Raw genomic sequence first — 57,671 nt, forward strand, 5'->3', positions numbered from 1 at the left:
CTGTGCGTCGTCGGCGACGCCGACCAGTCGATCTACGCCTTCCGCGGCGCCACGATCCGCAACATCGACGAGTTCGAGCGCGACTACCCGCAGGCCACCACGATCCTGCTGGAGCAGAACTACCGCTCCACGCAGCGCATCCTCAAGGCCGCGAACACCGTCATCGCGAAGAACACCGGCCGCCGGCCCAAGAACCTGTGGACCGACTCGGGCGACGGCGAGCTGATCGAGGGCTACGTCGCCGACAACGAGCACGACGAGGCCGCCTGGGTCGCCGAGCAGATCGACAAGCTGGTCGACGACGGCGTCGCCCAGCCGAAGGACATCGCCGTCTTCTACCGGACGAACAACGCCTCGCGCGTGTTCGAAGAGGTCTTCATCCGCGTCGGCATGCCCTACAAGGTCGTCGGCGGGGTGCGCTTCTACGAGCGCAAGGAGGTCCGCGACGCGCTGGCCTACCTGAAGGTCGTCGCCAACCCGACCGACATCGTCAGCCTGCGCCGGGTCATCAACACCCCCAAGCGCGGCATCGGCGAGCGCGCCGAGTCCTGCATCGAGAACTTCGCCGACCGCGAGCGGATCCCGTTCGCCTTGGCGCTGCGCCGCTGCTCGGAGGTCGGGGAGCTGGCCACCCGCTCGCTCAAGGCGATCCAGGAGTTCGTGACGCTGCTGGAGGAGTTCGAGCAGCTGGTCGAGACCGGCTCGGGCCCCGCCGCGCTGCTGGAGAGCATCCTCGACCGCACCGGCTACCTCGCCGAGCTGCAGGCCAGCACCGACCCGCAGGACGAGGGCCGGGTCGACAACCTCAACGAGCTCATCTCCGTGGCCGCGGAGTTCGAGGCGGCCACCCCCGAGGGGACGGTCACCGACTTCCTCGAGCAGGTCTCGCTGGTGGCCGACGCCGACCAGATCCCGGTCACCGGGGACGACGCAGGCGTGGTCACGATGATGACGCTGCACACCGCGAAGGGCCTGGAGTTCCCGGTCGTCTTCCTGACCGGGCTCGAGGACGGCGTCTTCCCGCACCTGCGGGCGCTCGGCGACCCGCGGGAGCTGGAGGAGGAGCGCCGGCTGGCCTACGTCGGCATCACCCGCGCCCAGCAGCGGCTGTTCATCTCGCGGGCGACGGTGCGCACCAGCTGGGGGCAGCCGGCCTACAACCCGCCGTCCCGGTTCCTGGACGAGATCCCGGCCGAGACCATCCACTGGGAGCGGCTGGACCCGGCACCCGCGCCGTCGACGGGGTACCGGTCGGCGCAGACGCGGGTCGCGGCGACCGGCCTGTCCACCGGTGGCCTGCGCGGTGGTGCCGGCAACCGGCCGGTCATCTCGGTCGACGTCGGCGACCGCGTCAGCCACGACGCCTTCGGCCTGGGCACGGTGGTCGAGGTGACCGGTGCCGGCGACAAGGCCCAGGCCACCGTCGACTTCGGCTCCGGCGGCACCAAGCGCCTCGTCCTCCGCTACGCCCCCCTCGTCAAGCTGTGACGCGGTAGGTCAGACGCTCACGCCGCGCTCGGCCAGCCAGACCTTGGGGTCGGTGGGCTTGCCGTTCATGCCGCCGCGGTGGATCTCGTAGTGCAGGTGGGGGCCGGTCGACTGGCCCTCGTTGCCGACCTTCGCGATCTGGTCGCCGGCGTGCACGATGTCGCCGGCCGCGACGCTGTAGTAGCGCATGTGGCCGTAGATGTGGACGTTGCCGTCGGCGTCCTGGATGTAGACCGCGTTGCCATAGCCCGAGGCGCGCCCGGCCTTGAGGACGACGCCGTCGGAGGCCGCGTAGATCGGGGTGCCCAGCGGGGCGGCCAGGTCCAGGCCGTAGTGCATGGTGCCCCAGCGCTTGCAGAAGCAGGTCGTGAGCCGGCCGGTCACGGGCAGCACGGTCGTGGGCTGGCGGGCGGCGCGGGAGGCGGCCAGCTCGCCGAGGCGGGCCTGGGCCTCGGCCTCGGTGATGCCCCGGCGCACGTCGGCGTCCTCGAGGCCGCCGCTGAAGCTGTGGTCCGGGCTGGCGCCCAGGCCGAGGTCGGACGCGGTGACGCTCACCGGCTCGGCGCCGCCGCCGAAGGCGGTGGGGGCGCCGGCGACCAGGGCGCCCACGACGAGCGCCGCGAACCACATGGGTGCACGGCGGCCGGGCGGGTGCGGCAGCCGGCGGCGCGCAGCAGAGCGCGCCTCGGCGGTGTCGCCGGCTCCGGCCGGCTCCACCTCGGGCGCGGGCTGCGCGGGGATCGCGGCTGCGGCCTCGGCGTCCTCGGCCGCGGCGGCGCGGACCAGGGTGGTCGTGGCGCCACGGGGAGCCGGGATGGAGGGGAGGCGACGGCCCCCGGTGAGCTCGATGCGTCCGGTGGCGCCGTCCTCGACGCCCGTCCGCTCGAGCAGCCGGGGCGCACTGGGTGGGGTCACGGTGCACCTTTCCGAGCGGGGGCGTGCGCGCCGGTGGATACCGGCGCCGTGACCGAACCGTAACGACGAGTGAGGGCGTGATCGCGCATTGAGACGTTCGTGTCGCCGCCTGCGTCCCGGATGACGGAACGAGACCGGCCGCCCGCTCAGGCGGCGGCGCGCACCGCCTGCGGCGCGGCGACGGGCGAGCCGGCCAGCGTCAGGGCCACCTCGTCGAGGACCCCGCGGTGGATGGGCAGCGACATGTGCCCGACGCCGCGGACCAGGACGTTGCGGGCCCCGAGGTCGGGGTGGTCGCACCGGCCGGCCGAGGTCGGCAGCACCAGCTGGTCCAGGTCGCTGTAGACCGCCGTGATCCGCGTCGCGCAGCCGTCCACCGGCTCGCCGAGCTCGCCCAGCAGCGGGGAGCCGGGGCGCAGCTGGCGCACCAGCGGCGTCGGCAGGGCGTGGGCCAGCAGCGACCCGCCGTGCGGCGTCCCCAGCGTGACCAGCTCGTCCACGCGGCGGTCCCCACCCTGGCGCTGCACGTGGTAGCGGGCGATGAGCCCACCGAGGCTGTGGCCGACCACGTGCACGCGGTCGTGCCCGGTCTGCGCGCAGATGCGCTCGATGTGCGCGCCGAGGTCGGAGGCCGCCGTCGCGACGTCGCGCAGCAGCGGGCTGTAGTTCCACGAGCAGACCGAGGCGAAGCCGCGCCGGCGCAGGCTGCGGCGCATCACGGCGAAGATCGAGCGGTTGTCCACCAGACCGTGGACCAGCAGGACGGGGGTGCGGGCGGCCAGCGGATCGGCGGCGAACAGTGCGCGGACGGCGGAGGACTGCCCGGGCCGCCGGCCCACGTCGGGCTGCAGCTGCTCGGTGCGGGCGCCCAGCGGGTAGAGCAGCGCGTGGGCGCCGACCCAGGCCAGCTCGGTGAGGGTGCCGGTCAGCGCGGCCGGGCTGCACAGGGCGCGCAGGGCGCTCCGTGGCGCGGCCTCGGGAGCCGCCGTGGTGTGCGACGCTGGTCCGGAGCCCGGAACGCTCGTCGGTCGCATGGCCTTCATCCCCCGTGTCTTCCGCCGGCGGTGCCGGGTCGCCCGTGCCGGTGGCGGAGCGCTGGTTGTGCTCCGTTCACCCGACGGTAATGCCCGTGTGTGGCGGTCGTCACACCGACGCCCCCGGCGGGCGGGCCGATCGAGGCCTGTTCGTGACCGAAGCCGAGAGGGGGAACCGTGCCCGCCCGCCAGACCCGCAGCCGGTCCTCCCGGGGCACCCGCCCGGTGCCGCCCTCCGGCAGCGGGGCGCTGGTGATCGGCCCCGTACCGACCGGTGCGCGGGTGGCCGGCGTGCTGCTCGTCCTGGCCGCCCTGGCCGGCCTGGTCTCGGCGTTCCCCACCTACCTGGAGGTGGCCGGGCGCGACCTCGTCCTGGGCGGCAGCGTCCTCGGTGTGCTCGTCACCCTCCTCGCTCCCGCGGTGGGCGGTGCGGTCGGGGTGCTGCTCGCGCGGGGCGCCGTCCCGAAGTTCGGGCTGGCCTACGCCGCGGTGGCCGGCGCGCTCGCCCTCGGCCCGCTGCTCATCGAGCTCTACCGCGGCCGCCGGTCCACCGACCGGCCCGGCGTCGAGGTGCTGGCCGGGCAGCGCGTGCTCACCGAGGACATCCACGTCGGCGCGGGGTGGGTCGCCGCGGTCGCCGCGCTGGTCCTGACCCTGCTGGCCGGCGTGGTCGCCGCCGCGGTCTGGGGCCGCACCGTCATGGAGGACCGGGGTGCCCTGGACGCCGTCCGCGGGCCGCTGGCCGGCGGCACCGTGCTGCTGGGCGTCGCCACGGTCCTGTGCCTGACGCTGCCCGCCGCCGACGTGCAGGACGACCTGGTCACCGACCCCGCGACCGGGCTGCAGGTCGTGGTGGAGCGCGAGGGTCCGCAGGCGCTGCTGGAGCGGCCGGGACTGGCGCTGCTCGGCGGGCTGCTGCTCGCCGGTGCGCTGGTCCTCTGCTCGGTGACCGCGCCCTCCCTGCGGCCGCGGCTCGCCGCCGTCGGCGGACTCCTGGCCATCGCGGTCACCGTGCTCACCGCCGGGCTGGCCGGCGTGCGGGACGCCGTCGACTCCGACGACCTGGTGTGGACGGTGCCCGGTGCCGGCCTGCTCCTCGCCGGCCTCGGCTTCTGCGCCGTCACCGCGCTGGCCTGGCGGCTGCGCCGGTCGCCGTAGGGTCCCCGGCGTGGACGAGCGCATCCGGGTGGTCGTCGCCGGGCCCGGCGCCGCCGACGGCGACCGGCGGGCCGAGCGGATCGCGCGGGCGCTGCGCGACCGGGGCGTGGAGGTCGTCTACACCGACCGGCCGCACACGCCCGAGCAGCTCCTCGCGACCGTGGTGCAGGAGGACGCCGACGCCGTCGGCATCGTGCCCGGCGGGGACCACGAGGACCAGCTCGCCCTCCTGTCCGGGCTGATGACCGAGCACGGGATCGACGACGTGCTCGTGTTCGCCGGTGACGACGGCGAGCCCGCCGACGTCGCCGCCCGGGTGAGCGACCGCCTCAGGGGCTGACCAGCGGCGGGACCGGGGTGGGCGGGCCGGTCCGCTGCCGCGAACCGGTGAGCAAGCCTGTGACGCGTCCCACCCCGGACCCCTCTGCACCACGCCCGGGGCAGCGTGCGCGTTACGGGCGGGCTACGGTCCCTGTTCGTGGATCTCTTCGAGTACCAGGCCCGTGACCTGTTGGCATCGCACGGTGTCCCCGTGCTCCCCGGTGGCGTCGCCGAGACGCCCGAGCAGGCGGAGGCGATCGCCCGCGAGATCGGGCAGACCGTCGTCGTCAAGGCCCAGGTGAAGGTGGGCGGCCGCGGCAAGGCCGGTGGCGTCAAGCTCGCCGACAACCCCGAGGACGCGAAGGCGCGCGCCCAGGACATCCTCGGGCTGGACATCAAGGGGCACATCACCCACCGCGTGATGGTGGCCCAGGCCAGCGACATCGCCGAGGAGTACTACTTCTCCTACCTGCTCGACCGCTCCAACCGCACCTTCCTGGCCATGGCCAGCGTCGAGGGCGGCATGGAGATCGAGCAGCTCGCCGTCGAGCGCCCCGAGGCGCTGGCCCGCATCCCCGTCGACGCCACCGTCGGCGTGGACGCCGCCAAGGCCGCCGAGATCGTGGACGCCGCCGGGTTCGCCCCCGAGGTGCGCGACCAGGTCATCGCCATCGCCGTGCAGCTGTGGGACGCCTTCTCCAAGGAGGACGCGACCCTGGTCGAGGTCAACCCGCTGGCCAAGGCCCCCGACGGCACCGTGCTGGCCCTCGACGCCAAGATCACCCTCGACGAGAACGCCGGCTTCCGCCAGGAGGCGCACGCCGCCCTCGAGGACGCGGCCTCCGCCGACCCGCTCGAGGCCGCGGCCAAGGAGAAGGACCTCAACTACGTCAAGCTCGAGGGGGAGGTCGGGATCATCGGCAACGGTGCCGGCCTGGTCATGAGCACCCTGGACGTCGTCGCCTACGCCGGCGAGGAGTTCGGCGGGGTCCGCCCGGCCAACTTCCTGGACATCGGTGGTGGCGCCTCCGCCGAGGTCATGGCCAACGGCCTGTCGATCATCCTCGGCGACCCGGCCGTGAAGAGCGTCTTCGTCAACGTCTTCGGTGGCATCACCGCCTGCGACGCCGTCGCCAACGGCATCGTCGCCGCCCTGCAGACCCTCGGTGACCAGGCCACGAAGCCGCTGGTCGTCCGCCTGGACGGCAACAACGTCGAGGAGGGCCGGCGCATCCTGGCCGAGGCCAACCACCCGCTCGTGACCGTGGTCGACACGATGGACGGCGCCGCGCGCCGGGCCGCCGAGCTCGCCGCCGCCTGAAGCCCTAGCGAACAGGACCTGTAGAGATGTCGATCTTCCTCAACGAGAACAGCAAGGTCATCGTCCAGGGCATGACCGGCTCGGAGGGCAGCAAGCACACCTCGCGCATGCTCGCCTCCGGCACCGCGATCGTCGGCGGCGTGAACCCGCGCAAGGCCGGCAGCAGCGTCGACTTCGACGGCACCAGCGTGCCGGTGTTCGGCTCGGTCGCCGACGCCATGAAGGAGACCGGCGCGGACGTCAGCGTCATCTTCGTGCCGCCGCCGTTCGCGAAGGCCGCCGCGATCGAGGCCGTCGACGCCCAGATCGGCCTCGCCGTGATCATCACCGAGGGCATCCCGGTGCACGACTCGACCGCCGTCTGGGCGCACGCCCAGGGTGGCGCGACGCGCATCATCGGCCCGAACTGCCCCGGCCTGATCAGCCCCGGGCGCAGCAACGCCGGCATCATCCCGGCCAACATCACCAAGCAGGGCAAGATCGGCCTGGTGTCGAAGTCGGGCACGCTGACCTACCAGATGATGTACGAGCTCCGGGACATCGGCTTCTCCACCGCCGTCGGCATCGGTGGCGACCCGGTCATCGGCACCACGCACATCGACTGCCTCCAGGCGTTCCAGGACGACCCGGAGACCGAGGCCATCGTGATGATCGGTGAGATCGGTGGCGACGCCGAGGAGCGGGCCGCGGACTTCATCAAGGCCAACGTGACCAAGCCCGTCGTCGGCTACGTCGCCGGCTTCACCGCGCCCGAGGGCAAGACCATGGGCCACGCCGGCGCCATCGTCTCGGGCTCGGCCGGTACCGCCCAGGCGAAGAAGGAGGCCCTCGAGGCCGCCGGTGTCCGGGTGGGCAAGACGCCGTCGGAGACCGCCCAGCTGATGCGCGAGATCATCGGCTGACGCCTCCCGCTCCTCCGCCACTGCCCGGGAACCGCTGCTGCGGTTCCCGGGCAGTGGCGCGTCCGGGGCCGTGCGCCCGGCCGGGAGGGTCACGGACGGGGATACTGCGGCCCGCACGCTTGCTCTCGTCGGGCTGCTGCTCGACGATGCGGTCCGTGATCGACCGACTACTGAGGAGTGGCTCGAGATGACCAGTCAGCCTCCGCCTCCGCCGCCGCAGGGCGGCGAGGGGCAGCCGGGGCCCGGCCAGCAGCCGCCCCAGCCCTACGGGCAGCAGCCGGCGCAGCCCTACGGGCAGCAGCCGGCGCAGCCGTACGGGCAGCCGCAGCCGTACGGGCAGCAGCCCCCGCCGCCGCCCGGCCAGCCGTCCTACGGGCAGCAGCCCTGGGGCCCGCCGCCCCAGCAGCCGTGGGGCCAGCCGCCGCAGGGCGGGTACGGCCAGCCGCCGCACGGCGCCCCCGGCCGGGCGAAGTCGTCGGTGGACCTCTCGCGGGTCGGGCTCCTCGACCGGTTGATCGCAGGCACGGCCCTGCTGTTCACCCTGTTCATGCTGCTGCCCTGGTACGGCTTCGACGACGAGGGCCTCGGCGACGTCGACCTCGACGCGTCCACCAACGGCTTCAGCGACACGGTCGGCTTCGGGGCCTTCACGTTCGACATCGGCTACGCCACCTGGCCGGCGGTGCTCGCCTGGCTGCTGCTGCTGGCCGCGGCGGTGTGGGTGCTGCTCCCGGCGATCCGGACCGTGCCGGTGCCCGTGCCGCGCACCTACGTCACCGCCGGGCTCACCGGCCTCGCCCTGCTGCTCTTCCTCATCACCTGGATCGACCAGCTGGGCCTCGCCGACGGGCCGGACGACGACGCGGGCTTCAGCGTGGTCGCGTTCCTCGCGCTGCTGACCGTGCTGGCTGCCGCCGTGCTCGGCGGGCTGCAGCTGCTGAAGGAGCTGCGCGCCCGCAAGGCGGGGAGCGGGGCGGCCGCCGGTGGGCAGGAGGCGTCCGGCCAGCAGCCGCCCGCCCGGCCCTACGGCCAGCAGGACCCCGGGCAGCCCTGGAGCCAGCAGCCGTCTCCGCCGCCGCAGCCCCCGTACGGCGGCCCGGGCGCGCCGCCGCCGCCGCCTCCGGGTGCGCCCGGCGGCGTCTGACCGCACCTGCACCGTGCCGACGAGGGTCGGCGGCTCCCGGCCGCCGGCCCTCGTCGCTTTGTCGGGCTCCCCGGGCGCGTGCGCCGACCACCGGCGGCGAGTCCTTGGGAGAGTGGACCCGTGGTCTCGTTGCTCGCACGCCTGCCCCGTGGGGGGCGCGACGCCGGGGGAGCGAGCCACGCGCACCGGCTGGTGTGGCCGGCGCTGGCCGCCGCCGGAGCCGTGTCCGCCGCAGGCCTCGGCGTCCTGGCGCTGGCCGTCGGCGTCGTCGCCACCCTCGACCCCACGGGCGGCCCGGGCGCGGCGGGCTCGGTCGCGCTCGCCGGCCGGCTCTGGCTGCTCGCCCAGGGCGCGGAGATCACGCTGGACTCCGGCCCGATCGCGCTGGCGCCGCTGCTGCTCACCCTGGGCATCGCATGGTGCCTGTCCGGCGCGGGCCGCCTGGTCGTGCGGGTCCGCGGGCTCGCCGGGGCACGCGACGCCGCGCGCGCCGGTGGGGTGCTGGTGGCCGCGCACGTCGTCCTCACCGCGCTGCTCGCCCTGCTGCTCGACGGGCCGGGAGCCGCGATCGGCCTGCCGCGGGCGCTCCTGGGCAGCGCGCTGCTCGCGGTCGCGGCGGCCGGCTGGGGGCTCGGGCGGGAGTCCGGTGCCCTGGACGCGGCGCTCGACCGGGTGCCCGGCCCGGCCCGGCCGGTGCTGCGCGGCGTGCTCGCGGGGGTGCTGACCGCGCTGGCGCTCTGCCTCTCCGTCGTCGCGGTCGCGCTGGCCGCCGACGCCGACGGGTACGCAGCCGTCTCCGGCCGGCTCGGCGGGGGCGCGGCCGGTGCGCTGGGGCTGCTCGGCCTCGGGGTGCTGCTGCTGCCGAACACGGCGGGGGCGGTGCTCGGGCTGGCCGCGGGGCCGGGGTTCGCCGTCGGCAGCGGCACCGTCGTCTCGGTGCACGGGGTGACGCTCGGCCAGGTCCCCGCGCTGCCGCTGCTCGCGGCGCTGCCCGACACCCAGGCGGTCCCGCTGCTCGCCTTCGCCTCGCAGGCCGTGCCCGCCGTCGCCGGCCTGGTCGCGGGCGCCACCCTGGCGCGCCACCTCTCCGCGCGCGACGGCGGCACGGTCGTGGCCGGGCTCGCCGGGGTGCTCGCCGGTGCGCTGCTGGGCCTGACCTGCGGGCTGCTCACCTGGGCTGCCGGCGGATCGCTCGGCGACGGCGCGCTGGCCACGGTGGGGGCGCCGCCGGTCGCGACGGGCCTCGCGATCGCGGCGCAGGCCGGCATCGCCGCGGCGCTCGCCGCCGCGGTCACCCGGTGGCGCACCCCCGCCTGACGGCTCCCTCCGGAGGCTCGCGCCGAGCCTGCGAGGCGTGAGGCGGAGGGGGTCCTTATAGGGTCGTCGGGTGAGCGCTTCGCGACGTTCGACGTCCCGGGCGCGGGTCGTGGTCCTCCTCTCGGGCACCGGGTCGCTGTGCGCCGCGCTGCTCGACGCGACCGACGACGCCGGTTACCCGGCGCAGGTCGTCGCCGTGGGTGCCGACCGGCGGGCCGACGGCCTCGCGCACGCCACCCGCCGCGGTCTGCCCACCTTCGTCTGCGCGCTGCGCGACCACCCCGACCGCGCCGCCTGGGACCGCGCCCTCGCCGCGGAGATCGCCGCCCACGAGCCCGACCTGGTCGTCTCGGCCGGCTTCATGAAGATCGTCGGCCCCGCCGTGCTCGACGCCTTCGAGGGGCGCCTGGTCAACACCCACCCCGCCCTGCTGCCGGCCTTCCCCGGTGCGCACGCCGTGCGGGACGCGCTCGCCGCGGGCGCGACGGTGACCGGCTCGACCGTGCACCTCGTCGACGCGGGCGTGGACACCGGGCCGGTGCTGGCGCAGCGCGAGGTGCCCGTGCTGCCCGGCGACGACGAGTCCCGACTGCACGAACGCATCAAGGCCGTGGAGCGCGTGCTCCTGGTGGAGACGGTGGCCCGGCTGGCCGCCGCAACGAGAGGACTGAGCTCCGCATGAGCGACCGCAGCCCGATCCGTCGCGCCCTGCTCGGGGTCTACGACAAGACCGGCATCGAGGAGCTGGCCCGCGGGCTGGCCGGCGCCGGGGTGGAGCTGGTCAGCACCGGCGCCACGGCCCGCCGGATCGCCGACGCCGGCATCCCGGTCACCCCGGTCGAGCAGGTCACCGGCTTCCCGGAGTGCCTGGACGGGCGGGTGAAGACGCTGCACCCCGCCGTGCACGCCGGCATCCTGGCCGACCGCCGCAGGCCCGAGCACGTCGCCCAGCTCGACGAGCTCGGCATCGCCGCGTTCGACCTGGTCGTGGTCAACCTGTACCCGTTCACCGAGACGGTCGCCTCGGGGGCCACCCCCGACGAGTGCGTCGAGCAGATCGACATCGGCGGCCCCGCGATGGTGCGGGCGGCGGCGAAGAACCACCCCTCGGTCGCCGTCGTCGTCGACCCGGCGCGGTACGCCGACGTGCTGACCGCCGTCGGGGAGGGCGGGTTCACCCTCGCCGACCGGCAGCGGCTGGCGGTCGCGGCGTTCCGGCACACGGCGTCCTACGACATCGCCGTCGCCTCGTGGATGGGCAGCGTGCTCGCGCCCGACGAGACCACGGACTTCCCCGAGTGGGTGGCCGCGAGCTGGGAGCGGGCCGACGTGCTGCGCTACGGCGAGAACCCGCACCAGGGCGCCGCGCTGTACCGCGGGTCGGTGCAGCCGGGCCTCGCGCACGCCGAGCAGCTGCACGGCAAGGCGATGTCCTACAACAACTACGTCGACACCGACGCCGCCTGGCGGGCCGCGCACGACCACGCCGACCCGTGCGTCGCGATCATCAAGCACGCCAACCCGTGCGGGATCGCGGTCGGCCCGGACATCGCCGCCGCGCACCGCAAGGCGCACGCCTGCGACCCGCTGTCGGCGTTCGGCGGCGTGATCGCGGCCAACCGCGAGGTGGACCTGACGATGGCCGAGCAGGTGGCCGAGATCTTCACCGAGGTGGTCGTCGCCCCGTCGTTCACCGACGACGCCGTGCGCGTGCTGACCGGCAAGAAGAACATCCGGCTGCTCCGGCTGCCGCACCTCCCGGGGGCGGGGGCGGAGCTGCGGCCGGTCAGCGGCGGGCTGCTGCTGCAGACCACCGACCGCATCGACGCCGACGGCGACGACCCGACGACCTGGACGCTGGCGACCGGCGAGCCGCTGGACGCCGCCGGCCTGGACGACCTGGTGTTCGCCTGGCGGGCCGTCCGTGCGGTGAAGAGCAACGCCATCCTGCTGGCGCACGACCGGGCGACGGTCGGCGTGGGCATGGGTCAGGTGAACCGGGTCGACTCCGCCAAGCTCGCCGTCGCGCGGGCGGGGGAGCGGGCCACCGGGTCGGTGGCCGCCTCCGACGCGTTCTTCCCGTTCGCCGACGGGCTGCAGGTGCTGCTCGACGCGGGCGTGCGCGCCGTCGTCCAGCCCGGCGGGTCGGTGCGCGACGAGGAGGTCGTCGCGGCGGCGGCCGCGGCCGGCGTGCCGCTCTACCTGACCGGTACGCGGCACTTCGCGCACTGATGGCGGGAGGACCGCGGCCGCACGTCGGTCCGCCGGGGGCGGGCGCGGTCCTCGAGGGGGAGGACCTCGCCCGCGTCGACTGGTGGGGTGCCGAGCTCGACGGCGTCACCTTCACCCGCTGCCGGTTCGACGACGCCTCGCTCGAGGAGCTCGTCACCCGGCGCTGCGTGTTCGAGCAGTGCGTGCTCACCGGCGTCCGGCTGGGCGGGTCACGGCACTCGGGCACGGCGTTCCTCTCCTGCCGGTTCGACCGCGCCCGGCTGATCGACGTCACCTGGGACGGCTGCAAGCTCACCGGCTCGACGTTCCCGGGCGCCCAGCTGCGGCCGATGACCAGCACCGAGAGCGACTGGAGCTACACCTCGCTGCGCGGCGTCGACCTGTCCGGGCTGGACCTGTCCGGGCAGCGGTTCCGGGACGCCGACCTCACCGACGCCGACCTGCGCGAGTGCGACCTCACCCGGGCGGACCTGGGTCGCGCGCGGCTGCAGGGCACCAAGCTCCGCGGGACCGACCTGCGCGGGGCCTCGACGGACGAGGTGAACTGGCTCGCCTTCGAGCTGACCGGCGTCCGGCTGGACCTGGCCCAGGCGGTGCAGGTCGCCCGCGCCCACGGTGCCCTCGTCGCGGACTAGCGGTACTTCCGGCCGGTGAGCAGGGCCTTGAGGCTGCCGAGCACGCCGAGGACGGCGACGGCGATCGCGCACCAGAAGCCGGGTCCGAACGTGCCGAGCTCCCAGTCCGCGTCCTGGAGGGGCACGAGGACCGCCCACACGACCAGCCCGCTCACGAGCAGCCCGAGCAGGCCGAGGAAGCGGTGCGAGCGGGCGGGCAGCCACATCCCGATCCCGAGCAGGAGCAGCACGCCACCGCCGAGCACGACCGCCAGCGGCTGCCACAGCCCGGTGTCGACGATCGAGTCCAGGTCCTCGAAGCCGTCGCGGACCAGGTCCCAGCCGGTCCCGTCGACGTCGGCCAGCCAGTCCAGCACCAGGCTGACGGCGGCGGCGATGCCGGCGAGGATGAGCAGCAGCCCGCCCAGGCTCTCCGGCCCGCGGTAGGCGACCGGGTCCGCCGAGTACACCGGCGTCGTCGTGGTCGCACCCTGCTCGCGTTCGGTCATCGCGCACCTCCGGCCGGGGCGGGGTCGTCCGCCACGGCGAGCCTAGGACCGCGACGCCGGTCGCGGCAGGTCTCGGGCACACTGTCGTCGTGCCCGCGACGATCCTGGACGGCAAGGCGACGGCGGCGGCGATCCGCAGCGAACTGACGGGGCGGGTGGCCGCGCTCGCCGCGGCGGGCCACCGCCCGGGGCTCGGCACGCTCCTGGTCGGCGACGACCCGGGTAGCCGCTGGTACGTCGACGCCAAGCACTCCGACTGCGCGCAGGTCGGCATCGCCAGCATCCAGCGCGAGCTGCCGGCCACGGCCACGCTCGCCGAGGTGCTCGCCGTCGTCGAGGAGCTGAACGCCGACCCGGCCTGCACCGGCTACATCGTGCAGCTGCCCCTCCCCGCCGGGGTGGACGAGAGCGTCGTCCTCGAGGCGATGGACCCGGCCAAGGACGCCGACGGACTGCACCCGGTCAACCTGGGCCGGCTGGTGCTCAACGTGCCGGGGCCGCTGCCGTGCACGCCGGTCGGCATCGTCGAGCTGCTGCGCCGCTACGAGGTGCCGATCGCCGGCGCCGAGGTGGTCGTCGTCGGCCGCGGGATCACCGTGGGCCGGCCGCTGGGCCTGCTCCTGACCCGCCGCACCGAGAACGCCACGGTGACGCTGTGCCACACCGGCACCCGCGACCTCGCCTCCCACCTGCGCACGGCGGACGTCGTCGTCGCCGCCGCGGGGGTGCCCGGGCTGATCACCGCCGACCTGGTCAAGCCCGGTGCCGCGGTGCTCGACGTCGGCGTCAGCCGGGTGGACGGCAAGATCGCCGGCGACGTCGCCGCGGACGTGAGGGACGTCGCCGGGTTCGTGGCGCCCAATCCCGGCGGGGTCGGCCCGATGACCCGGGCGATGCTGCTGCAGAACGTGGTCCTGGCCGCTGAGCAGGCAGCCGCCGCCGAGGCACTCTCGGCGTGAGCGAGGCCCGGCCGCCGCTCTACGTCCGCCGGCCGTTCGTCGCCGGGCTGGTCCGTCAGCTGCCGCTGCTCGCGGTGCTGGTCGTGGTGGGCGTCGGGCTGCTGCTGGTCACCGTCGAGCACTGGCGCAGAGGCCTGATCGTCATGGGCGTCGCGCTGGTGGGGGCGGCGCTGCTGCGGCTCTTCCTGCCCGAGCGGCGGGTCGGCTTCCTCGCCGTCCGCAGCCGGCCGGTGGACGTCGTGCTGATGGCGGTCGCGGGGCTGGCGCTGACCGTCGTGTCGGTGGCCATCCCCGGGGCCTGAAGATCGCAGCGCACCCGCTGAGGCGCGACGACCTCCGCGGCGCTAGGTTGGCGGCCATGGCAGAGAAGCCTCGGAACGGCAAGGTCACCGTGGTGGGCGCCGGCTTCTACGGCTCCACGACCGCTCTCCGTCTCGCCGAGTACGACATCTTCGAGACCGTCGTCCTCACCGACATCGTCGAGGGCAAGCCCGAGGGCCTGGCCCTCGACATGAACCAGTCGCGCCCGATCGAGGGCTTCGAGACCCGGGTGGTCGGCGTCGGGGGTGGCTCCTACGAGGGCACCGAGGACTCCGACGTCGTCGTCATCACCGCCGGCATCCCGCGCAAGCCGGGGATGAGCCGGATGGACCTCATCGAGACCAACGCCGGCATCGTCCGGCAGGTCGCGGAGAACATCGCCTCGACGTCGCCCGACGCCGTTGTGATCGTGGTGTCCAACCCGCTCGACGAGATGACGGCGCTCGCCCAGCTGGCCACGCAGTTCCCCAAGGGCCGCGTGATGGGGCAGGCCGGGATGCTCGACACCGCCCGGTTCACCGACAACGTGGCCGAGGAGCTCGGCGTCCCGGTCTCCTCGGTGCGGACGCTGACCCTGGGGTCGCACGGCGACACCATGGTGCCGGTGCCCTCCCGGTGCACCGTCGACGGCAAGCCGCTGGCCGACGTCATGGCCGCCGACCGGATCGAGCACCTCGTGGACCGCACCCGCAACGGCGGGGCCGAGGTCGTGGCGCTGCTCAAGACCGGCTCGGCGTACTACGCGCCGTCGGCGGCCGCGGCCCGCATGGCCAGGGCCGTGATCGAGGACTCCGGTGCCGTGATGCCGGTGTGCGCCTGGGTCGACGGCGAGTACGGGATCAGCGGCGTGTACCTGGGCGTCGAGGCCGAGATCGGCCGAGAGGGAGTGCGGAAGGTCGTCGAGGGCGACCTGTCCGAGAGCGAGCTGGCCGGGCTGCGCGAAGCAGCCGAGGCCGTGCGCGCCAAGCAGGCTGACGTAGCCGACCTCTGAGCGAACGCTCGGAGCAGCAGAGAGTAAGGAAACCCGTACGTGGCGAAGATCAAGGTCGAGGGCACCGTCGTCGAGCTCGACGGCGACGAGATGACCCGGATCATCTGGCAGTTCATCAAGGACCAGCTGATCCTCCCGTACCTCGACGTGAACCTGGAGTACTACGACCTGGGCATCGAGTCGCGCGACGCGACCGACGACCAGGTCACCGTCGACTCCGCCAACGCCATCAAGAAGCACGGCGTCGGCGTCAAGTGCGCGACGATCACCCCGGACGAGGCGCGGGTCGAGGAGTTCGGCCTGAAGAAGATGTGGCGCTCCCCGAACGGGACGATCCGCAACATCCTCGGCGGCGTCATCTTCCGCGAGCCGATCATCATGCAGAACGTGCCGCGCCTGGTGCCGGGCTGGACCAAGCCGATCATCGTCGGCCGCCACGCCTTCGGCGACCAGTACCGCGCCACGGACTTCAAGTTCCCCTCGGCGGGCACCCTGACGGTGACCTTCACGCCGTCGGACGGCTCCGAGCCCATCGAGCACGAGGTCTTCCAGGCCCCGGGCGCCGGCGTCTCGCTGTCGATGTACAACCTCGACGACTCGATCCGCGACTTCGCGCGCGCCTCGATGAACTACGGCCTGGACCGCAACTACCCGGTCTACCTCTCCACGAAGAACACGATCCTCAAGGCCTACGACGGCCGGTTCAAGGACATCTTCGAGGAGGTCTTCGAGACCGAGTTCAAGGACAAGTTCGACACCGCGGGCATCACCTACGAGCACCGGCTGATCGACGACATGGTCGCCGCCTCCCTCAAGTGGGAGGGCGGCTACGTCTGGGCGTGCAAGAACTACGACGGTGACGTGCAGTCCGACACCGTGGCCCAGGGCTTCGGCTCGCTCGGCCTCATGACCTCGGTGCTCGCGACCCCGGACGGCCGCACGGTCGAGGCCGAGGCCGCCCACGGCACGGTCACCCGCCACTACCGCCAGCACCAGCAGGGCAAGGAGACGTCGACCAACCCGATCGCGTCGATCTTCGCCTGGACCCGGGGCCTCGCGCACCGCGGCAAGCTGGACGGCACCCCCGAGGTCACCCGCTTTGCGGAGACCCTCGAGCGGGTCTGCATCGACACCGTCGAGAGCGGCCAGATGACCAAGGACCTCGCGCTGCTCATCTCCAAGGACAGCCCGTGGCTGACCACCCAGGACTTCCTGGCGGCCATCGACGGCAACCTGAAGAAGGCCATGGCCTGACCAGGCGCTGACACCGGCGGCCCCCGCACTCCTCCCGGGTGCGGGGGCCGCTGCTCGTTCCCCCCGAGGGCGGGGTTCCGGGGGTCCGAAAGGCCTCTCGGAGCCCCTGATCCCCGCCCTCGTGGGCCTGTGGACAGCGGTCACGCCCTGGGTGGGAGCACGGCACGCTCCGGGGGTGCCTCCCGCCCGCAAGCCGCCCGAGCTCGTGGGTTGCGTGTTCCGCGCGCGAGACGTCATCGGTGACGGGCTGCTCTCGCGGGACCAGTTGCGCAGCACGGCCTGGCGACGGGTGCTCCAGGGCGTCTACGCCGACGCCGACCTCCCGGACACCCACGCCATCCGGATCCGCGCCGCGCGGATGCTCGCGCCGCCCTCCGCGGTCGTCAGCGGCCGGAGCGCCGCCTACCTCCTGGGCGCGCGCGGCCTCGTCGACGTCGGCACGCCGGTCGAGATGGCCGTGCCCGCGCACGATCGGTTCGGGCCGGTCGTCGGCCTGCGCATCCGGAAGGTGGCGGTGCCGCCCACCGACCTCCGTCTCGTCGGCGGCTTCCGGTGCACCACAGGTCTCCGGACGGCGCTGGACGTGGCCCGCACCGAGCCGGTGGACGACTCGGTTCCCGCCCTCGACGTGCTGTTGGCTGCCGGGATCGTGGGGCTGGACGAGCTGCGCCGGGCCGCAGCGGCGCTGATCGGCGTCCGCGGGGCGCGGGGCGCCCGGGAGGCGGCGGCGTTGGCGGATCCGCGGGCGGAGTCGCCGCCGGAGTCGCGGCTGCGCGTGCTCCTGGCGCGGGCCGGCCTGCCCGCGGTGCCCCAGTTCGTCGTCCACGATGCGGCCGGACGCTTCGTCGCCCGCGTCGACCTCGCCTATCCCGAGCTCTGCCTGGCGGTCGAGTACGACGGCGCGTGGCACGCGGAGGACGGGCAGTTCGCCCGTGACCGCCGGCGGCTCAACCGGCTCGTCGCGGCCGGGTGGGTGGTGCTCCACGTGACCGCGGCCGACCTGCGCCGGCCCGATCAGCTCGTCGCCCGGCTGCACGCCCTGCGAGCCGCACGAGGGCAGGGTTCCGGGGCCTCCGACGCGTGATCGGAGCCCCGGAACCCCGCCCTCGCGGAGGAGTCGGTGGAGAGGTCAGCCGAAGAGCTGGGTCCACCAGGGGCCGCCGCCGCCGTCGGCGATGCCGACGCCGAGGCGGGTGAGGCTGCAGTCGAGGATGTTGGCGCGGTGGCCGGGGCTGTTCATCCAGGCGGTCATGACCGCCGCGGGGTCGGCCTGGCCGCGGGCGATGTTCTCCGCCCGCGCGGAGACGCCGGCGGCGTCGGCGCGGTCGAAGGGGCTCAGGCCCTCGAGGTTCACGTGATCGAAGTAGCCGCGGTCGCGCATGTCGGCGCTGTGCGCGGCGGCGACCCCGGCCAGGCCGCCGTCGGCGCTCACCGGACGGCAGCCGGCGGCGGCGCGCTCCTGGTTCACCAGCGCCAGCACCTGGGTGGCGCGGTCGGAGGCCGCGGGGGCGGGGGCGGGCGCCGGGGCCACCGGTGCCGCCGCCTTCGGCGCGGCGGGCGCCGGGGCGGGAGCGGGAGCCGGAGCCGGCGCCGGGTGCGGCGCCTCGGCGACCGGAGGGGTCTCGACCGGCGCGGGCTCGGGCGTCGGCTCGGGGGTCGGGGCCGGCTCGGCGGCCGGCGCGGGCGCCTCGGGTGCCGACGGCGCCGGCGCGGCCGGGACCGGGGAGGGCGCCATCCGCTCGGACCGGCTGGTCGACGGCTCCACCCGGAGCCCGTCGGGGCCCATGCTCAGGCGGGCGGAGGCGCTGGCGAAGGTCGACGACGTCGGCCGCCCGTCGAGGCCCATCACGACCGGCGAAGCGCTGATCCGCGCGGCCGAGGTCGGGTCCAGGTCCAGCTCGGTGGGGGAGTCGGAGCCGGAGACGACGGGCGCGGCGAGCACGAAGCCGGTCACGAGGGCGAGGACGAGCACGCCCAGCGACAGCCGGCGGCGAAGGGCCGTGGCTGCCCGGGAGCGACGACGCGACGAGCCCTCGGTCGGGCGAGCGGTCGCAGCGGTGCTGGTGGAACGGTGGCGCACGGGACTCCCCGGGATGATCACGATTCGTTATCAACTGGAGACTAACCGTAAGCGAGCGATTGCCCAAGGTTCACGAGACGCACGTCACACCGGGTTCGGCTGGAGTCCACCGCCGGGCTGCCGAGGTCCGCGGCGGGCACCATGGAGGCGCCCGCACCACCCCGATCCCGTTCCGAGGAGCACGCCCCAGGTGAGCGACGTCTGGCTCAGCATCGTCATGGTCGTCGTCTTCATCCTGATCGGAGGCGTCTTCGCGGGCGCCGAGATCGCGCTCGTGTCGCTGCGCGAGTCGCAGGTCCGGGCGATGGCCGACACCGGCCGCCGCGGCCAGGCGGTGCAGCGGCTGCTCAGCGACCCCAACCAGTTCCTGGCCGCCGTCCAGGTGGGCGTCACCTTCGCCGGCTTCTTCTCCGCCGCGTTCGGCGCCAGCACGCTGTCGGAACCCTTCGGCGACTGGCTGCAGGACAGGGGGGTCTCCGCCGGCCTGTCGGGCACCCTCGCGCTGGTCCTGGTCACGATCGCCATCAGCTACGTCTCGCTGGTCGCCGGCGAGCTGACCCCCAAGCGGCTCGCGCTCCAGCGCGCCGAGGGGTTCGCCCTGCTCGTCGCCGCGCCGCTCAACTTCATCGCCAAGCTGTCCCGGCCCATCATCTGGCTGCTGTCGAAGTCGACGAACGCGCTCGTGCGGCTGTTCGGCGGCGACCCCACGCAGGCCGGCGAGTCGATCAGCCAGGAGGAGCTGCGCGACCTCGTCGCCGCCCACGAGTCCCTCAGCAGCGACGAGCGGCGGCTGATCGACGAGGTGTTCCGGGCCGGCGAGCGCGAGGTGCGCGAGGTCATGACGCCGCGCACCGAGGTCACCTTCCTCGACGCGTCGATGACCGCCAGCCGCGCGGCCAAGCTCGTCGTCGACAGCAACTACTCGCGCTACCCCGTGGCCGGCCGCGACCAGGACGACGTCGTCGGCTTCGTGCACGTCCGGGACCTGTTCCTGCCCTCCCACCCGGCCGGCCGCGCGGCGACCGTGGGCGACCTCGCCCGCGAGGTCAAGCGCCTCCCCGGCACCGCGGGCGTGCTGACCGCGCTCAGCGAGATGCGGCGGGAGAGCCACCACCTGGCGATCGTCGTCGACGAGTACGGCGGCACCGACGGCATCGTGACCCTCGAGGACCTCATCGAGGAGGTCATCGGCGAGATCTACGACGAGTACGACGCCGAGGTCGAGCCGGAGGCCGGGCAGTCGCCCGACGCCCCGCGGGAGGTCGACGGACTGCTCAACCTGGACGACTTCACCGAGGCCACCGGGCTGCAGCTGCCCGAGGGCCCCTACGAGACCGCCGCCGGCTACGTGCTGGCCGGTCTCGGCCGACTGCCCGAGGTCGGCGACGCCGTCGAGGTCGAGGGCCGGTCGGTCACCGTCGTCGAGCTGGACGGCCGGCGGATCGCGCGGCTGCGGGTCGACCCGCCGCCGCCGGCCCCCGAGGGCGAGCCGGACGGCGCGGAGACCCCCTAGCGGCTCCTCGCCACGTCCCAGGCGTCGCGCACGATGCCGACCAGGTCGGTGCGCCGAGGCGCCCAGCCCAGGTCGGCGCGGATCCGGTCGCTGGAGGCGACCAGCTGCGCCGGGTCGCCGGCCCGACGGGGACCGTCGGTCGTGGGCACCGGGTGGCCGGTGACCTCGCGGGCGGCGTCGACGACCTCCTGCACGGAGAAGCCGGTGCCGTTGCCCAGGTTGTAGATCCGGTGCTCACCGGCCGACGGCGCGGGCAGCGCCAGCAGGTGGGCGTCGGAGAGGTCGCCGACGTGCACGTAGTCGCGGATGCAGGTGCCGTCGGGCGTCGGGTAGTCGCGGCCGAAGACGGTGAGCGCCTCGCGCTGCCCGGCGGCCACCTGGAGCGCCAGCGGGATCAGGTGGGTCTCGGTGGCGTGCCGCTCGCCGAGGCCGAACGCCGCGCCGGCCACGTTGAAGTAGCGCAGGCTCACCGCCGCGAAGCCGTGCGCCACCGCGTACGAGGTCAGCATGTGGTCGACGGCGAGCTTCGAGGCGCCGTAGGTGTTGGTCGGCCGGGTCGGCGCGTCCTCCCGGATCGGGACGGCGTCGGGCTCGCCGTAGGTCGCCGCGGTGGAGGAGAAGACGATCCGACGGCAGTCGGCGGCGCGCATCGCCTCGAGCAGCGCCAGCGACCCGGCGACGTTGGTCGACCAGTAGTCCTCGGGCTGCTGCTGGGAGACGCCGACCAGCGAGCGGGCGGCGAAGTGCAGCACCGCCTCGGGGCGGACCTCGGCGAGCACCGGTGCCGAGTCGTGCAGCGAGACCTGGGCCAGCGCCGCCCCCTCGGGGACGGCGTCGGCGTGTCCCGTGGAGAGGTCGTCGAGCACCGTGACCTCGTGGCCGTCGGTGAGCAGGGCAGCGGTCACTACGCTGCCGATGTAGCCGGCCCCGCCGGCGACCAGGACGCGCATGCCGCCCACCCTAGGGCGGCCGAGGAGGTAGCTGCCCGTGGTGAGCCCCCGCCCGGCGGTCCAGGCCCTGCCGGCGTACCGGCCCGGGCGCAACCCCGCCGACCTCGCCCGGGAGATCGGCGTCGACCGCGCGGTCAAGCTCGCGAGCAACGAGGTGGCGTTCCCGCCGCTGCCGGCCGTCGTGCGGGCGGTGGCTGCGGCCGCCGCCGAGACCAACCGCTACCCGGACAACGGGGCGACCGTCCTCACCGCGGCGCTGGCCGAGCGCTACGGCGTCGACCCCGCGCAGGTCGCCACCGGCTGCGGTGCGGTGACCCTGTGCCAGGAGCTCGCTCAGGCCTACACCGAGCCGGGGACCAGCATCGCCTTCGCCTGGCGGTCGTTCGAGATGTACCCGCTGCTGGCGCAGGTGGCCGGCGCCCGCGCGGTGCAGGTGCCGCTGATCCCCGGGCACGAGGGCGGCCCGGCCGACACCCACGACCTCGACGGCCTGCTGGCGGCCATCGACGGCACCACCCGCCTGGTGTTCGTCTGCAACCCCAACAACCCCACCGGGACGGCGGTGCGGCGGGCGGAGCTCGAGCGTTTCCTCGACGCGGTCCCGGCGACGACGCTGGTCGTGCTCGACGAGGCCTACCGCGAGTTCGTCAGCGACCCCGACGTCCCCGACGGCGTGGAGCTCATGCGCGGCCGGCCCAACGTCGCCGTCCTGCGCACCTTCTCCAAGGCGTGGGGCCTGGCCGGCCTGCGGGTGGGCTACCTGCTCGCCGAGGACCCCGCCGTCGCCGAGGCGGTGCGCAGGACGCACGTGCCGTTCAGCGTCTCGATGCTCGCCCAGGCCGCGGCGGTCGCCGCGCTGGCGAGCGAGGACGAGGTGCGCGAGCGCTGCGCCGCGGTCGTCTCCGAGCGCGCGCGGCTGACCGCGGCGCTGCGCGAGCGGGGCCACCGGGTCGAGGAGAGCCAGGCGAACTTCGTCTGGCTGCCGGTGGGGGAGCAGGCCGTCCCGCTGGCCGCCGCGCTGGAGTCGCGGGCGGTCATCACCCGGCCGTTCGCCGGCGAGGGGGTGCGGGTCACCGTCGGGGCGCCCGACGAGGACGACGCCTTCCTCGCCGCGCTGGACGCCGTGGGCGACGGTGCCCCGTCCCGCTGACGCGCGGGCTGGTTTGATGGACGTCGTGCCTCTTCCCCGCGTCTTCTCGGGCATCCAGCCGTCGGCGGGCTCCTTCCAGCTCGGCAACTACCTGGGTGCGCTGCGGCAGTGGGTCGCCCTCCAGGAGACGACCGACGCCTTCTACTGCGTCGTCGACCTGCACGCGATCACCGTCCCGCAGGACCCGGAGGAGCTCCGCCGCAACACCCTGACCTCGGCCGCGCAGCTGCTCGCCCTGGGCGTCGACCCGGCCCGCAGCACCGTGTTCGTGCAGAGCCACGCGCCCGAGCACCTGCAGCTGGCCTGGGTGCTGGAGTGCCTCACCGGGTTCGGCGAGGCCAGCCGGATGACCCAGTTCAAGGACAAGAGCCAGCGCGAGGGTGCGACCGGGACGACGGTGGGCCTTTTCACCTACCCCGTGCTCATGGCCGCCGACATCCTGCTCTACCAGGCCGACCAGGTGCCGGTGGGCGAGGACCAGCGCCAGCACATCGAGCTGACCCGTGACCTCGCGGGCCGCTTCAACGGCCGCTTCGGCGACACCTTCCGGGTGCCCGAGGGCTTCATCCCCGCCGGTGGCGCGCGGGTCATGGACCTGCAGACGCCGGAGAAGAAGATGAGCAAGAGCCTCCCGCCGGCCGGCTGCGTCTACCTGCTCGACGACCCGAAGGCGACCGCGAAGAAGATCCGCTCGGCGGTCACCGACACCGGCCGCGAGGTCGTCGCCGACCCGGTGGCCAAGCCGGGGGTCACGAACCTGCTCACCATCCACAGCGCGCTGTCCGGCCGCACCGTCCCCGAGCTCGAGGAGCAGTTCGCCGGCCGCGGCTACGGCGACCTGAAGAAGGAGCTCGCCGAGGTCGTCACCGACTTCGTGACGCCGGTCCGGGAGCGCACCACCGAGCTGCTGGACGACCGGGCCGAGCTCGAGCGCATCCTGGCCGACGGCGCCGCGCGCGCCCGCGAGGTCGCCCGGGAGACCGTGGCCGAGGTGTACGAGCGGGTCGGCTTCCTGGCCCCCGGGGCGCGGGCGTGACCGAGGGCGCGGAGGCGGGGGGGACGGCGGTCATCGGCGTCGTCATCGCCCTGCCCGAGCCCTGGGCCCAGCTGCTGGTCGACTGGCGGGCCAAGGTGGGCGACCCGCAGGCCACCCTCGTGCCGCCGCACGTGACGCTGCTGCCGCCGACCGAGGTGCCCGTGGCCGACCGCCCGGCCATCGCCGAGCACCTCGCCGCCGTCGCCGGCGCGCACGCGGCGTTCCCCATGCACCTGTCGGGCACCGGCACCTTCAGCCCGGTCTCCGAGGTGGTCTTCGTGACCGTGGCCCGGGGCATCGGCAACTGCGAGCTGCTCGCCACCGACATCCGCCAGGGTCCGCTGGCCCGGCCGCTGGCCTACCCGTACCACCCGCACGTCACGGTCGCGCACGACGTGGCGCCGGACATGCTGGAGCTGGCGTACAGCGGGCTGGCCGACCTCTCCGCGGAGTTCCCCGTGCAGCACTTCACCGAGTTCGAGCAGCTGCCCGGCGGCGCGTGGGCGGTCGCCCGCGAGTACCCGCTCACCGGCGCCCCCCTCTAGCGGTCCCGCGGCACCCGTCGCACCGCCCGCCGCCGGCCGACCACGGTCGCGGCGACGACGAGCAGGGCGGCGGCCGCCAGCCCGGCGCCCAGCAGCGGGGAGGCGGCGTCGTCGTCCTGCGCCGCCGTGGCCGCGGCCGGCGCGGCCGGTGACGCCGCGCGGGGAGCCGGCGGGTCGGGCTCCTCGGCCGCGACCAGGTCCCCCGGCTCGACCAGCCGGCCCACGCCCTCGGTGCCCGGCGGCACCGTGAACCCCCAGTCGAGCAGCAGCGCCGCCTGGTCGGCGGCCCGCAGCGGCTGGTTCTCGGTGTCAAGCACGCTGACCACCAGCCGCCGGCCGTCCCGCTCGGCCGCGGTCACGAAGGCGTGCCGGGCGGCGTCGGTGAAGCCGGTCTTCCCGCCGAGCGTGCCGGGGTAGCCGGCCAGCGGGTTCTGGTTCTGTATCTGGAAGCCGGCCGACCGGCCGGGCACCTCCGGCACCTGCGCGGTGGGCAGGGTCAACACCGCGGCGGCCGCGGGCACCTCCAGCAGCTCGCGGAAGATCAGCGCCAGGTCGTAGGGGGAGCTGGACTGCCCGGCGACGTCGAGACCCGACGGTCCGCCGACGACGGTGTCGTAGGCGCCGATGGACTCCGCCACCTCGGTCATCGCCGCGACGGTCGCCGCGGTCCCGCCGGCGGCGCGGGCCAGCGCATTGGCCGCATCGTTGCCCGACTGCAGGACCAGCGCCTCGAACAGGAAGCCGACGGTGTACCGGCCGCCGGTGACCAGCCCGACCCGGCTGCCGTCGACCTGCTCGTCCTCCGGGGTTCCGACCACCTCCTGCGCCGGGTCGAGGCGGGGTGCGAGGGTCAGCAGCGTCAGGGTCTTGAGCGTGCTGGCCGGGTAGTAGCGGCCGTGCGGGTCGCGTGCGGCGAGCACCGCGCCCGACCCCGCGTCGGCCACCAGCCAGCCCGAGGCGGCCAGCGGCCCCGGCAGCGGAGGCGCGTCGGCGGCGACGACCAGACCGCGGGTGTCGAGGTCCCCGCCGCCGACCGTGCTGCCGTCGGGGGCGCTGCCCTGCGGCGGCGGGCCGGCCAGCGGCGCCGTGGGGGTGGGGGCCGTCGGGTCCGCCGTCGGGCGCGGCTCCTCCGCCACGGCCGTCGGCGCGCCCACCAGGAGCGCCCCCGCGGCGAGGACAGCGGCCAGCAGCGTCCGAGGGCCGTCCCGTCGTGCCACGTCCCGAACGGTAGAGCCCCGGCGGCCCGCGTGACCCAGGCCACCCGACCCGGGCGCCCTTCGCAACGATCGGGTCTCAGTCCTCCGCGCGGCCGGTGGAGGTCCGCGGCCCCGCGGTTAGCGTTCTGCGTCGTGTTCTCCCGCGGTGCGCCCGGCGTGCCGCCGGCGGACGCGCGGAAGGAACCCCATCGGGACGTGCCGCCTCCGGGCAGGCAGGTCCCCCCAGAGAGGAGATCGTCTTGCGCCGAGCGCGGATGACGAAGGCCGCGGCGCTGCTGCTGGCCGGCGGCCTGGCCCTGTCGGCCTGCGCCAGCGACGAGGACAGCGGCGACAGCGGCAGCAGCAACGGCGGTGGCGACGGCGAGCTCCGCGTCGGTGTCGCCTACGACACCGGCGGCCGCGGCGACAAGTCGTTCAACGACTCGGCCATCGCCGGCGTCGAGGCGGCCGTGGACGAGCTCGGCGGTGAGATCGAGGAGCTCTCGCCCAACGACGACGGCTCCAACCGCGAGGAGCTGCTCACCCAGCTGGCCGACGCCGGCTACAACCCGGTGATCGCGGTCGGTTTCGCGTACGGCGACATCATCGGCGACATCGCCGGCGAGTACCCCGACACCCAGTTCGCGATCGTCGACACCTCGGTCGAGGAGCTCGGCGCGGACAACCTCACCGGCCTGATCTTCGCCGAGGAGGAGGGCTCCTTCCTCGCGGGCGTGGCTGCGGCCTCGAAGAGCGTGACCGGGCACATCGGCTTCGTCGGCGGCTCGCAGAGCCCGCTGATCGAGAAGTTCGAGGCCGGCTACGTGGCCGGTGCCCAGGCGGTCAAGCCGGAGATCATCGTCGACGTCACCTACCTCTCGCCCGCCGGCGACCCCTCCGGCTTCGGTGACCCCGAGGGCGGCAAGGTCGCGGCGCAGGGCATGTACCAGGCCGGTGCGGACATCGTGTTCCACGCCGCGGGCGGTTCCGGCGAGGGCGTCTTCGAGGCCGCCGTCGAGGCCGGTCAGCGCGCCATCGGCGTCGACTCCGACCAGTACCTGAGCGCGTCGCCCGACCAGCAGGCCGTGATCATGACGTCCATGCTCAAGCGGGTCGACAACGCGGTGGAGGAGTACCTCACCTCCTTCGCCGACGACAGCCTGGAGCCCGGCACGGACATCCTCAACGACCTCTCCACCGAGGGTGTCGGCCTGTCGGACTCCGGCGGCTACATCGAGGACATCCAGGACGTCGTCGAGGACTTCCGCCAGCAGATCATCGACGGCGACATCGAGGTCCCGACCACCCCGTGATCCAGGCGCGGGCCCGCTCGACGCGGGCCCGCGCTCACGGGTGGTCCCACGGCGGGCCCGGGCGCATGCCGCCCGGGCCCGCCGTTTCCGTGAGGGCTGCCGCCACCCGGCCGCCCCCGGTGCGGGATCATCCGCACAGCACCAGACGTGCGTCCGGCCACCCCGGGTGCACCGCGAGAGGGGAAGGCCCACCCATGGCCGAGGCAGCAGCCCACGGCGAGCACGCGGCGGGAACGGGGACGGGGGAGGCCCCGTACGCGGTCGAGCTGCGCGGCATCACCAAGCGGTTCCCCGGCGTGGTCGCCAACCGCGACATCGAGCTGCGGGTCCGCCGCGGCGAGGTGCACGCCATCGTGGGCGAGAACGGCGCCGGCAAGTCGACGCTGATGAAGACGCTCTACGGCATGCACCGGCCCGACGAGGGCACGATCCTGCTCGACGGCCGCGAGACGACGCTGCGCAGCCCGGCCGACGCGATCGCCGCGGGCATCGGCATGGTGCACCAGCACTTCATGCTGGCCGACAACTTCACCGTCCTGGAGAACATCGTCCTGGGCAGCGAGCCCACGTCGGGCGGCCGCCTGGACCTGGCCGAGGCCCGGCGCCGCATCCGCGAGATCTCCGAGCGGTACGCCCTGGACCTCGACCCCGACGTGCTCGTCGAGGACCTCGGGGTCGGCGACCGGCAGCGGGTCGAGATCGCCAAGGTGCTCTACCGCGGGGCCACGACGCTGATCCTCGACGAGCCCACCGCCGTCCTCGTCCCGCAGGAGGTCGACGAGCTGTTCGGCAACCTCGCCGAGCTCAAGCGCGAGGGCCTCACCGTCATCTTCATCTCGCACAAGCTCGACGAGGTCCGCAAGGTGGCCGACTCGATCACCGTGATCCGCCGCGGCACCACGGTGGGCAGCGCCGACCCGAGGACGACGACGGCGCGCCAGCTCGCCGAGATGATGGTCGGCTCCGAGCTGCCCTCGCCGCAGACTCGCACCTCGACCGTCCGCGAGACGCCGGTGCTGGAGCTGCGCGGGGTCACGGTCGCCTCGCTCACCGGCCGCCCCGCCGTGGAGGACGCCACCCTCACCGTCCGCGAGGGCGAGGTCGTGGGCATCGCCGGTGTCGAGGGCAACGGCCAGGCCGAGCTGGTCGACGCGATCATGGGCCTGCGACCGCTGGCCGCCGGCACCGTGGTCCTCGGGGCCGAGGAGATCACCGCCTGGAGCACCCGCGCCCGCCGCGAGGCGGGCATCGGCTTCGTGCCCGAGGACCGGCACCGCCAGGGGATGCTGCTCGACGCGCCGCTGTGGGAGAACCGGATCCTGGGCCACCAGACCCGTCCGCCGGCGGTGAAGGGGCCCTTCATCGACCGCGCCGGCGCACGCGCGGACACCGAGCGGATCATGCGCGAGTACGACGTCCGGGCCCCCGGGCCGGACACCCTCGCCGTCGCCCTGTCCGGCGGCAACCAGCAGAAGCTCATCGTCGGGCGCGAGATGAGCTCCAGCCCGCGCCTGCTGATCGCGGCCCACCCGACCCGCGGGGTCGACGTGGGTGCGCAGTCGGCGATCTGGGAGCTGCTCAAGGACGCCCGCGCCGAAGGGATGGGGATCCTGTTGATCTCGGCCGACCTCGACGAGCTGATCGGTCTGTCCGACACGCTCAAGGTCATGCTGCGCGGCCGGCTGGTCGCCACGCTGGACCCGGCGTCGCTCACGCCGGAGGAGCTCGGCGGGCACATGACCGGCGCCCACGACGGCTCGGTGGGTGCCGCGTGACCGTCCTCCGCCGCACCGGCTCGGCGCTGCTCGCGCCGGCCATCGCCATCGCCTTCGCCGTCGTCATCACCGCGCTGGTCATCCTCGCGATCGGCGAGAACCCCTCGACCGCCGTGCACGTGCTCGTCGACTTCGGCGACACCCCGGCGCAGCAGACCCAGGCGATCGTCGTGATCCTCAACCGGGCCGTGCCGCTGTTCCTGGCCGGCCTCGCCGTGTCGGTGGCCTTCCGCATGGGGCTGTTCAACATCGGCGTCGAGGGCCAGTACCGGATGGCCACCGTGCTGTCCGCCGGCGCCGGCGCCGCCGTCTCGCTGCCCGCCCCGCTGCACGTGGTGTTCGTCATCGTCGTCGCGATGCTGGTGGGCGCGCTGTGGGCCGGGATCGTGGCGGTCCTCAAGGTCACCCGCGGCGTCAGCGAGGTGATCAGCTCGATCATGCTCAACTTCATCGCGCTGGGCACCGCCTCCTGGCTGCTCACCGGGCCGCTCCGGGGCAGCGAGGAGGGCGCGGCGATCATCACCACGGAGGACCTGCCGGCGTCCGGCCGCTTCCCCGACCTCAACGCCGTGTTCGGCTGGATCGGGCTGGCCCAGCCGCGCGGGGAGCTCTACGGCTTCCTGCTCGTCGCGGTCGTCGCCGGCATCGTGATCGCGGTGCTGCTCAAGCGCACCCGCTTCGGCTTCGACCTGCGCGCCACCGGCCTGTCGCCCTCGGCGGCGACCGCCAGCGGCATCGACGCCCGGGGCATGGTCATCAAGACGATGCTCATCTCCGGGGCCGTCGCCGGGCTGATCGGCCTGCCCGACCTGATGGGCGACACCTACCACTTCGGCACCGAGTTCACCGCCGGGCTGGGCTTCCTCGGCATCGCCGTCGCGCTGCTGGGCCGCAACACGCCGATCGGCATCGCGTTCGCGGCGCTGCTGTTCGCCTTCCTCGACCGGGCCGCGGTGCCGCTGCAGTTCGCCGACATCCCCGCCTCGGTGGTCACGATCATCCAGGGCACGATCGTGCTCGCCGTCGTCATCGCCAACGAGATCGCCAAGCAGATCACCCGCCGGCGCGCCGAGAGGGACACCGGCCAGGGCGGCCCGCCCTCACCGGAGGAACCGCCGGCCGGGCCCCTGGGCACCGAGGGCAGCCGCATCGACACGCGTCAGGGGGCGGCACAGTGAGCACCGCGACCACCACTCCGGCGAGCTCGGCGGCGCCGTCCCGCGGCCCGCTGACCGAGCTGTTCCTCGGCGGCGGCACCGCGCGGCGGGTCACCTGGATCCTCGTCGGCCTGATGCTGCTGCTGTCGGTCGTCCGGATCATCTCCGGCGAGCAGGCGCTGACCTCGTCCTCGACCTTCTCCACCGCGCTGCTGCTCGCCGTGCCGATCGGGCTGGCCGGGCTGGGCGGCCTGTTCGCCGAGCGCGCGGGCGTGGTCAACATCGGCCTCGAGGGCATGATGATCCTCGGCACCTGGGGCGCCGGCTGGGCCGGTTACCAGTGGGGCTGGGCCGGCGCGATCGTCGGCGGCATCCTGTTCGGCGCGGCCGGCGGGCTGGTGCACGCCATCGCCACGGTCACCTTCGGCGTCGACCACGTCGTCTCCGGTGTGGCGATCAACATCCTCGCCGGCGGCATCGTCCGCTTCCTCTCCGAGCTGATCTACGTCGACAACCCGGCCGGCGGCGGCGTCACGCAGTCGCCGGCGCTGTCCAGCCGACCACCGAGCTTCTCGCTGCCGGTGCTCTCCGACGGGCCGGACCTGCTCGGCGACCTGGCGGACCAGCAGTGGTTCCTCGTCTCCGACGTCGCCGGCCTGCTGCGCGGCCTGACCAGCGGCGTCGGCGTCCTGACGCTGATCGCGATCCTGCTGGTGCCGATCAGCTACGTGGTGCTGTGGCGGACCGCGTTCGGGCTGCGGCTGCGCTCGTGCGGGGAGAACCCGGCGGCCGCCGACTCCCTGGGTGTGCCGGTCTACCGGATGAAGTACATCGCGGTGATCATCTCCGGCGGGCTGGCCGGCCTGGGCGGTGTGGCGCTGGTCTTCGTCGCCAACATCTTCAAGGAGGGGCAGACCGGCGGGCGCGGCTTCATCGGCCTGGCCGCGCTCATCTTCGGGAACTGGCGGCCCGGCGGCCTGGCGGCCGGCGCGGGGTTGTTCGGCTTCGCCGACGGTCTGCAGCTGCGCAGCCGGACGGCGGTCGTCGCGCTGCTGCTCCTGCTGGCCATCCTGCTGCTGGCGGTGGCGGTCTTCCAGACCACCCGCGGCAAGTACGTGCAGGCGGTGCTCGCCGCGGCCTTCGCCGGGCTGAGCCTGGTCGGCTTCCTCACCATCGACGAGCTGCCCACCGGTATCGTCTCGTTCACCCCGCACCTGACCACGCTGCTGGTCCTGTCGCTGGCCTCGCAGAGGTTGCGGATGCCGAAGGCCGACGGGCTGGTCTACCGGCGAGGGGAGCACTAGTGGACGGCACCGTCGACTGGGACGTGCTGCGGGCGGCCGCCCGCGAGGCGATGACCCGCGCCTACGCGCCGTACTCGCGGTTCCCCGTGGGCGTCGCCGGCCTGGTCGACGACGGCCGGCTCGTCACCGGCTGCAACGTGGAGAACGCCTCGTACGGCCTGAGCCTGTGCGCCGAGTGCGGGATGGTGAGCGACCTGGCGCGCTCCGGCGGCGGCCGGTTGGTCGCCGTGGCGTGCGTCGGGGGCGACGGGCAGCCGCTCATGCCCTGCGGCCGGTGCCGGCAGCTGCTGTGGGAGTTCGGCGGCCCCGAGATGCTCATCGAAACCGTCTCGCTCGGCATCGTCCCGATGCGCGAGGTGCTGCCCGACGCCTTCGGCCCCGACGACCTGGCCGCCGCCGCCGAGCGGGGGCAGGGCTGATGGCCGCGCACGACGCGATCGACGTCATCCGGGCCAAGCGGGACGGCGCGGAGCTCACCGCCGACCAGATCCGCTGGGTGATCGACGCGTACACGCAGCGGCAGGTGCCCGACGAGCAGATGAGCGCGCTGCTCATGGCGGTGTTCTTCCGCGGCATGTCGCCCGGCGAGCTGGCCGTCTGGACGCGGTCGATGATCGACTCCGGCACCCGCAAGGACCTCTCCGCGCTGGGCCGCCCGACGGCGGACAAGCACTCCACCGGCGGCGTCGGGGACAAGATCACGCTGCCGCTCGCGCCGCTGGTCGCCGCCTGCGGGGTCGCGGTGCCGCAGCTGTCCGGCCGGGGTCTGGGCCACACCGGGGGCACGCTGGACAAGCTGGAGGCGATCCCCGGCTGGCGGGCCGACGTGCACGAGGAGGCCTACCTCGCCCAGCTCCGCGACGTCGGTGCGGTCATCTGCGCCGCCGGCGAGGACCTGGCGCCGGCGGACAAGCTGCTCTACGCGCTGCGCGACGTGACCGGCACGGTCGAGTCCATCCCGCTCATCGCCAGCTCGATCATGAGCAAGAAGATCGCCGAGGGCGCCGACGCCCTGGTGCTCGACGTGAAGACCGGCTCGGGCGCGTTCATGAAGGACCCGGAGGCCTCCCGCGAGCTGGCCCGCACGATGGTCGGCCTGGGCCGGGCGGCCGGTGTCCGGACGGTCGCCCTGGTGACGGCGATGGACCGCCCCCTGGGCCGCGCCGCCGGCAACGCGGTGGAGGTCGCGGAGTCGGTCGAGGTGCTCGCCGGGGGCGGGCCCGCCGACGTCGTCGAGCTGACCGTCACCCTGGCCCGCGAGATGCTCGCCGCCGCCGGCCGCCCCGACGTGGACCCGGCCGAGGCGCTGGCGGACGGCCGGGCGATGGACGTGTGGCGGCGCATGATCGCCGCCCAGGGCGGCGACCCGGACGCGCCGCTGCCGCGGCCGGGCGAGACGCACGTGGTCAGCGCGCCGGCCACGGGCACGCTCACCCGGCTCGACGCCTACGCGCTGGGGGTCGCGGCCTGGCGGCTGGGTGCCGGGCGCGCCCGCAAGGAGGACCCGGTGTCGGCGGCCGCCGGCGTGCTGTGGACCGCCGGGGTGGGGGAGCAGGTGACCGCCGGGCAGCCGCTGCTCGAGCTGCACACCGACGACCCCGCCCGCATCCCGCGGGCCCTCGAGGCGCTGGAGGGCGCGGTGGGCGTCGACACCGACGACCGCCCGCTGCCGCTGGTCATCGACCGCGTGGAGTAGCCGCAGGGCGGGAGGAGCACACTGTTCCCCCGTGACGAGTTCTCCGCAGGTCGCACCCGCGACCGACCGCCCGAGGCCCGGTGACCCGCTCGACCCCGACGCCGCGATCTCGGTCCGCGGCCTGGTCAAGCGGTACGGCGACTTCACCGCGGTGGACGGGCTGGACCTCGACATCCGGCGCGGGGAGATCTTCGCGCTGCTCGGCCCCAACGGTGCGGGCAAGACGACGACGGTCGAGATCTGCGAGGGCTACCGCGCGCGCGACGCCGGCGAGGTCCGGGTGCTCGGTGACGACCCGGCGGAGGGCTCGCGGGCCTGGAAGGCGCGGCTGGGCATCGTGCTGCAGTCGGGCTCGGGCGACAGCCAGCTGACCGTGCGCGAGCTGGTGACCGCCCAGGCGTCCTACTACGCCGACCCGCGCGACGTCGACGAGGTGCTCGCGCTGGTGGGCCTCGAGGAGAAGGCCGGGGTCCGCGGCAAGGCGCTGTCGGGCGGGCAGCGGCGCCGGCTGGACGTCGCCCTCGGCATCGTCGGCCGGCCGACCCTGCTGTTCCTGGACGAGCCGACGACCGGCTTCGACCCCGAGGCCCGCCGGCAGTTCTGGTCGCTCATCCGCTCGCTGCGCGACCTGGGCACCACCATGCTGCTCACCACCCACTACCTGGACGAGGCCGAGGCGCTGGCCGACCGGGTGGGTGTCATCGCGCGCGGGCGGCTGGTCGAGGTCGCCGTCCCGCAGGCCCTGGGTGGGCGCGAGACCGCGCCGGCCACCGTCACCTGGACCGAGGGCGGCGCCCGCCGGACCGAGGCGACGGCCACCCCGACCGCGCTGGTGGCCGAGCTGGCCGCCCGCTTCGGCGGCGAGGTGCCCGACCTCGCCGTCGCCCGCCCCACGCTCGAGGACGTGTACCTCTCGATGATCGGCCACGACCGGTGACCGCTCCCACCCGCGAGGCGCAGCTGCCGTCGCTGCCCGCCGTCTACCGCTCGCGCAGCTCGGTCGAGCTCAAGGAGTTCTTCCGCCAGCGCGAGTCGGTGGTCTTCACCCTGCTGCTGCCGGTCCTGCTGCTCGTGGTGTTCGGCGCGGTGCTCGACTTCGACCTGGGGGACGGCGTCAGCTTCACCCAGTACTTCATGGCCGGGATCATCGCCGCGGGCATCCTCGGCGCCAGCCTGCAGAACATGGCGATCAGCATCGCCACCGAGCGGTCCGACGGGACGCTCAAGCACCTGGCCGGCACCCCGATGCCGCGCAGCGCCTTCTTCGTCGGCAAGGTCGTGCAGGTCCTGGCCGTGACGCTGGCCAGCATCGTCGTCCTGCTGCTGATCGGCGTGGTGTTCTACCGGATCGACCTGCCGTCGGGGACCGACTGGCTGACCTTCGCCTGGGTGGCGGTCCTGGGTGCGGCGTCCTGCACGCTGCTGGGCATCGCGATCTCCAGCCTGGCGAAGAACGGGCGCTCGGCCTCGGCCACGGTGACGCCGTTCGCGCTGCTGCTGCAGTTCATCTCCGGCGTCTTCTTCCAGTTCAGCGAGATCCCGACCTGGATGCAGACGTTCGCCTCGCTCTTCCCGCTCAAGTGGATGGCGCAGGGGCTGCGCTCGGTGTTCCTGCCCGACGCGCTGGCCGCCGACGAGCCGGCCGGATCGTGGGAGCTGGGCCGGGTCGCGCTCGTGCTCGGCATCTGGTGCGTCCTGGGCCTGCTGCTGTGCGTGCGCACGTTCCGGTGGCACGACCGCGGCTGACCCCGCCGCGGTGGTCCGCGGGCCGCTACCGGTCGCCAGGTAGCGTCCCTGCGTGCCCGCACCGCTGAACGCCGACTCCATCCGCCGGGCCCCCAAGGTTCTCCTGCACGACCACCTCGACGGCGGTCTGCGCCCGCAGACGGTGCTGGAGCTGGCCGACGCGCACGGTTACCGCGACCTGCCCGCCACGGACGCCGACGAGCTGGGCCGCTGGTTCCGGCAGGCCGCCGACTCCGGGTCCCTCGTGCGCTACCTGGAGACCTTCGCGCACACCGTCGGGGTCATGCAGACCGCCGACGCGATCCACCGGGTCGCCCGCGAGTGCGCGCTCGACCTGGCCGCCGACGGCGTCGTGCACGCCGAGGTGCGCTTCGCGCCCGAGCTGGCGACGGCGGGCGGGCTGCCGATCGAGGCCGTCGTCGAGGCGATGGTGGACGGCTTCGCCACCGGCGGTGCGGAGGCCACCGCCGCCGGGACGCCGATCCGCGTCGGGGCGCTGCTGTGCGCCATGCGCCAGGCCGACCGCTGGGAGGAGGTGGCCGGGCTGGTCGTGCGCTACCGCGACGCCGGCGTGGTCGGCTTCGACCTGGCCGGGCCGGAGATCGGCTTCCCGCCCGACCGCATCCCCGCCGCCATCGAGCTGCTGGACCGGGCCGGCGCGCACCGGACGGTGCACGCCGGCGAGGCGGCCGGCATCGACAGCATCCGCGCCGCGCTGGACGGCGCCCGCGCCGAGCGGCTCGGGCACGGCATCCGGATCGCCGACGAGGTGGCACCCGACGGCGCGCTCGGGCCCGTGGCGCAGCGGGTGCTGGACGCGCAGGTGCCCCTGGAGGTCGCGCCGTCGTCCAACGTGCAGACCGGCGCCTACCCGTCGCTCGCCCAGCACCCGGTCGACCGGCTGCACCGCCTGGGCTTCGCCGTCACGGTCAACACCGACAACCGGCTCATGAGCGGGGTCTCGGCGAGCAGCGAGCTCACCGCCGTCGCGGAGGCGTTCGGCTGGGGCTGGGACGACGTCGCGACCGTCACGGAGCGTGCGGTGGCGGCCGCCTTCCTCGACGACGCCGACCGCGCCCGCCTGCTCAGCGACGTCGTCCGGCCCGGGTACGCCGCCCTGCGGAGCTGACGCGCAGTGACCGTCCCCACCCCGGTGCGGGAATGGTGCGGGCCGCTCCGCTGCTAACCTGGGCGTACCGGCACATCGGCCGGTCATCCTCCCGGACGGAACGTCTGGGCACGAGCGCATCCGTGCAGATCGCGCGTCCGCAGGACGTGGAGCGATCGCCAGCGAGGACACCGGCTCCGCGCCGCACCCTCCTCTCTTCCACGGGACGCGCTCCGAGCTGTATCGGAGCCCCACCCCGCATGACTGTGGTCAACCCTGCGTCGTCCGAGCCGGACGAGGCCGTCACCACCCCTCAGAACACCCCCGAGAACACCACCGAGGGCACCCCGGCGGAGCCCGCCGGCCCGACCTTCGGCCAGCTGGGCCTGCCCCAGCAGCTGGTCACCGCGCTGGAGCGGCGCGGCATCCACCGCCCCTTCGCCATCCAGACCTCCGCGCTGCCGGACGCCCTCGCCGGGCGCGACGTGCTCGGCAAGGCCGCCACCGGCTCGGGCAAGACGCTGGCCTTCGGCCTGCCGCTGCTCGCCCGCATCGGCCGCGAGGTCAAGCAGGGCCGCCGCGCCCCCCGTGGGCTGGTCCTCGTGCCGACCCGCGAGTTGGCCCAGCAGGTGCACGACAACCTGGCGCCCCTCGGCCAGGCCACCGGCGTGCAGCTGGCGACCGTCTACGGCGGTGCCCCCATGTACCGCCAGATCCAGCAGCTCCGCCGCGGCGTCGACGTCATCATCGCCACCCCGGGCCGGCTGCAGGACCTGATCAGCCAGGGCGAGGCCACCCTCGCCGAGGTCGTCGTCACCGTCCTGGACGAGGCCGACTTCATGGCCGACCTCGGGTTCCTCCCGGTCGTCAAGGAGCTGCTGGACCAGACCGCCGCCGACGCCCAGCGCCTGCTGTTCTCGGCGACGCTGGACGGCGAGGTCGACGCGCTGGTCCGCCGCTACCTCAAGGACCCGGCGCGGCACGAGGTCAAGCGCCCCGGCGACGACGCCCCGCCGGCCGAGCACCTGGCGTTCACCCTCGCCTTCCGCGACAAGCTGCAGGTGGCCACCGAACTGGCCTCCCGCCCGGGGCGGACGATCATCTTCGCCCGTACCCAGCTCGGCGTGGACCGGCTGGCCGACAACCTCAAGGCCGCCGGCATCAAGGCCGAGGCGATCCACGGCGGGCTGCCCCAGTCGGCGCGCAAGCGCGCGCTGGAGGAGTTCACCGACGCCCGCTCGCCGGTGCTGGTCGCCACCGACGTCGCCGCCCGCGGCATCCACGTCGACGACGTCTCGCTGGTCCTGCACTACGACCCGCCGACGGACGCCAAGACCTACCTGCACCGCTCGGGCCGCACCGCCCGCGCCGGTGCCGCCGGTGTGGTCGTCTCGCTGCTCCTGCCCGACCAGGTCGGCCAGGCCAAGCGCCGGTTCCGCACGGCGAAGGTCGACCCGCCCCTGGACCGCACCCGGCCCGGCGACAAGCCGATCCTGGACCTGGTCGCCTCCGGCGTCCCGGTGGAGCCCAAGGAGCGCACCCAGCGCGACATGCGTCGCGGCGGTGGCGGCCCCGGTGGGCGTCCGCGCCGGGACGGCGAGCGCCCCAGCGGTTCCCGCGGCGGCCCGCGCCGCTCGTTCGGCGACCGTCCCCGGCCCGCCGGCGACCGGCCCGCGGGTGAGCGGTCCTACGGCGGCGAGCGGTCCTCCGGTGAGCGCTCGTACGGCGACCGCGGTCGCCCGGGTGGGCGGCCCGGCCGCCCCTCGCGCTACGGCAGCTGACACATGACGCAGCGGCCGGTCCCGGATCACCCGGGGCCGGCCGCTTCGTCGTCCCCAGGAACGTCGTCGAGATCTGCACACTCGGGGCGTTCAGGCCGCTGATGGCCCCGAGTGTGCAGATCTCGCGCGTCAGTCGCGGAAGACGAGCTTCCCGCTCAGGGTGCTGACGACCTCGTCCCAGGCGGTGCGGACGGCGGCGGCGTCCTCCTGGCGCAGCGTCGCGTCGGGCGCGCGCTCGCCGAGCGCCACGACCCGGCCCAGCGGCGCGGTCGGGGCCAGCAGCTCCTCGACGCGGCGCAGCCCGGTGTACTCCGCGAGGTCGCGGGCGCCCTCGGCCGGCTGGGCGAGGGCCGCGTGCCCCACGAGGCCGGTGGCGCCGTCGGCCACCTCGCCGAGCACCTCGGAGAGCCCGGCGAGGTCGTAGCGGTCCTGCTCGGCGGGCAGCGGCGGGGTGCTGGTCGCGGCGACCTCGGGCCAGGAGGCGATCTCGCTCAGGTCGTGCGGCTCGGTGCCGGCGCAGAACCGGGTCAGGGCCGCCGGGGACTCGAACAGGAAGACCTCGCCGTCGCGGCCGAGGAAGCGGGCGACGTCGTCGACGTAGCAGCGCAGCGTCAGGCCGGTGCCGTCGGGGACGACGACCTCGACGGGCAGGATGCCCACGCCCTCCCAGAACCGCGCGGCGGTGGCGACCGCGGTCGGGTCGTGCACCAGCCGTCCGCCGCCTCCGGCGATCGTCCGGACGCCGGCGGTGGAGGCGCCCGCGCCGGCCTCGACCGGCTCGACGTCGTCGTCCTCGTCCGCGTCGTCCGGCTCGTCGTCGACGGCGACCGGCGCGGCCTCGGAGGCCGACGGGTAGTCGGTGGGGGAGACGGTGCCGGCGCCGGTCCAGTCCAGGTGCTCGCCGAGCTCCTCGACCACGTCCTCCCACAGCTCGTCCAGGGCGCTGCCGACGCCGATCCAGGCGTCCTCTCCCGAGCGGCCGACGAACGCGTCGGGGCCCAGGCCCAGCGAGCCGATCTCCGGCCGGCCGGCGAGCTCGGCGACCGCCTCGAACTCGGTCTCGTCGTCGTCGAGGTCGTCCTCGTCGTCCTCGTCCGCCGTGTCCAGGCACTCGGCGAGCCGGCTGACGATGTCGATGGTGGCCGCCAGCTCCTCGACCGCCCAGCGGTCCGGGTCCTCCGCGGCGACGTCGTAGACGCCGTCGAGGTCGTAGCGGTGGTCGTCGTCCGGCGTCAGGTCGGCGGCACCCAGCCCGGCGACGACCGGCCAGACGGGGTGGTCGGCGAGGTCGTGGTCGGTGCTGGTGCGGCAGAACGCGGCCAGCGCACCCGGGGAGGGGAAGAGGTGCACGACGGCGGTGGGGACCGGGTTCTCCGGGTCGTCGTCGTTGATGTCGGCGCGGACCTCGACGGTGGTGCCGAGGAACGCCTGCCACTCCTCGCCGTCCTCCTCCCACGGAGGCGCCCAGAGGGTGTAACCGGTGCGGTCGTCGAGGGTGAGCGCGATGGGGACGATGCTGGGCCTGGCCACGGGGAGACTCTGCCAGATGGGCGGCCCCGCCCTCCTGCCCCTTTCGGCTCAGCCGCCGGACCCCGTGGTCGCCCGCCTGGTCCTGCTGGAGCGGCTCGTGGATGACCGAGGCTCAGAGCCCCATCGGGTGCCAGACCGTCTTGGTCTCCAGGAACGGCGTCATCCGGGTGAGGCCGGGGTCGGCGGTCCAGTCCGGCTCGGTGGCCGGCGGGCGCAGGACGCGCTTGATCGTGCCGGCGGCCTCGCGCTCGAACTCCATGGCCCGTCCGGCAGGAGCGCCGGTGAGGTCGATGCCGTCGACGTCCGCGTGCTCGGCGAGCCACGGGCCCAGCTCCTCGGCGTCGCCGGTGAGCAGGTTCACCACGCCGCCGGGGACGTCGCTGGTGGCCAGCACCTCGCCGAGCGTGACCGCGGGCAGCGGGCGGTCCCTCGACGTGACGACGACGGCCGTGTTGCCGGTGGCCAGCACCGGCGCGAGGACGCTGACCAGCCCGAGCAGCGAGGACTGCTGCGGCGCGAGGACGGCGACGACGCCGGTCGGCTCGGGGGTGGAGAAGTCGAAGTACGGGCCGGCGACCGGATTGGCCCCGCCGAGGACGGCGCCGAGCTTGTCCGTCCAGCCGGCGTACCAGACCCAGCGGTCGATGGCGGCGTCCACGGCGGCCCGGGCCTTGGAGGAGCTCAGCCCCTCGCCGGCCGCGACCTCCTCGCAGAACTGGACGTGCCGGCCCTCCATGACCTCGGCCACCCGGTAGAGCACCTGGCCGCGGTTGTAGGCGGTGGCGCCGGACCACTTCGCGAAGGCCCCCCGGGCGGCGACGACGGCGTCCCGGGCGTCCTTGCGGCTGGCGCGGGCGGCGTTGGCGAGGAAGTGCCCCTTGGTGTCGGTGACCTCGTAGGTGCGGCCGGACTCCGACCGCGGGAAGGCCCCGCCCACGTACAGCTTGTAGGTCTTGCGCACGGCGAGCCGGTCGTTCACTGCTGGGCACCCTTCAGGTACGCGGCCAGGCCGTGGCGGCCGCCCTCGCGGCCGTAGCCGGACTGCTTGTAGCCGCCGAACGGCGACGTCGGGTCGAACTTGTTGAACGTGTTGGCCCACACGACGCCGGCGCGGAGCTGGTCGGCGATCTTCAGGATCCGCGAGCCCTTCTCCGACCAGATGCCGGCCGAGAGCCCGTAGGTGCTGTTGTTCGCCTTGGCGACCGCCTCGTCCGGCGTCCGGAAGGTGAGCACGCTCAGGACCGGGCCGAAGACCTCGTCGCGGGCGATGCGGTGGGCGGGGGAGACGTCGGTGAAGACCGTCGGCGGGAACCAGAAGCCGCGCTCGGGCAGGTCGCACGTCGGCTGCCAGCGCTGCGCGCCCTCGGCCTCGCCGACGTCGGAGAGCTCCCGGATGCGGGCGAGCTGCTCGGCGGAGTTGATGGCGCCGATGTCGGTGTTCTTGTCCAGCGGGTCGCCGACGCGCAGCGTGCCGATGCGCCGCTGCAGGGCGGCGATGACCTCGTCGTGGACCGACTCCTGCACGAGCAGCCGGCTGCCGGCGCAGCACACGTGCCCCTGGTTGAAGAAGATGCCCTGCACGATGCCCTCGACGGCCTGGTCGATCGGGGCGTCGTCGAACACGATGTTGGCGGCCTTGCCGCCGAGCTCGAGGGTCAGCTTCTTCTGCGTCCCGGCGACGGCGCGGGCGATCTGCCGGCCGACGTCGGTGGACCCGGTGAAGGCGACCTTGTCGACGTCGGCGTGCTCGACGACCGCGCGGCCGGTGTCCCCGGCACCGGTGACGATGTTGACGACGCCGGCCGGGAGGTCGGCCTGCCGGCAGATCTCGGCGAACAGCAGCGCGGTCAGCGGGGTGGTCTCCGCCGGCTTGAGGACGACGGTGTTGCCGGCGGCCAGCGCGGGGGCGACCTTCCAGGCCAGCATGAGCAGCGGGAAGTTCCAGGGGATGACCTGGCCCGCGACGCCGAGCGGCCGGGGCTGCGTGCCGAGCCCCACGTGCTCGAGCTTGTCCGCCCAGCCCGCGTAGTAGAAGAAGTGCGCCGCGGCCAGCGGCACGTCGACGTCGCGGGACTCGCGGATCGGCTTGCCGTTGTCCAGGGACTCCAGGACCGCGAACTCGCGGGCGCGCTCCTGCATCAGCCGGGCGATGCGGAAGAGGTACTTGCCGCGATCGGCCGGGCGCATCGGGCCCCAGGTCCGCTCGAAGGCGCGGCGGGCGGCGCGCACGGCGCGGTCGACGTCGGCCTGGCTGCCGGAGGCGACCTCGGTGAGGACCTCCTCGGTGGCCGGGTTGACCGTCTTGAACGGGGTGCCCGTGCCGTCGACGAACTCGCCGTCGACGAACAGGCCGTAGGACGGCGCGATGTCGACGATCGAGCGCGACTCGGGTGCGGGGGCGTACTCGAACGGGGTGCTCATCGTGGTCAGTCCACCGTGACGTGGTCGGGGCCGGAGTAGTGGCCGGTGCGCAGCTTCTGGCGCTGGAGGAGGAGGTCGTTGAGCAGGCTGGAGGCGCCGAAGCGGAACCAGTCGGGGTGCAGCCAGTCCGGGCCGACGGTCTCGTTGATCAGCACCAGGTGCTTGATCGCGTCCTTGGTCGTCCGGATGCCGCCGGCGGGCTTGAACCCGATCTGCCGGCCGGTCGCGGCGCGGAAGTCGCGGACCGCCTCGAGCATGACCAGGCCGACCGGGAGGGTCGCGGCCGGACTCACCTTGCCGGTGGAGGTCTTGATGAAGTCGCCGCCGGCGAGCATCGCGATCCAGCTGGCGCGGCGCACGTTGTCCAGGGTGATCAGCTCGCCGGTCTCGAGGATGACCTTGAGGTGGGCGTCCCTGCAGGCCTCCTTCACCGCGACGATCTCCTCGTAGACGTCGAGGTAGCGGCCGGCGAGGAAGGCGCCGCGGTCGATGACCATGTCGATCTCGTCGGCGCCGTTCTGCACCGCGTCGCGCACGTCGGCGAGCTTCACCGCGCGGCTGGCCCGGCCGCTGGGGAAGGCGGTGGCGACGGCGGCCACGTGGACGCCGCTGTCGCCCAGCGCCTCGCGCGCGACGCCGGCCAGGTCGCCGTAGACGCAGACGGCCGCGACCCGCGGCGTCGCCGGGTCGGTCGGGTCGGGGCGCAGCGCCTTGGCGGCCAGGCTGCGGACCTTGCCGGGGGTGTCGGCGCCCTCGAGGGTGGTGAGGTCGACCATCGAGATGGCGGTGTCGATCGCCCACGCCTTGGACGTGGTCTTGATCGACCGGGTGCCCAGCTGCGCCACGCGGGCCTCGGCGCCGACCTGGTCGACGCCGGGCAGGCCGTGCAGGAAGGCGCGGAAGGCCGAGTCGGAGCGCGTGACGTCGCGGTACGGGGGGAGCGGTACCTGCAGCGCCCGGGCGTCGTCCGACAGGGCGTCGGGGTCGAGCACGTGGGTCATGCGGGCCATTCTCCCCTGTGCGGGGAGCCACACCGCCGTCCGCTCACCCCGAGGGAGTGCGTGGGCTCCGACACGCCGTCCACGGGTCGCTACCGTTCACCCGTGCAGCTGACCGTGGTCGACCACCCGCTCGCCCGAGCCCGGCTGAGCCGGATGCGCGACGAGCGCACCGACAACGCCGCCTTCCGCGCCGCGCTCCGCGAGCTCACGCAGATGCTGGTCTACGAGGCCACCCGCGAGCTCACGGTCGCCGAGGAGACGATCCGCACGCCGGTCGTGGAGACGACGGGCTACCGGCTCGCCGCACCGCCGCTGATCGTGCCGGTGCTCCGGGCCGGGCTCGGCATGGCGGACACCGCGCACGGGATGCTGCCGGAGTCGCAGATGGGCTTCGTCGGCTTGGCCCGCAACGAGGAGACGTTCCAGCCGGAGGCCTACATGGCCTCGCTGCCGGAGACCCTGGTCGACCGGCACGTCTTCGTGCTGGACCCGATGTTGGCGACCGGCGGCTCGCTGGTGCACTGCTGCGGCCTGCTCACCGCCCGCGGCGCCACCCGGATCACCGTGCTCTGCGCGCTCGCGGCCCCCGAGGGGATCCGGCGGCTGGAGGAGAGCGGGCTGCCGCTGCGGGTCTTCACCGCCAGCGTCGACGAGGGCCTCAACGAGAACGCCTACATCGTCCCGGGCCTGGGCGACGCCGGCGATCGCCAGTTCGGCGCGGTCTGAGGATGCGCGTCGGGCTGCTCGGCACCGGCCCCTGGGCCCGGGCCGTGCACGCTCCGGCGCTCGCCGGGTACGAGTCGGCCGAGCTGATCGGCGTCTGGGGGCGTGACCTCGAACGGGCCAAGGCGCTGGGTGCGGAGTTCGAGGTGCCCGGCTTCGCCGACGTCGACGCGCTGCTCGACCAGGTGGACGCCGTCGCCTTCGCGCTGCCGCCCGACGTCCAGGCGCCCCTGGCCGAGCGCGCCGCCGCGGCGGGCAGGCACCTGCTGCTGGAGAAGCCGGTCGCGCTGTCGACCGAGGCCGCGGACCGCGTGGTCGACGCCGTCGGCGCCGCCGGGGTCGCCTCCGTCGTCTTCTTCACCCTCCGGTTCCAGGACGCCACGACCACCTGGTTAACCCAGGCCGCGCGCACGCAACTGGCCGGCGGTGCCGGATCGTGGCTCTCGTCGATCGCGGGCACGCCCTACGCCTCGTCGGCGTGGCGGCAGGAGCGCGGCGCGCTGTGGGACGTCGGCCCGCACGCCCTGTCGGTGCTCGTGCCCGCCCTCGGCCCGGTCGTCGCCGTGCAGGCCGGCGCGGGGTTGCGGGACACCGTGCACCTCGTGCTCACCCACGGGTCGGGAGCCACCTCGACGGTGACGGTGTCGCTGACCGTGGCGCCGATGTCGGCCGGCGTGGAGCTGTTCGTGCACGGCGACGCCGGCCGGCTGGTGCTGCTGCCCGAGGCCGGGAAGGCCCGGAATGCCTACGCGGTCGCCCTCGACGAGCTGCAGGCGGCCGCGCTCACCGGGGGCACGCACCCGTGCGACGTCGTCTTCGGGCGGGACGTCGTCACGGTGCTGGAGACCGCGGAGCGGGCCCTCGGCTCCGGCTGCCGGGAGAGCGTCCCTCGCTGAGCCGGGCTCAGCGCTCCCGCTCGTACCGGAGCATGACGACGCCGTTGGAGAAGGTCCGCGTCCCGGCCAGCCGCAGGTCGGAGGGCGCCTGCCCCGGGCCGAAGGCCTGCCGGCCGCTGCCCACGAGCACCGGGTTGACGAAGAACCGGTACTCGTCGATCAGGTCGTGCCGGCGGAACGCCGCGGCGAGGTCCGGCCCGCCCAGGACCAGCTCCTCCCCGGGCAGCTCCTGGAGCGCGCGGACCTCGGCGGGGGAGACGTCGCGCACGAGCGTCGCGTTCGGCCCGACCTCGTCGAGCGTGCGCGAGTAGACGATCTTCGGGGTGTCCCGCCAGATGCCGGCGAACTGCGCCATGGGCGGCGGGGCGTCCGGGTCCTGGTCGGCGGTGGGCCAGAACGCCTCCATGAGCTGGTAGGACACCCGGCCCTCGAGGAAGGCGCTCGCCCGGTCGAGCTGCTCGTTGAAGAAGGTGTGCAGCTCGTCGTCGACCCGGTGCCAGCCGAGGTCGCCGTCCGGGCCCTCGAAGTAGCCGTCCAGCGACACCATCAGGTGGAACACGATCCTGCGCACGACCTGCCTCCTCGCGGACCCGGTGGCCCTCGCGGGCATGACCGCCGCGGAGGGCCGGACTCATCGGTCGCGCGGCACGCTCACCAGCCGATCGCCGGCAGCAGGTCCTCCCGCAGCATGCGGGTGACGGTCCGCATGTAGGTCCCGGTCACGTGGTCCATGTCCATGTACACGCGCACGTTGCCGACCAGCGACGGGCAGACGGCGTCGTCGCAGAAGTAGCGGCTGGTGTCGAGCAGACTCACGCCGGCGGGCAGCAGGTCGGCGGAAGCCTCGAGCAGGCCGTCGGTGTACACGGCGTCCCGGGCCAGCTCGCAGCGGGCGGAGTCGTCGCCCCACTGCGCCTGGCAGTCGGGCACGTCGTCGAGGTGCCGCGGGCTGTCGCGCATGCCGATGACCCGGAGGCCGGCGTCCGAGAGCGACTGCCACGCCTCGAGGTACCCGGCCGGCAGCCACTCCTCGCCGTCGCCCGGGGCGGTGCGGGTGCCGGTGGCGAGGACGAGGTCGGGCGCCAGGGAGACGACGCGGTCCACGAGGCGCGAGCGCCAGGCGACGCACGGCTCGAACTCCGGGTCGCCCTCGGAGAAGAACTCCGACTCGGTGGACAGGGCGCACCCGCCGCGGATCAGCGACACGACCTGCCAGCCCTGCTCCTCGGCGAGGGCCGCCACCGGGGGCAGCCACTGGGCGGAGTGCGAGTCGCCGACGACGGCCACCCGGCGCGGCCGGTCGTCGCCGCCGAGCACGCACACCTCCACGTCGACCGGCACCGGTCCGCCCTCGTCCACCTCGGTGCTGCAGGTCGCCTCGGGCGGCAGCCACGGCCAGTCGTCGCGGATCACCGAATCCGGCGGCAGGGGCTCGACACCTCTGATCCCGCCGGTGGCGGGGAACGCCGTCCGCAGCGCCTCGGCCCCCGGGTAGTCCGGGTCGTCGGCCACCGCGGCGAGCCGGTCGGCCTCCCGGTCCATCCAGGTGCCGGCTCCCCAGCCCGCGGTCACGAGCGGGAGGGCGCACGCCGCGACGGCGACCAGGGCGACCGACGGCCGGCGCGCGCTGATCCCCTCGGCGGCCGGCCGCTCCACGAGGCGGTGGGTGACGGCGCTGAGCAGCAAGGACAGGCCGATGACCTGCAGCGCGCCGAGCAACGAGGGGGTCTCGCGCCCGGTGTGCACGAGGTAGAGGACGAGCACCGGCCAGTGCCACAGGTAGAGCACGTAGGAGCGCGCGCCCAGCCAGCGCGCGGCCGGGGTGGACAGGACGCGGTGCGCGCCGAACCGGCCACCCCGGTCGGCCGCGACGACGACCGCGACGGCGCACAGCACCGGCCAGGCCGCCTGCCAGCCCGGGAACGTGCGGGCGCCGTCGAGCAGTGCCCCGCAGCCGACCAGCGCCAGCACACCGCCCCAGCCGAGGGCCGCGGACCAGCGGGCGCCGAGCCGTACCCGGTCGAGCAGCAGCGCGGCGAGGGCGCCGGCGCCGAGCTCCCACAGCCGGGGGAGGGTGGAGAAGTAGGCGACGGGCTGGTTGGCCGCCGTGGCGACCACCGACCAGCACAGGCCTGCGGCGGTGAGCAGCGCGACGGCCGCCGTGGCGATCCGGCGGCCGTGCCGGCGCCAGGGGCTGCGCCGGACGAGCTGTGCGCCCAGCCAGAACAGCGGCGGGACCGCTAGCAGCACCTGCATCTGGATGGACAGCGACCAGAACTGCTGCATGGGGCTGGCCAGCGCGTTGCTGGCGGAGTAGTCGACCGCCTCGCGCACCAGCTGCTGGTTCTCGGTGAAGGTCACCGAGGCGAGCAGGTGGTCGGCCAGCTCCCGCCAACGGCTGGCCGGGAGGACCCACAGCCCGGCCAGGGTCGTGCCGAGCAGCACGAGCGCGGCCGACGGGACCAGCCGACCGAGGGTCCGGGTCATGGACCGCAGCGGCGCGACGTCGCCGGTGCGCCGGAGCTGCCCGCTGATGCTGTGGACGAGGAAGAAGCCGCTGAGCGCCAGGAAGACGTCGACGCCGCCGGACACCCGGCCGCTGAACACGTGGTAGCCGACGACGAGGGACACGGCGAGGGCGCGGAGGCCGTCGATCTCGGTGCGGTGGCGCCGGACCAGGGCCTCCGGCGCGTCAGCGCGGGTGGTGGTGGTTCGAGGCATGCGGCGCGTTCGGATCCCGGCGTCGACGACGTGTGTGCTCTGCTGCGGCTGGCACCCGACGCTACGCGGTGCGGTCAGTCGAAGGGGTTGGTGAGCACCGGCCGGGCCTGCAGGACGGCGAAGGTCGTGGGCGGGCCGTCGGTGGTGGTGGTTCCGGGCACCGGGAGGGCGAGCCCGTCGTCGACGCTGAACGAGCCGGACCACGTGGTCGTGAGCGAGGCGGTGTACGTGCCGCTCGCGTACTCGTGGCTGATCGTGTGGTCGGGGTAGGGCGCGCCCGGGTCGGTGCTGCTCAGCTCGGTGCCGTCGCCGGTGCGCCAGGTGAACCCGGTGGCGGTGGCGACGACGTCGACGGCGAAGCCGCGGATGTCGAGGGTGAACGTCTGCGTGGTGGGTCCGTCGGTGAAGAGGATGACCGGGAGCCCGACGAGCGCGTTGCCCGGAGGCTGCTGGCGCGTGGGCAGCTGGGGGAGCGGGAGGGTCTGGAAGTAGCGGTACACCTCGCCCGGCGACGGCGGCGGGTTGAGCGCGGTGATGTCGACGCACCCGCGGTCGAGGGACAACCACGTCCCGACGGGGGTGCCGATGGGGGCACCACTCGTCGGGAATCCGTCGACGGTGACGGTTCCGTCCGGGCCGGCGAGGGCGAGGCGGCGCCGTTCGACGACCAGGTCCTCCACCACGCGCCCTGGCGGAGAGGTGCACTGGAGGAAGTCGGCGCGATTGCAGTCGCCGGATTGGCGGTCGTTCACCACGCACGGCTCTGACAGCTGATAGGTGTACGGGTGCCCGACGGGTGCGCTATTTGAGGCTTCCCAGCCGCCCTCGGTCTGACTGAGGTAGGCCGCACTGAGGCTTCCGGCACCAACCCCGACCTCAGGCGAGTCGCAGACGTAAATTGTGCAGGCGTTGGCTGCAGCAGGGAGAGCAATGGTCGAGGCGACGAGAGCGACGGCAAAGACAGCTCGGCGCATGTCCTACCCGACCGTCAGGTTAGAGACTAGCCACGATTCGAGGTCCTGATTCCAGGTGAGCAACATCCCCGATTGGAGGTTGCCCGTCGCTTGCCCTGCGCGGTCCGGAACCTCCTGGCCTGTCTGGTCGAGAACGACATAAGCGCTTTGCGTGAAAAGGAAGCCGAGTTCCGCCTGGTTGGCTTGGACGCGCGGCAAGCCAATCGCTGTGAAGGTCGTCTTGCTGCCCGAATAGGTGTAGCCAGCCGCCTGGTCATCGATAAAGGACCGCGCGACTTGCCCGCAGAGTCTGCACTCATCGGTGCTCAGGTCTAGAAGCACAGCAGCCGGGACTGCGCCTTCACCGATCTCAACGCCGAGCGCCATGTAGTACTCGGCGAACGCCAAAGCGCCCTCTGGCGTCTTCTCCCGCGCCTCATCTGGCACCGGGAACTCCGCCGGGCCGAGCGGGGGCAGCTCCTCCTCGCTGGGCGCCGCACTGCTGACCGACGGCAGCGTCTCGCGCGCCTGCTGCTCCGCCGAGCACCCGGCGAGCACCGCGGACGCGCCGACGGCGCACGCCACCAGGCGCAGGGTCCACCGCCGCGACATCCGCACTCCCCGTGTTGATCACCGGTCGCCGGAGACTACGCAGACCACGAACGCGCCCGCACGCCTGCTGTGGACAACCACCCGATCGCGCCCAGGGGCGCAGCGCTACAGGCCCAGCGCCGCCGACATCTCCGCGCGCAGCTGGTCCAGCTCGTCCTCGCCCCGCCCGCGCGCAGCGATCAGCCCGGCGTCCTCGTGCACCGGGACGACCGTCTCCAGGTACGCCTTGAGCTTCGGCTCGGTGCCGCTGGGCCGCACGATCACCCGCACGCCGTCACCCAGCAGCCGCACCGCGTCGACCGGCGGGTCCTCCAGCGCCAGGTCGGCGAACGCGACCGGGCGCCCGAGCAGCGCGGACGGGGGAGCCGAGCGCACCCGCGCCATCGCGTCGGAGATGACCGACAGGTCCTCCACCCGCACCGACAACTGCCCGGTCACGAACAGCCCGTGCTCCTGCGCCAGCTCGTCCAGCCGGTCCAGCAGCGTGCGGCCGGACTCCGCCAGCTCCGCGGCCAGCAGCGCGACCGCCAGCGCGGCCGAGATGCCGTCCTTGTCCCGCGCCACCGTCGGGGTCACCGAGTACCCCAGCGCCTCCTCGTAGCCGTAGACCAGCGGTGCGGCCTCCGAACCGGCCCGCATGATCCACTTGAACCCGGTCGGCGTCTCCTCCGACGGCACCCCGTGCGCGGCGGCGACGACGTGCATCAGCGATCCGCTCACCAGCGACGACGCGTACGTTCCCCGCACCCCGCGGCGCAGCAGCCAGTCGGCCAGCAGCGCGCCCACCTCGTCGCCGGTCAGCTGCCGGCCGCCGCACACCACGGCGCACCGGTCGGCGTCCGGGTCCTCGGCGATCGCGACGTCGGCGCCGATCCGCTCCGCCAGCGCCTTCAGCAGGTCGGTGGCGCCCGGCTCCTCCGGGTTGGGGAAGGCCACGGTGCGGAACGTGGGGTCCGGCTCGTCCTGCTCGGCCACGCTCACCGGCTCGGCCAGCCCGGCCGCGGCGAACACCGCCCGCGTCGTCTCCGCGCCCACCCCGTGCATCGCCGTGTAGGCCACCCGCAGCGAGCCCCGGGAGGGCACCCGCGCGGGCTCGAGCGCCGCCACCACCGCGGCCACGTAGTCCTCGGCGACGTCGTCGCCGAGCGTCACCCACTCGTCGGACAGCGGCACCTCGCGCGCCGGGCCGACGGCGGCGATCGCGGCCTCGATCTCCGCGTCGGCCGGGGGGACCAGCTGCGCGCCGTCGCCCAGGTAGACCTTGTAGCCGTTGTCGTCGGGCGGGTTGTGGCTCGCGGTCACCATGATCCCGGCGACGCAGCCCAGGTGCCGCACCGCGAACGAGAGCACCGGCGTGGGCAGCGCCCGAGGCAGCACCTGCACCGCGAAGCCCGCCGCGGACAGCACCGACGCCGAGATGCGGGCGAACTCGTCGGACCGCCGGCGGGCGTCGAAGCCGATGACGACGCCGCCCCCGGCCGAGCCCGAGCCGGCCAGCCAGGCGCCCAGGCCCGCCGCCGCCCGGGTGACCACGGCCGCGTTCATCCCCGCGGGTCCGGCCCGCAGCGGTCCGCGCAGCCCCGCCGTCCCGAAGGTCAGCGGGCCGGCGAAGCGGCGGCCGAGCTCGGCGACGTCGCCGGTCCCGACGAGCGCCAGCACCTCCGCGCGGTCGCCCGCGTGCGGGTCGGCGTCGGCCCACGCGCGGGCCGTGGAGAGCAGGTCGTCGGTCATGCCGGGAAGTTCTCCGCGTCGTAGGCGGCAGTGGTGAACTCCCCGCCCACGCGGGAGTGCACCGGGTCGGACAGGTCGGGCTCGCCGTGCATCTCGACCAGCGCCGCGGCGTAGGCCTCGGCGTCGTCGGCCGGCTCGTAGCCCAGCGCCCGGGCGGCGGTCAGGTCCCACCAGTTCCGGGTGTTGGCCGAGACACCCCACACGACGGCGAACCCGAGGGAGGGCGCCCGGAGCGCGGCGTCGACCAGGCGCACGGTGTCGCCGGGGGAGAGCCAGGTGGACAGCTGGCGCGTCGTCGTCGGCTCGGGGAAGGCGCTGCCGATCCGCAGGCAGACGACGTCGAGGCCGTAGCGGTCGGCGTAGAGCGAGCCGAGCGCCTCCATCGCCACCTTGGAGACCCCGTAGTACGTGTCCGGGCGCGGCGGGGCGTCGGCCTCGCGCAGCAGCCCGCCGTCGGGCCGCGGGGTGTACCCGGTGGCGTGGTTGCTGCTGGCCAGCACCACCCGGCGGACGCCGGCGCGGCGGGCGGCCTCGAGCACGCAGTACGTGCCCTCGACGTTGGTGTGCGCGATCGCCGGCCAGGTGGACTCGCTGGCGATGCCGGCCAGGTGCACCACCGCGCCGGCGCCGGCCGCGGCCGCCGTCATCGCGTCGAGGTCGGTGATGTCGCCGACCAGGTGCTCCTCGCCCGGCCGCGGCTCGGGCACCGGGACGACGTCCAGGCTGCGCACCGCCCAGCCGCGCTCGGGCAGCCCGCCGCGCAGGACCGTGCCGATGAGGCCGGCGGCGCCGGTCACCAGGACCGGCCCGGTCATGCGGGCAGCCGCCCGATGAAGCGCACCAGGAACTCGCCGAGCCGGCCGGCGGCCTCCCGCCCGGCGGCGATCACCTCGTCGCCGTCGAGCTTCTCGCCGGTGATGCCGGCCGCGGCGTTGGTGACCAGGGACAGCCCGAAGACCTCCAGGCCCTCGGCCGCCGCCGCGATCGCCTCCAGCGCCGTCGACATGCCCACGAGGTCCGCGCCCATCGTGCGCAGCATCCGGATCTCGGCCGGCGTCTCGTAGTGCGGGCCGGGCAGGGCGGCGTAGACGCCCTCGACCAGGCCCGGGTCCAGCTCGCGGGCCAGCGCGCGCAGCCGCGCCGAGTAGAGGTCGGTCAGGTCGACGAAGTTGCCGCCGACCAGCGGCGAGCGCGCGGTGAGGTTGAGGTGGTCGGCGATGACGACCGCCTGGCCGACCCGGTGCTCCGGCGCGAGCCCGCCGGCGGCGTTGGTGAGCACGACGGTCTTCACGCCGGCGGCCGCCGCGGTGCGCACGCCGTGGACGACCGGCTCGACGCCGCGGCCCTCGTACAGGTGCGTCCGCCCGAGGAAGAGGAGCACCTTCCGGTCGCCGACGCGCACCGAGCGGACCTCGCCGCCGTGCCCCATGGCGGTCGGGGCGGAGAAGCCGGGCAGCTCGCCGATGGCGACGCTGAACTCGGCCGCCCCGAACGCGTCGGCCGCCGGCGCCCACCCGGAGCCCATGACGACGGCGACGTCGTGCGGTCCGCCGAGGGCGGTGGTGAGGTCGTCGGCCGCGCGGGCGGCGACGGTCTGGGCGTCGGTGGTGGGGTGCTCGCTCACGGAGGGACGCTAACCCAGATCCGCACCGCGGCTCCGTGCCGCGCTCGGGGGTGGCGGGAGCCGGTCCACCGCACGGGTGGATCGCGGTCGGTCGCCGGGTGGGCACCGGCCCTCCTCCCTAGACTCCGGGAGGTGGAGATCCCCTTCCGGTCGTCCGAGCGGGCCAGCCTCGGCGTCGAGTGGGAGCTGCAGCTGGTCGACCTGCAGACGCGGGAGCTGTCGCCCGGGGCCAACGAGATCCTCGACCAGCTGCGGCCCGACGGTGCCGAGGAGCACCCCAAGGCCAAGCACGAGCTGCTGCAGTCGACCGTCGAGATCATCACCGGCATCTGCACCACCGTCGCCGAGGCCAAGGCCGACCTCGCCGGCACGCTGGCGGAGGTCGCCGAGGCGGCCGGGCAGCGCGGCTTGGGCCTGCTGTGCGCAGGCACCCACCCCTTCACCGACTGGCAGACCCAGCTCATCTCGCCCAAGGAGCGCTACCTCGAGCTGGTCGAGCGGATGCAGTGGATGGCCCGGCGGATGCAGATCTTCGGCGTTCACGTGCACGTCGGCGTGCGCGCGCCGGAGAAGGCGATCCCCATCGTGAACGCGCTGTGCCAGTACATCCCGCACTTCCTGGCGCTGTCGTCGTCCTCCCCGTTCTGGGTCGGCTGCGACACCGGGCTGGCGTCGTCGCGGACGAAGATCTTCGAGGGCATGCCGACGGCGGGGCTGCCCTACCAGCTGGCCGACTGGGCCGAGTTCGAGGAGTACATGGAGACGCTGATCTCCACGAAGTCCATCGACAGCGTCCGCGAGGTCTGGTGGGACGTCCGGCCGCACCCCGACTTCGGCACGGTGGAGCTGCGCATCTGCGACGGCCTGCCCACCCTCGACGAGATCGGGGCGGTGGCCGCGCTCGCGCAGTGCCTGGTCGAGCAGTTCGACACCCAGCTCGACCGCGGCTACACCCTCCCCACCCCGGCGTCCTGGGTGCTGCGGGAGAACAAGTGGCGCGCCTCCCGGTACGGCCTGGACGCCGACATCGTCGTCGACGAGAAGGGCACCGTCCGGCCGGTGCGGCAGGCGATCGTCGACCTGGTCGAGGAGCTGCGGCCCACCGCCCGGCGGCTGGGCTGCGAGGCCGAGCTCGCCGACGTGCTCCGGGTGCTCGAGGTCGGCGCGTCCTACCAGCGCCAGCGCGCCGTCGCCGCCGAGCACGACGGCGACCTGCGGCCGGTCGTCGACAGCCTGCTCGCCGAGATGCGGGACGGCCTGCCCGCGACCGCCGTCGAGGGCCGGCCCACCGAGCCGGTGCCCGGCCCGGGCGACTGCGCCGGGGGGCACGCGGCGTGACCGCCGTCGTCGAGGAGCTCGGCGCCGCGGTGGACCACTGGGTGGCCGACCACGCCGAGCGGCTGACCGGGGTGCGGCGGCACCTGCACGCCCACCCGGAGCTCGCGTTCACCGAGTTCGAGACCACCGCCTACCTCGAGCAGCAGCTCCGCGCGGCCGGGCTCGATCCGCAGCGGCTGCCCGGCGGCACCGGGCTGGTCGTCGAGATCGGGCAGGGCCCCGGCCCCACCGTGGTGCTGCGGGGGGACATCGACGCGCTGCCGCTGGCCGACCTCAAGGACGTCCCGTACGCCTCCACCCGCCCGGGGCTGTGCCACGCCTGCGGCCACGACGTGCACACCACCGTGGTGCTGGGCGTCGCCCTGGCGCTGGCCGGCCTCGACGGGCTGCCCGGGCGCGTGCGCTGCATCTTCCAGCCGGCCGAGGAGACGGTGCCCGGCGGCGCCACCCAGGTGGTGGCCTCCGGGGTGCTCGACGGGGCGACCCGCGCCTTCGCGCTGCACTGCGACCCCTCGGTCCCGGTCGGCCGGGTCGGGCTGCGCACCGGCGCGATCACCGCCGCCTGCGACGGCATCGACGTCACCCTCACCGGCCCCGGTGGGCACACCGCCCGCCCGCACCTGACCGTCGACCTGGTCGACGCGCTCGGCCGGCTGATCACCGAACTGCCCGGGCTGCTCTCCCGCCAGGTCGACCCGCGCGCCGGTATCTCGCTGGTGTGGGGAGCGGTCGACGCCGGCGTCGCCGCCAACGCCATCCCGCAGCACGGCCGGCTGCGCGGCACGGTGCGGGTGCTCGACCGCGACGCCTGGCAGGGCGCGGAGGAGATCGTCCGCTCGCTGGTCGCGAAGGTCGCCGCCGCCACCGGGGCCGAGGTGGAGGTCGACTACGTGCGCGGGGTCCCGCCCGTGGTGAACGACCCCCGCTCGGTGGCGCTGCTGCGCTCCGCGGCGGTGGAGACGGTGGGTGCCGACGGCGTCGTGCTGTCCCCGCAGAGCATGGGCGGGGAGGACTTCGGCTGGTTCGCCGACAGGCTGCCGATCGCCCTCGCCCGGCTGGGCACGCACGGCGGCGGAGAGCCGCTGGACCTGCACCGCGGCACCTTCGACGTGGACGAGCGGGCGATCGCCGTGGGGGTTCGGCTGCTCGCGCGCGCGGCGCTGCACGCCCTGGAGGCCGACGCCGCGCACCCGGCCGGGGACGGCCCGCCGCCACCCGGCCGCACGGGACGGCAGGCCCCCGGAGAGACTGCAGCCAGACCCCCCGTCGAGGAGACCCGTCGAGCATGAGCCCCACCGACCAGCAGAGCAGCGCAGCGGCGCCGGCGCCGGCCGATGCGCAGGTCCCCAGCGAGCACGAGGTCCCCGACGACCTCGGGCTGGCCGCGGAGTTCCCCGGTGTCACCCGCGACCAGTGGCGCGACCTGGTCGCCGGCGTGCTGCGCAAGGCCGGCCGCGAGGACCTCCCGGAGCCGGTCGAGGAGGCGCTGCGCCGCCCGGTGGCCACCGGCGTCACCGTGGCCCCGCTCTACACCGCCGAGGACGCCGGAGACCTGCCGGCTGCCGCTGGTGTGCCGGGCCTGCCGCCGTTCGTGCGCGGCGCCCGCCCGTCAGGCGGACCGGCCGGCTCGGCGGAGGTCACGGCCTCCGGCGGCGCGGAGGGCGGCGCGCCCGGCGGATGGGACATCCGCCAGCGGCACGCGCACCCCGACGTCGCGCTGACCAAGGAGGCGATCGCCGCCGACCTGGAGAACGGCGTCACCTCGCTCTGGCTGGTCGTCGGCGAGGGCGCGGTGCCGGCCGACCGGCTCGGCGAGGTGCTGGCCGACGTCTACCTCGACCTCGCCCCCGTCAGCGTCTCGGGCGGGACGGCGGCGGCAGAGGCGTTCCTCGACCTCGTCGAGGGCCGCACCGACCTGGCGTCCGGCGGCTCGCTCGGCCTGGACCCGCTCGGCGAGCACGCCGCCTCCGGGCAGCCGCAGGACCTCTCCGGGCTCGCCGGCATCGCCCGTCGCGCCGCGGCGCACGCCGGCCTGCGCAGCGTCGTCGTGGACGGCACGGTCTTCGCCGATGCGGGCGCCTCCGCCGTCGAGGAGCTCGGTTGCTCGCTCGCGGCGGGCGTCGCCTACCTGCGCGCGCTCACGGACGACGGGCTGAGCGTGGACGAGGCGTTCGGCCAGCTCGAGTTCCGCTACAGCGCGGGCGCCGACCAGTTCACGACGATCGCCGCGCTGCGCGCCGCCCGCCGGCTGTGGGACCGCGTCGGCGAGGTCAGCGGCGCCTCGCCCGACGCCCGGGGCCAGCGCCAGCACGCCGTCACCTCCTCGGTGATGACGACGAAGCGCGACCCGTGGGTCAACATGCTGCGCACCACGGTCGCCTGCTTCGCCGCCGGCGTGGGCGGCGCGGACGCCGTCACCGTGCAGCCCTTCGACGCTGCCCTCGGCCTGCCCGACGCCTTCTCCCGGCGGATCGCCCGCAACACGCAGAGCCTGCTCGTGGAGGAGGGGCACCTCGCCCGCGTCCTCGACCCGGCCGGCGGCTCCTGGTACGTCGAGTCGCTGACCGACGAGCTGGCCCGCGCCGCGTGGGACTGGTTCACCGAGATCGAGCGGGCCGGCGGCCTGGCCGCGGCGCTGGACTCCGGCCTGGTGCGCGACCGGATCGCCGCCGCCTGGGACGCCCGCGCGCGGCGGCTGGCCACCCGTTCGGAGGCCATCACCGGCGTCAGCGAGTTCCCCAACCTCGCCGAGAAGCTGCCCGAGCGGCAGCCCGCGGCGGACCTGCACGCCGGGGGAGGGTTGCCCCGCGTGCGGGCGGCCCAGGAGTACGAGGCGCTGCGCGACGCGGCCGACGCCGCAGCCACCCGCCCGGCCGTCTACCTGGCCACCATCGGCCCGATCGCCCGGCACACCGCCCGGGCGAGCTTCGCCGGCAACCTGTTCCAGGCCGGCGGGCTGGCCACGCCGTCCGGCGACGGGGCCGGCGGCCTCGCCGACGCCGGCACGACGGTGGCCTGCATCTGCGGCACCGACAAGGACTACGCCGAGCAGGCGGCCGCACTGGCCGCCGCCCTCAAGCAGGCCGGCGCCACGCAGGTGTGGCTGGCGGGCAAGCCCGACCTCGCCGTCGACGGCGTCGACGGCTACGTGCACGCGGGGTGCGACGCCCTGGACGTGCTCCGCACCGTCCACGCGCAGCTGGGTCTCGAAGGAGTGCAGGCATGACGGGCATCCCCGACTTCGGCGACGTCGAGCTGGGCCGCCCGGCCCCCGGCGGGTCGCCCGACGACTGGGCGAAGGCGTTCGAGGAGACCACCGGCCGCAGCGTGGCCGAGGCGACCTGGGAGACCCCCGAGGGCATCGCCGTCCCGCCGCTGTTCACGCCGCGGGACCTGGACCGGCTGGACTTCCTCCAGACCCTGCCGGGCCTCCCGCCGTTCCTGCGCGGGCCCTACCCGACGATGTACACGACCCAGCCGTGGACGGTCCGGCAGTACGCGGGCTTCTCCACCGCGGCGGAGTCCAACGCCTTCTACCGGCGCAACCTGGCGGCCGGCCAGAAGGGCCTGTCGGTCGCCTTCGACCTGCCCACCCACCGGGGCTACGACTCCGACCACCCGCGGGTGGTCGGCGACGTCGGCATGGCGGGCGTGGCCATCGACTCGATCCTGGACATGCGGCAGCTGTTCGACGGCATCCCGCTGGACAGGATGAGCGTGTCGATGACCATGAACGGCGCCGTGCTGCCCGTGCTCGCGCTCTACATCGTCGCGGCCGAGGAGCAGGGGGTGTCGCCGGCGCAGCTGACCGGCACCATCCAGAACGACATCCTCAAAGAGTTCATGGTGCGGAACACCTACATCTACCCGCCCCAGCCCTCGATGCAGATCATCAGCGACATCTTCTCCTTCACCTCGCAGGAGATGCCGCGGTACAACTCCATCTCGATCTCCGGCTACCACATCCAGGAGGCCGGGGCGACGGCCGACCTCGAGCTGGCCTACACGCTGGCCGACGGCGTCGAGTACCTGAAGGCGGGCAAGGACGCCGGCATCGAGGTGGACGCGTTCGCCCCGCGGCTGTCGTTCTTCTGGGCCATCGGGATGAACTTCTTCATGGAGGTCGCCAAGCTCCGCGCCGGGCGGCTGCTGTGGGCCCGGCTGGTGAAGGAGGCCGGCGCGACGAACCCCAAGTCGCTCGCGCTGCGCACCCACTCGCAGACCTCGGGCTGGTCGCTGACCGCGCAGGACGTCTACAACAACGTCGTCCGCACCTGCCTGGAGGCCATGGCCGCCACCCAGGGGCACACCCAGTCGCTGCACACCAATGCCCTCGACGAGGCGCTGGCGCTGCCCACGGACTTCTCCGCCCGCATCGCCCGCAACACCCAGCTGCTGCTGCAGCAGGAGTCGGGGACCACGCGGGTCATCGACCCGTGGGGCGGCTCGGCCTACGTCGAGAAGCTGACCTACGACCTGGCCCGGCGCGCGTGGGCGCACATCCAGGAGGTCACCGAGGCCGGCGGCATGGCGCAGGCCATCGACGAGGGCATCCCGAAGCTGCGCATCGAGGAGGCCGCGGCCCGCACCCAGGCACGCATCGACTCCGGCCGCCAGCCGGTCATCGGCGTGAACAAGTACCGGGTCGACGCCGACGAAGCGATCGAGGTGCTCAAGGTCGACAACGCCGACGTGCTGGCCCAGCAGAAGGCCAAGCTCGAGCGGCTGCGCGCCGACCGCGACGGCGCCGCGGTCACCGACGCGTTGCGCCGGCTCACCGACGCCGCGCGCGCCGCGGCCGAGGGACGGCGGGGGAGCGGGCTGGAGGCGAACCTGCTGAAGCTCGCCGTCGACGCCGCCCGCGCCCAGGCCACCGTCGGTGAGATCTCCGACGCGCTCGAGGAGGTCTACGGGCGGCACGCGGGCCAGGTGCGCACCATCTCCGGCGTCTACCGCGACGAGGCGATGGCCGGGCACCGGGCCGGGGAGGGCAGCCCCATGGAGGAGACCCGCCGCATGGCGGAGGCGTTCGAGGAGGCCGAGGGGCGCCGTCCGCGCATCCTGGTCGCCAAGATGGGCCAGGACGGCCACGACCGCGGCCAGAAGGTCATCGCCACCGCGTTCGCCGACCTGGGCTTCGACGTCGACGTCGGCCCGCTGTTCCAGACGCCGGACGAGGTCGCCCGCCAGGCGGTGGAGGCCGACGTGCACGTCGTCGGCGTCTCGTCGCTGGCCGCCGGGCACCTCACGCTGGTGCCCGCGCTGAGGCAGGCGCTGGCCGAGCTGGGTGC

Annotated in this window: 52 protein-coding genes (2 of these 52 only partly in view); 35 read left to right on the top strand and 17 right to left on the bottom strand. The window is 74.4% G+C overall.

Annotated elements, in window-relative coordinates:
* Window positions 1-1,488 carry the 3' portion of a DNA helicase PcrA gene (gene pcrA / locus ACI79H_RS08625; RefSeq protein WP_456553956.1) on the top strand. The gene continues 810 nt to the left of window position 1, outside the view, so the window shows 1,488 of its 2,298 coding nt (coding positions 811-2,298); its start codon lies beyond the left edge, outside the window; the stop codon is at window positions 1,486-1,488.
* A 9-nt stretch (window positions 1,489-1,497) separates the two neighbouring features.
* Here pcrA and ACI79H_RS08630 read toward each other — a convergent pair whose 3' ends face one another.
* Window positions 1,498-2,403 (bottom strand): M23 family metallopeptidase, encoded by a 906-nt coding sequence (locus ACI79H_RS08630; protein ID WP_456553957.1) that lies wholly within the window; start codon window positions 2,401-2,403, stop codon window positions 1,498-1,500.
* Window positions 2,404-2,549: 146 nt separating this feature from the next.
* Window positions 2,550-3,437: an esterase/lipase family protein gene (locus tag ACI79H_RS08635; protein WP_456553958.1), complete on the bottom strand. Its 888-nt coding sequence runs from the start codon at window positions 3,435-3,437 to the stop codon at window positions 2,550-2,552.
* A gap of 177 nt (window positions 3,438-3,614) precedes the next feature.
* Between ACI79H_RS08635 and ACI79H_RS08640 the strand changes: the two genes are divergently transcribed.
* From ACI79H_RS08640 to ACI79H_RS08680, 9 genes are all read left to right on the top strand, one after another.
* Complete coding sequence (locus ACI79H_RS08640; protein WP_456553959.1) at window positions 3,615-4,595, top strand: hypothetical protein; 981 nt, start codon at window positions 3,615-3,617, stop codon at window positions 4,593-4,595.
* 10 nt (window positions 4,596-4,605) lie between these two features.
* Complete coding sequence (locus tag ACI79H_RS08645) at window positions 4,606-4,935, top strand: cobalamin B12-binding domain-containing protein (protein ID WP_456553960.1); 330 nt, start codon at window positions 4,606-4,608, stop codon at window positions 4,933-4,935.
* Between the two features lie 138 nt (window positions 4,936-5,073).
* Window positions 5,074-6,237 carry an ADP-forming succinate--CoA ligase subunit beta gene (gene sucC, locus ACI79H_RS08650; RefSeq protein ID WP_456553961.1) on the top strand — a complete coding sequence of 388 codons (1,164 nt, stop codon included), beginning with the start codon at window positions 5,074-5,076 and terminating at the stop codon, window positions 6,235-6,237.
* Window positions 6,238-6,263: 26 nt separating this feature from the next.
* Window positions 6,264-7,139: a succinate--CoA ligase subunit alpha gene (gene sucD, locus ACI79H_RS08655; RefSeq protein WP_456553962.1), complete on the top strand. Its 876-nt coding sequence runs from the start codon at window positions 6,264-6,266 to the stop codon at window positions 7,137-7,139.
* A gap of 187 nt (window positions 7,140-7,326) precedes the next feature.
* On the top strand, window positions 7,327-8,283 hold the full coding sequence (locus ACI79H_RS08660; RefSeq protein ID WP_456553963.1) for a hypothetical protein: 957 nt from the start codon (window positions 7,327-7,329) through the stop codon (window positions 8,281-8,283).
* Window positions 8,284-8,403: 120 nt separating this feature from the next.
* Window positions 8,404-9,600: a cell division protein PerM gene (locus ACI79H_RS08665; RefSeq protein ID WP_456553964.1), complete on the top strand. Its 1,197-nt coding sequence runs from the start codon at window positions 8,404-8,406 to the stop codon at window positions 9,598-9,600.
* A gap of 70 nt (window positions 9,601-9,670) precedes the next feature.
* Window positions 9,671-10,282 (top strand): phosphoribosylglycinamide formyltransferase, encoded by a 612-nt coding sequence (purN, locus tag ACI79H_RS08670; RefSeq protein ID WP_456553965.1) that lies wholly within the window; start codon window positions 9,671-9,673, stop codon window positions 10,280-10,282.
* Window positions 10,279-11,832: a bifunctional phosphoribosylaminoimidazolecarboxamide formyltransferase/IMP cyclohydrolase gene (gene purH / locus ACI79H_RS08675; protein WP_456553966.1), complete on the top strand. Its 1,554-nt coding sequence runs from the start codon at window positions 10,279-10,281 to the stop codon at window positions 11,830-11,832. The genes purN and purH overlap by 4 nt, the downstream gene beginning before the upstream one ends.
* Window positions 11,832-12,467 (top strand): pentapeptide repeat-containing protein, encoded by a 636-nt coding sequence (locus tag ACI79H_RS08680; protein ID WP_456553967.1) that lies wholly within the window; start codon window positions 11,832-11,834, stop codon window positions 12,465-12,467. The genes purH and ACI79H_RS08680 overlap by 1 nt, the downstream gene beginning before the upstream one ends.
* On the opposite strand, the gene ACI79H_RS08685 is transcribed toward ACI79H_RS08680, so the two are convergent.
* Window positions 12,464-12,955, bottom strand: coding sequence for a hypothetical protein (locus tag ACI79H_RS08685; RefSeq protein WP_456553968.1), 492 nt, complete (start codon window positions 12,953-12,955; stop codon window positions 12,464-12,466). The genes ACI79H_RS08680 and ACI79H_RS08685 overlap by 4 nt on opposite strands.
* Window positions 12,956-13,044: 89 nt before the next feature.
* On the opposite strand from ACI79H_RS08685, the gene ACI79H_RS08690 reads away from it, so the two are divergent.
* The 5 genes from ACI79H_RS08690 (at window position 13,045) to ACI79H_RS08710 (ending at window position 17,564) form a co-directional block, all read left to right on the top strand.
* Window positions 13,045-13,914, top strand: coding sequence for a bifunctional methylenetetrahydrofolate dehydrogenase/methenyltetrahydrofolate cyclohydrolase (locus tag ACI79H_RS08690; protein ID WP_456553969.1), 870 nt, complete (start codon window positions 13,045-13,047; stop codon window positions 13,912-13,914).
* Window positions 13,911-14,216 (top strand): DUF3017 domain-containing protein, encoded by a 306-nt coding sequence (locus ACI79H_RS08695; protein WP_456553970.1) that lies wholly within the window; start codon window positions 13,911-13,913, stop codon window positions 14,214-14,216. The genes ACI79H_RS08690 and ACI79H_RS08695 overlap by 4 nt, the downstream gene beginning before the upstream one ends.
* Window positions 14,217-14,272: 56 nt before the next feature.
* Window positions 14,273-15,226, top strand: a complete 954-nt coding sequence (gene mdh / locus ACI79H_RS08700) for a malate dehydrogenase (RefSeq protein WP_456553971.1) — start codon at window positions 14,273-14,275, stop codon at window positions 15,224-15,226.
* A gap of 39 nt (window positions 15,227-15,265) precedes the next feature.
* A complete protein-coding gene (locus ACI79H_RS08705; RefSeq protein WP_456553972.1) occupies window positions 15,266-16,480 on the top strand; it encodes an NADP-dependent isocitrate dehydrogenase in 1,215 nt (404 codons plus the stop codon).
* 175 nt (window positions 16,481-16,655) lie between these two features.
* Complete coding sequence (locus tag ACI79H_RS08710; RefSeq protein WP_456553973.1) at window positions 16,656-17,564, top strand: endonuclease domain-containing protein; 909 nt, start codon at window positions 16,656-16,658, stop codon at window positions 17,562-17,564.
* Between the two features lie 45 nt (window positions 17,565-17,609).
* Here the strand turns inward: ACI79H_RS08710 and ACI79H_RS08715 are convergent, their stop codons facing one another.
* Window positions 17,610-18,560, bottom strand: coding sequence for a CAP domain-containing protein (locus tag ACI79H_RS08715; RefSeq protein ID WP_456553974.1), 951 nt, complete (start codon window positions 18,558-18,560; stop codon window positions 17,610-17,612).
* Window positions 18,561-18,750: 190 nt separating this feature from the next.
* On the opposite strand from ACI79H_RS08715, the gene ACI79H_RS08720 reads away from it, so the two are divergent.
* The gene (locus ACI79H_RS08720) at window positions 18,751-20,073 is read left to right on the top strand and encodes a hemolysin family protein (RefSeq protein ID WP_456553975.1); all 1,323 of its coding nucleotides are present in this window, start codon (window positions 18,751-18,753) and stop codon (window positions 20,071-20,073) included.
* On the opposite strand, the gene galE is transcribed toward ACI79H_RS08720, so the two are convergent.
* Entirely contained in the window at window positions 20,070-21,023 is a 954-nt protein-coding gene (gene galE / locus ACI79H_RS08725) for a UDP-glucose 4-epimerase GalE (RefSeq protein ID WP_456553976.1), read from the bottom strand. The two genes, ACI79H_RS08720 and galE, sit on opposite strands and share 4 nt — an antisense overlap.
* 37 nt (window positions 21,024-21,060) lie before the next feature.
* Between galE and hisC the strand changes: the two genes are divergently transcribed.
* The 3 genes from hisC to ACI79H_RS08740 are packed head-to-tail and all read left to right on the top strand — an operon-like array spanning window position 21,061 to window position 23,754.
* On the top strand, window positions 21,061-22,173 hold the full coding sequence (gene hisC, locus ACI79H_RS08730; RefSeq protein WP_456553977.1) for a histidinol-phosphate transaminase: 1,113 nt from the start codon (window positions 21,061-21,063) through the stop codon (window positions 22,171-22,173).
* A 16-nt stretch (window positions 22,174-22,189) separates the two neighbouring features.
* On the top strand, window positions 22,190-23,209 hold the full coding sequence (gene trpS / locus ACI79H_RS08735; protein WP_456553978.1) for a tryptophan--tRNA ligase: 1,020 nt from the start codon (window positions 22,190-22,192) through the stop codon (window positions 23,207-23,209).
* Window positions 23,206-23,754, top strand: coding sequence for a 2'-5' RNA ligase family protein (locus ACI79H_RS08740; protein ID WP_456553979.1), 549 nt, complete (start codon window positions 23,206-23,208; stop codon window positions 23,752-23,754). Before trpS ends, ACI79H_RS08740 begins: the two co-directional genes overlap by 4 nt.
* Here ACI79H_RS08740 and ACI79H_RS08745 read toward each other — a convergent pair.
* Window positions 23,751-24,971 (bottom strand): D-alanyl-D-alanine carboxypeptidase family protein, encoded by a 1,221-nt coding sequence (locus tag ACI79H_RS08745; RefSeq protein ID WP_456553980.1) that lies wholly within the window; start codon window positions 24,969-24,971, stop codon window positions 23,751-23,753. The genes ACI79H_RS08740 and ACI79H_RS08745 overlap by 4 nt on opposite strands.
* A 254-nt stretch (window positions 24,972-25,225) precedes the next feature.
* Between ACI79H_RS08745 and ACI79H_RS08750 the strand changes: the two genes are divergently transcribed.
* From ACI79H_RS08750 to ACI79H_RS08795, 10 genes are all read left to right on the top strand, one after another.
* A complete protein-coding gene (locus tag ACI79H_RS08750) occupies window positions 25,226-26,263 on the top strand; it encodes a BMP family lipoprotein (protein WP_456553981.1) in 1,038 nt (345 codons plus the stop codon).
* Window positions 26,264-26,457: 194 nt separating this feature from the next.
* Window positions 26,458-28,038, top strand: coding sequence for an ABC transporter ATP-binding protein (locus tag ACI79H_RS08755; protein WP_456553982.1), 1,581 nt, complete (start codon window positions 26,458-26,460; stop codon window positions 28,036-28,038).
* Window positions 28,035-29,216 (top strand): ABC transporter permease, encoded by a 1,182-nt coding sequence (locus ACI79H_RS08760; protein ID WP_456553983.1) that lies wholly within the window; start codon window positions 28,035-28,037, stop codon window positions 29,214-29,216. The genes ACI79H_RS08755 and ACI79H_RS08760 overlap by 4 nt, the downstream gene beginning before the upstream one ends.
* Entirely contained in the window at window positions 29,213-30,499 is a 1,287-nt protein-coding gene (locus ACI79H_RS08765) for an ABC transporter permease (RefSeq protein ID WP_456553984.1), read from the top strand. The genes ACI79H_RS08760 and ACI79H_RS08765 overlap by 4 nt, the downstream gene beginning before the upstream one ends.
* The gene (locus ACI79H_RS08770; protein WP_456553985.1) at window positions 30,499-30,918 is read left to right on the top strand and encodes a cytidine deaminase; all 420 of its coding nucleotides are present in this window, start codon (window positions 30,499-30,501) and stop codon (window positions 30,916-30,918) included. The genes ACI79H_RS08765 and ACI79H_RS08770 overlap by 1 nt, the downstream gene beginning before the upstream one ends.
* A complete protein-coding gene (locus ACI79H_RS08775) occupies window positions 30,918-32,195 on the top strand; it encodes a thymidine phosphorylase (RefSeq protein WP_456553986.1) in 1,278 nt (425 codons plus the stop codon). Before ACI79H_RS08770 ends, ACI79H_RS08775 begins: the two co-directional genes overlap by 1 nt.
* Window positions 32,196-32,226: 31 nt before the next feature.
* Window positions 32,227-33,132, top strand: coding sequence for an ABC transporter ATP-binding protein (locus ACI79H_RS08780; protein WP_456553987.1), 906 nt, complete (start codon window positions 32,227-32,229; stop codon window positions 33,130-33,132).
* A complete protein-coding gene (locus tag ACI79H_RS08785; protein WP_456553988.1) occupies window positions 33,129-33,941 on the top strand; it encodes an ABC transporter permease in 813 nt (270 codons plus the stop codon). The genes ACI79H_RS08780 and ACI79H_RS08785 overlap by 4 nt, the downstream gene beginning before the upstream one ends.
* Window positions 33,942-33,993: 52 nt before the next feature.
* On the top strand, window positions 33,994-35,070 hold the full coding sequence (locus tag ACI79H_RS08790) for an adenosine deaminase (RefSeq protein WP_456553989.1): 1,077 nt from the start codon (window positions 33,994-33,996) through the stop codon (window positions 35,068-35,070).
* A gap of 239 nt (window positions 35,071-35,309) precedes the next feature.
* Window positions 35,310-36,830, top strand: coding sequence for a DEAD/DEAH box helicase (locus ACI79H_RS08795; RefSeq protein WP_456553990.1), 1,521 nt, complete (start codon window positions 35,310-35,312; stop codon window positions 36,828-36,830).
* Window positions 36,831-36,959: 129 nt separating this feature from the next.
* Here the strand turns inward: ACI79H_RS08795 and ACI79H_RS08800 are convergent, their stop codons facing one another.
* From ACI79H_RS08800 to deoC, 4 genes are all read right to left on the bottom strand, one after another.
* Entirely contained in the window at window positions 36,960-38,360 is a 1,401-nt protein-coding gene (locus ACI79H_RS08800; protein ID WP_456553991.1) for a hypothetical protein, read from the bottom strand.
* A gap of 112 nt (window positions 38,361-38,472) precedes the next feature.
* Window positions 38,473-39,339, bottom strand: a complete 867-nt coding sequence (locus ACI79H_RS08805) for an aldehyde dehydrogenase family protein (RefSeq protein WP_456553992.1) — start codon at window positions 39,337-39,339, stop codon at window positions 38,473-38,475.
* Window positions 39,336-40,781 carry an aldehyde dehydrogenase family protein gene (locus ACI79H_RS08810; RefSeq protein WP_456553993.1) on the bottom strand — a complete coding sequence of 482 codons (1,446 nt, stop codon included), beginning with the start codon at window positions 40,779-40,781 and terminating at the stop codon, window positions 39,336-39,338. The genes ACI79H_RS08805 and ACI79H_RS08810 overlap by 4 nt, the downstream gene beginning before the upstream one ends.
* 5 nt (window positions 40,782-40,786) lie before the next feature.
* Entirely contained in the window at window positions 40,787-41,782 is a 996-nt protein-coding gene (gene deoC / locus ACI79H_RS08815) for a deoxyribose-phosphate aldolase (RefSeq protein WP_456553994.1), read from the bottom strand.
* Window positions 41,783-41,884: 102 nt separating this feature from the next.
* Between deoC and upp the strand changes: the two genes are divergently transcribed.
* On the top strand, window positions 41,885-42,508 hold the full coding sequence (gene upp, locus ACI79H_RS08820; RefSeq protein WP_456553995.1) for a uracil phosphoribosyltransferase: 624 nt from the start codon (window positions 41,885-41,887) through the stop codon (window positions 42,506-42,508).
* A 2-nt stretch (window positions 42,509-42,510) separates the two neighbouring features.
* The gene (locus ACI79H_RS08825) at window positions 42,511-43,401 is read left to right on the top strand and encodes a Gfo/Idh/MocA family protein (RefSeq protein WP_456553996.1); all 891 of its coding nucleotides are present in this window, start codon (window positions 42,511-42,513) and stop codon (window positions 43,399-43,401) included.
* A 7-nt stretch (window positions 43,402-43,408) separates the two neighbouring features.
* Here ACI79H_RS08825 and ACI79H_RS08830 read toward each other — a convergent pair whose 3' ends face one another.
* The 7 genes from ACI79H_RS08830 to ACI79H_RS08860 form a co-directional block, all read right to left on the bottom strand.
* Window positions 43,409-43,972 (bottom strand): dihydrofolate reductase family protein, encoded by a 564-nt coding sequence (locus ACI79H_RS08830; protein ID WP_456553997.1) that lies wholly within the window; start codon window positions 43,970-43,972, stop codon window positions 43,409-43,411.
* 80 nt (window positions 43,973-44,052) lie between these two features.
* Window positions 44,053-46,122, bottom strand: a complete 2,070-nt coding sequence (locus tag ACI79H_RS08835) for an acyltransferase family protein (RefSeq protein ID WP_456553998.1) — start codon at window positions 46,120-46,122, stop codon at window positions 44,053-44,055.
* A 74-nt stretch (window positions 46,123-46,196) separates the two neighbouring features.
* A complete protein-coding gene (locus ACI79H_RS08840) occupies window positions 46,197-46,805 on the bottom strand; it encodes a hypothetical protein (RefSeq protein WP_456553999.1) in 609 nt (202 codons plus the stop codon).
* A 294-nt stretch (window positions 46,806-47,099) separates the two neighbouring features.
* Window positions 47,100-47,660: a hypothetical protein gene (locus ACI79H_RS08845; protein WP_456554000.1), complete on the bottom strand. Its 561-nt coding sequence runs from the start codon at window positions 47,658-47,660 to the stop codon at window positions 47,100-47,102.
* A 132-nt stretch (window positions 47,661-47,792) separates the two neighbouring features.
* Entirely contained in the window at window positions 47,793-49,418 is a 1,626-nt protein-coding gene (locus ACI79H_RS08850) for a phospho-sugar mutase (RefSeq protein WP_456554001.1), read from the bottom strand.
* Window positions 49,415-50,233, bottom strand: a complete 819-nt coding sequence (locus ACI79H_RS08855) for an NAD-dependent epimerase/dehydratase family protein (RefSeq protein WP_456554002.1) — start codon at window positions 50,231-50,233, stop codon at window positions 49,415-49,417. Before ACI79H_RS08855 ends, ACI79H_RS08850 begins: the two co-directional genes overlap by 4 nt.
* A complete protein-coding gene (locus ACI79H_RS08860) occupies window positions 50,230-51,042 on the bottom strand; it encodes a purine-nucleoside phosphorylase (protein WP_456554003.1) in 813 nt (270 codons plus the stop codon). Before ACI79H_RS08860 ends, ACI79H_RS08855 begins: the two co-directional genes overlap by 4 nt.
* A gap of 132 nt (window positions 51,043-51,174) precedes the next feature.
* Here ACI79H_RS08860 and ACI79H_RS08865 point away from each other — a divergent pair, with 132 nt between their 5' ends.
* The 4 genes in view from ACI79H_RS08865 to scpA are tightly spaced (each overlapping or abutting the next) and all read left to right on the top strand, a layout consistent with a single transcriptional unit that may run on beyond the window.
* Window positions 51,175-52,380, top strand: coding sequence for a glutamate--cysteine ligase (locus ACI79H_RS08865; protein WP_456554004.1), 1,206 nt, complete (start codon window positions 51,175-51,177; stop codon window positions 52,378-52,380).
* Window positions 52,377-53,669: an amidohydrolase gene (locus tag ACI79H_RS08870; protein WP_456554005.1), complete on the top strand. Its 1,293-nt coding sequence runs from the start codon at window positions 52,377-52,379 to the stop codon at window positions 53,667-53,669. Before ACI79H_RS08865 ends, ACI79H_RS08870 begins: the two co-directional genes overlap by 4 nt.
* Window positions 53,666-55,606 carry a methylmalonyl-CoA mutase subunit beta gene (locus ACI79H_RS08875; RefSeq protein WP_456554006.1) on the top strand — a complete coding sequence of 647 codons (1,941 nt, stop codon included), beginning with the start codon at window positions 53,666-53,668 and terminating at the stop codon, window positions 55,604-55,606. Before ACI79H_RS08870 ends, ACI79H_RS08875 begins: the two co-directional genes overlap by 4 nt.
* Window positions 55,603-57,671, top strand: the 5' portion of a protein-coding gene (gene scpA / locus ACI79H_RS08880) for a methylmalonyl-CoA mutase (RefSeq protein WP_456554007.1). 157 nt of this gene lie beyond the right edge of the window; only the first 2,069 of its 2,226 coding nucleotides appear in the window; the start codon lies at window positions 55,603-55,605; its stop codon lies beyond the right edge, outside the window. Before ACI79H_RS08875 ends, scpA begins: the two co-directional genes overlap by 4 nt.

The sequence above is a fragment of the Blastococcus sp. SYSU D01042 genome (genome assembly GCF_054050515.1).

Coding starts and splice junctions, on each gene's coding strand:
- ACI79H_RS08635 (WP_456553958.1), bottom strand. CDS start 3,437: ATGCGACCGACGAGCGTTCCGGGCTCCGGACCAGCGTCGCACACCACG.
- sucD (WP_456553962.1), top strand. CDS start 6,264: ATGTCGATCTTCCTCAACGAGAACAGCAAGGTCATCGTCCAGGGCATG.
- ACI79H_RS08660 (WP_456553963.1), top strand. CDS start 7,327: ATGACCAGTCAGCCTCCGCCTCCGCCGCCGCAGGGCGGCGAGGGGCAG.
- purH (WP_456553966.1), top strand. CDS start 10,279: ATGAGCGACCGCAGCCCGATCCGTCGCGCCCTGCTCGGGGTCTACGAC.
- ACI79H_RS08680 (WP_456553967.1), top strand. CDS start 11,832: ATGGCGGGAGGACCGCGGCCGCACGTCGGTCCGCCGGGGGCGGGCGCG.
- ACI79H_RS08685 (WP_456553968.1), bottom strand. CDS start 12,955: ATGACCGAACGCGAGCAGGGTGCGACCACGACGACGCCGGTGTACTCG.
- mdh (WP_456553971.1), top strand. CDS start 14,273: ATGGCAGAGAAGCCTCGGAACGGCAAGGTCACCGTGGTGGGCGCCGGC.
- galE (WP_456553976.1), bottom strand. CDS start 21,023: ATGCGCGTCCTGGTCGCCGGCGGGGCCGGCTACATCGGCAGCGTAGTG.
- trpS (WP_456553978.1), top strand. CDS start 22,190: ATGGACGTCGTGCCTCTTCCCCGCGTCTTCTCGGGCATCCAGCCGTCG.
- ACI79H_RS08750 (WP_456553981.1), top strand. CDS start 25,226: ATGACGAAGGCCGCGGCGCTGCTGCTGGCCGGCGGCCTGGCCCTGTCG.
- ACI79H_RS08755 (WP_456553982.1), top strand. CDS start 26,458: ATGGCCGAGGCAGCAGCCCACGGCGAGCACGCGGCGGGAACGGGGACG.
- ACI79H_RS08775 (WP_456553986.1), top strand. CDS start 30,918: ATGGCCGCGCACGACGCGATCGACGTCATCCGGGCCAAGCGGGACGGC.
- ACI79H_RS08795 (WP_456553990.1), top strand. CDS start 35,310: ATGACTGTGGTCAACCCTGCGTCGTCCGAGCCGGACGAGGCCGTCACC.
- ACI79H_RS08810 (WP_456553993.1), bottom strand. CDS start 40,781: ATGAGCACCCCGTTCGAGTACGCCCCCGCACCCGAGTCGCGCTCGATC.
- deoC (WP_456553994.1), bottom strand. CDS start 41,782: ATGACCCACGTGCTCGACCCCGACGCCCTGTCGGACGACGCCCGGGCG.
- ACI79H_RS08825 (WP_456553996.1), top strand. CDS start 42,511: ATGCGCGTCGGGCTGCTCGGCACCGGCCCCTGGGCCCGGGCCGTGCAC.
- ACI79H_RS08835 (WP_456553998.1), bottom strand. CDS start 46,122: ATGCCTCGAACCACCACCACCCGCGCTGACGCGCCGGAGGCCCTGGTC.
- ACI79H_RS08850 (WP_456554001.1), bottom strand. CDS start 49,418: ATGACCGACGACCTGCTCTCCACGGCCCGCGCGTGGGCCGACGCCGAC.
- ACI79H_RS08855 (WP_456554002.1), bottom strand. CDS start 50,233: ATGACCGGGCCGGTCCTGGTGACCGGCGCCGCCGGCCTCATCGGCACG.
- ACI79H_RS08875 (WP_456554006.1), top strand. CDS start 53,666: ATGAGCCCCACCGACCAGCAGAGCAGCGCAGCGGCGCCGGCGCCGGCC.